The 56,261-nt window shown below is 75.3% G+C and carries 48 protein-coding genes and 1 rRNA gene (1 of these 49 running past the window's edge); 19 read left to right on the top strand and 30 right to left on the bottom strand.

Going from position 1 to position 56,261, the window contains the following annotated elements; all coding sequences use genetic code 11:
• From ACFVXH_RS33405 to ACFVXH_RS33395, 3 genes are all read right to left on the bottom strand, one after another.
• On the bottom strand, window positions 1–207 hold the start of the coding sequence (locus ACFVXH_RS33405; RefSeq protein ID WP_049652130.1) for a response regulator transcription factor. Its footprint begins 462 nt before the window's first position; 207 of the gene's 669 nt are visible here — the first part of the coding sequence; the start codon lies at window positions 205–207; the stop codon falls past the left edge of the window.
• Between the two features lie 150 nt (window positions 208–357).
• Complete coding sequence (locus ACFVXH_RS33400) at window positions 358–2,058, bottom strand: sensor histidine kinase (RefSeq protein WP_387829601.1); 1,701 nt, start codon at window positions 2,056–2,058, stop codon at window positions 358–360.
• Between the two features lie 147 nt (window positions 2,059–2,205).
• Window positions 2,206–4,737 (bottom strand): SpoIIE family protein phosphatase, encoded by a 2,532-nt coding sequence (locus ACFVXH_RS33395; RefSeq protein WP_387829599.1) that lies wholly within the window; start codon window positions 4,735–4,737, stop codon window positions 2,206–2,208.
• 93 nt (window positions 4,738–4,830) lie between these two features.
• Here ACFVXH_RS33395 and ACFVXH_RS33390 point away from each other — a divergent pair, with 93 nt between their 5' ends.
• The 3 genes from ACFVXH_RS33390 (at window position 4,831) to ACFVXH_RS33380 (ending at window position 7,265) form a co-directional block, all read left to right on the top strand.
• On the top strand, window positions 4,831–5,157 hold the full coding sequence (locus tag ACFVXH_RS33390; RefSeq protein WP_074005764.1) for a DUF4326 domain-containing protein: 327 nt from the start codon (window positions 4,831–4,833) through the stop codon (window positions 5,155–5,157).
• A gap of 104 nt (window positions 5,158–5,261) precedes the next feature.
• Entirely contained in the window at window positions 5,262–6,599 is a 1,338-nt protein-coding gene (locus ACFVXH_RS33385; RefSeq protein WP_117492878.1) for a PQQ-binding-like beta-propeller repeat protein, read from the top strand.
• 30 nt (window positions 6,600–6,629) lie between these two features.
• Window positions 6,630–7,265 carry a uridine kinase gene (locus tag ACFVXH_RS33380; RefSeq protein ID WP_117492877.1) on the top strand — a complete coding sequence of 212 codons (636 nt, stop codon included), beginning with the start codon at window positions 6,630–6,632 and terminating at the stop codon, window positions 7,263–7,265.
• On the opposite strand, the gene ACFVXH_RS33375 is transcribed toward ACFVXH_RS33380, so the two are convergent.
• Window positions 7,213–8,061: a DNA-formamidopyrimidine glycosylase family protein gene (locus tag ACFVXH_RS33375; protein ID WP_049659204.1), complete on the bottom strand. Its 849-nt coding sequence runs from the start codon at window positions 8,059–8,061 to the stop codon at window positions 7,213–7,215. The genes ACFVXH_RS33380 and ACFVXH_RS33375 overlap by 53 nt on opposite strands.
• 52 nt (window positions 8,062–8,113) lie before the next feature.
• On the bottom strand, window positions 8,114–8,575 hold the full coding sequence (locus ACFVXH_RS33370; protein WP_049659205.1) for a universal stress protein: 462 nt from the start codon (window positions 8,573–8,575) through the stop codon (window positions 8,114–8,116).
• A 148-nt stretch (window positions 8,576–8,723) separates the two neighbouring features.
• Here ACFVXH_RS33370 and ACFVXH_RS33365 point away from each other — a divergent pair, with 148 nt between their 5' ends.
• Window positions 8,724–9,107, top strand: coding sequence for a hypothetical protein (locus ACFVXH_RS33365; protein WP_049659206.1), 384 nt, complete (start codon window positions 8,724–8,726; stop codon window positions 9,105–9,107).
• 13 nt (window positions 9,108–9,120) lie between these two features.
• Here the strand turns inward: ACFVXH_RS33365 and ACFVXH_RS33360 are convergent, their stop codons facing one another.
• The 3 genes from ACFVXH_RS33360 to ACFVXH_RS33350 all read right to left on the bottom strand — a co-directional run bounded on the left by ACFVXH_RS33360 (window position 9,121) and on the right by ACFVXH_RS33350 (window position 11,970).
• Complete coding sequence (locus ACFVXH_RS33360) at window positions 9,121–10,119, bottom strand: zinc metalloprotease (RefSeq protein WP_387829596.1); 999 nt, start codon at window positions 10,117–10,119, stop codon at window positions 9,121–9,123.
• A 93-nt stretch (window positions 10,120–10,212) separates the two neighbouring features.
• Window positions 10,213–10,908 carry an AAA family ATPase gene (locus ACFVXH_RS33355; protein ID WP_380779841.1) on the bottom strand — a complete coding sequence of 232 codons (696 nt, stop codon included), beginning with the start codon at window positions 10,906–10,908 and terminating at the stop codon, window positions 10,213–10,215.
• Window positions 10,909–11,043: 135 nt separating this feature from the next.
• Window positions 11,044–11,970, bottom strand: coding sequence for an LLM class F420-dependent oxidoreductase (locus ACFVXH_RS33350; RefSeq protein ID WP_049659071.1), 927 nt, complete (start codon window positions 11,968–11,970; stop codon window positions 11,044–11,046).
• A 164-nt stretch (window positions 11,971–12,134) separates the two neighbouring features.
• Between ACFVXH_RS33350 and ACFVXH_RS33345 the strand changes: the two genes are divergently transcribed.
• Window positions 12,135–12,488 (top strand): DUF6401 family natural product biosynthesis protein, encoded by a 354-nt coding sequence (locus ACFVXH_RS33345; protein ID WP_049659067.1) that lies wholly within the window; start codon window positions 12,135–12,137, stop codon window positions 12,486–12,488.
• A 38-nt stretch (window positions 12,489–12,526) separates the two neighbouring features.
• Here ACFVXH_RS33345 and ACFVXH_RS33340 read toward each other — a convergent pair whose 3' ends face one another.
• Window positions 12,527–13,333: a TM helix repeat-containing protein gene (locus ACFVXH_RS33340; RefSeq protein ID WP_049659068.1), complete on the bottom strand. Its 807-nt coding sequence runs from the start codon at window positions 13,331–13,333 to the stop codon at window positions 12,527–12,529.
• 201 nt (window positions 13,334–13,534) lie between these two features.
• Here ACFVXH_RS33340 and ACFVXH_RS33335 point away from each other — a divergent pair, with 201 nt between their 5' ends.
• The gene (locus ACFVXH_RS33335; RefSeq protein WP_369808358.1) at window positions 13,535–14,299 is read left to right on the top strand and encodes an alpha/beta hydrolase; all 765 of its coding nucleotides are present in this window, start codon (window positions 13,535–13,537) and stop codon (window positions 14,297–14,299) included.
• Between the two features lie 28 nt (window positions 14,300–14,327).
• Here the strand turns inward: ACFVXH_RS33335 and ACFVXH_RS33330 are convergent, their stop codons facing one another.
• Entirely contained in the window at window positions 14,328–16,703 is a 2,376-nt protein-coding gene (locus tag ACFVXH_RS33330) for an FtsX-like permease family protein (protein WP_387829689.1), read from the bottom strand.
• Window positions 16,703–17,500: an ABC transporter ATP-binding protein gene (locus ACFVXH_RS33325; protein ID WP_074005772.1), complete on the bottom strand. Its 798-nt coding sequence runs from the start codon at window positions 17,498–17,500 to the stop codon at window positions 16,703–16,705. Before ACFVXH_RS33325 ends, ACFVXH_RS33330 begins: the two co-directional genes overlap by 1 nt.
• Window positions 17,501–17,609: 109 nt before the next feature.
• On the opposite strand from ACFVXH_RS33325, the gene ACFVXH_RS33320 reads away from it, so the two are divergent.
• Together ACFVXH_RS33320 and ACFVXH_RS33315 are read left to right on the top strand one after the other, a co-directional pair.
• Window positions 17,610–18,830 (top strand): sensor histidine kinase, encoded by a 1,221-nt coding sequence (locus ACFVXH_RS33320; protein WP_387829592.1) that lies wholly within the window; start codon window positions 17,610–17,612, stop codon window positions 18,828–18,830.
• Window positions 18,815–19,462, top strand: coding sequence for a response regulator (locus ACFVXH_RS33315; protein WP_387829590.1), 648 nt, complete (start codon window positions 18,815–18,817; stop codon window positions 19,460–19,462). Before ACFVXH_RS33320 ends, ACFVXH_RS33315 begins: the two co-directional genes overlap by 16 nt.
• Window positions 19,463–19,485: 23 nt before the next feature.
• Here the strand turns inward: ACFVXH_RS33315 and ACFVXH_RS33310 are convergent, their stop codons facing one another.
• From ACFVXH_RS33310 to ACFVXH_RS33295, 4 genes are all read right to left on the bottom strand, one after another.
• Window positions 19,486–19,962: a hypothetical protein gene (locus tag ACFVXH_RS33310; RefSeq protein ID WP_380744970.1), complete on the bottom strand. Its 477-nt coding sequence runs from the start codon at window positions 19,960–19,962 to the stop codon at window positions 19,486–19,488.
• A complete protein-coding gene (locus tag ACFVXH_RS33305; protein WP_387829588.1) occupies window positions 19,959–20,768 on the bottom strand; it encodes a class I SAM-dependent methyltransferase in 810 nt (269 codons plus the stop codon). Before ACFVXH_RS33305 ends, ACFVXH_RS33310 begins: the two co-directional genes overlap by 4 nt.
• Window positions 20,765–21,544: a DUF2071 domain-containing protein gene (locus ACFVXH_RS33300; protein WP_220450150.1), complete on the bottom strand. Its 780-nt coding sequence runs from the start codon at window positions 21,542–21,544 to the stop codon at window positions 20,765–20,767. Before ACFVXH_RS33300 ends, ACFVXH_RS33305 begins: the two co-directional genes overlap by 4 nt.
• A 260-nt stretch (window positions 21,545–21,804) precedes the next feature.
• Window positions 21,805–22,800 (bottom strand): hypothetical protein, encoded by a 996-nt coding sequence (locus tag ACFVXH_RS33295; protein WP_387829586.1) that lies wholly within the window; start codon window positions 22,798–22,800, stop codon window positions 21,805–21,807.
• Between the two features lie 281 nt (window positions 22,801–23,081).
• Between ACFVXH_RS33295 and ACFVXH_RS33290 the strand changes: the two genes are divergently transcribed.
• Window positions 23,082–23,762 carry a hypothetical protein gene (locus tag ACFVXH_RS33290; RefSeq protein WP_074005775.1) on the top strand — a complete coding sequence of 227 codons (681 nt, stop codon included), beginning with the start codon at window positions 23,082–23,084 and terminating at the stop codon, window positions 23,760–23,762.
• Here ACFVXH_RS33290 and uppS read toward each other — a convergent pair.
• Both uppS and ACFVXH_RS33280 read right to left on the bottom strand, forming a co-directional pair.
• A complete protein-coding gene (uppS, locus tag ACFVXH_RS33285) occupies window positions 23,707–25,494 on the bottom strand; it encodes a polyprenyl diphosphate synthase (protein ID WP_387829584.1) in 1,788 nt (595 codons plus the stop codon). The genes ACFVXH_RS33290 and uppS overlap by 56 nt on opposite strands.
• Window positions 25,495–25,692: 198 nt before the next feature.
• Window positions 25,693–26,283 (bottom strand): cysteine hydrolase family protein, encoded by a 591-nt coding sequence (locus ACFVXH_RS33280; RefSeq protein ID WP_380741531.1) that lies wholly within the window; start codon window positions 26,281–26,283, stop codon window positions 25,693–25,695.
• A gap of 165 nt (window positions 26,284–26,448) precedes the next feature.
• On the opposite strand from ACFVXH_RS33280, the gene ACFVXH_RS33275 reads away from it, so the two are divergent.
• Window positions 26,449–27,498 carry a GlxA family transcriptional regulator gene (locus tag ACFVXH_RS33275; protein WP_387829581.1) on the top strand — a complete coding sequence of 350 codons (1,050 nt, stop codon included), beginning with the start codon at window positions 26,449–26,451 and terminating at the stop codon, window positions 27,496–27,498.
• On the opposite strand, the gene ACFVXH_RS33270 is transcribed toward ACFVXH_RS33275, so the two are convergent.
• Together ACFVXH_RS33270 and ACFVXH_RS33265 are read right to left on the bottom strand one after the other, a co-directional pair.
• A complete protein-coding gene (locus ACFVXH_RS33270) occupies window positions 27,479–28,933 on the bottom strand; it encodes a sensor histidine kinase (RefSeq protein ID WP_387829687.1) in 1,455 nt (484 codons plus the stop codon). The genes ACFVXH_RS33275 and ACFVXH_RS33270 overlap by 20 nt on opposite strands.
• 53 nt (window positions 28,934–28,986) lie before the next feature.
• Window positions 28,987–29,703, bottom strand: a complete 717-nt coding sequence (locus ACFVXH_RS33265) for a response regulator transcription factor (RefSeq protein ID WP_387829579.1) — start codon at window positions 29,701–29,703, stop codon at window positions 28,987–28,989.
• Window positions 29,704–29,930: 227 nt separating this feature from the next.
• Here ACFVXH_RS33265 and ACFVXH_RS33260 point away from each other — a divergent pair, with 227 nt between their 5' ends.
• The 3 genes from ACFVXH_RS33260 to ACFVXH_RS33250 all read left to right on the top strand — a co-directional run bounded on the left by ACFVXH_RS33260 (window position 29,931) and on the right by ACFVXH_RS33250 (window position 32,719).
• Window positions 29,931–31,310, top strand: a complete 1,380-nt coding sequence (locus ACFVXH_RS33260; RefSeq protein WP_387829577.1) for a ferric reductase-like transmembrane domain-containing protein — start codon at window positions 29,931–29,933, stop codon at window positions 31,308–31,310.
• A 126-nt stretch (window positions 31,311–31,436) separates the two neighbouring features.
• Window positions 31,437–31,934 (top strand): FMN-binding protein, encoded by a 498-nt coding sequence (locus ACFVXH_RS33255; protein ID WP_387829575.1) that lies wholly within the window; start codon window positions 31,437–31,439, stop codon window positions 31,932–31,934.
• A gap of 32 nt (window positions 31,935–31,966) precedes the next feature.
• Window positions 31,967–32,719, top strand: coding sequence for an FAD:protein FMN transferase (locus ACFVXH_RS33250; RefSeq protein WP_387829685.1), 753 nt, complete (start codon window positions 31,967–31,969; stop codon window positions 32,717–32,719).
• Between the two features lie 83 nt (window positions 32,720–32,802).
• Here ACFVXH_RS33250 and ACFVXH_RS33245 read toward each other — a convergent pair whose 3' ends face one another.
• On the bottom strand, window positions 32,803–33,828 hold the full coding sequence (locus ACFVXH_RS33245) for a hypothetical protein (protein WP_387829573.1): 1,026 nt from the start codon (window positions 33,826–33,828) through the stop codon (window positions 32,803–32,805).
• 167 nt (window positions 33,829–33,995) lie between these two features.
• On the opposite strand from ACFVXH_RS33245, the gene ACFVXH_RS33240 reads away from it, so the two are divergent.
• The gene (locus ACFVXH_RS33240; protein WP_387829571.1) at window positions 33,996–35,321 is read left to right on the top strand and encodes a sensor domain-containing protein; all 1,326 of its coding nucleotides are present in this window, start codon (window positions 33,996–33,998) and stop codon (window positions 35,319–35,321) included.
• Complete coding sequence (locus ACFVXH_RS33235; RefSeq protein ID WP_380741524.1) at window positions 35,309–35,962, top strand: response regulator; 654 nt, start codon at window positions 35,309–35,311, stop codon at window positions 35,960–35,962. The genes ACFVXH_RS33240 and ACFVXH_RS33235 overlap by 13 nt, the downstream gene beginning before the upstream one ends.
• A gap of 5 nt (window positions 35,963–35,967) precedes the next feature.
• On the opposite strand, the gene ACFVXH_RS33230 is transcribed toward ACFVXH_RS33235, so the two are convergent.
• From ACFVXH_RS33230 to ACFVXH_RS33195, 8 genes are all read right to left on the bottom strand, one after another.
• The gene (locus ACFVXH_RS33230; protein WP_387829569.1) at window positions 35,968–38,145 is read right to left on the bottom strand and encodes a DEAD/DEAH box helicase; all 2,178 of its coding nucleotides are present in this window, start codon (window positions 38,143–38,145) and stop codon (window positions 35,968–35,970) included.
• Between the two features lie 279 nt (window positions 38,146–38,424).
• Window positions 38,425–39,276, bottom strand: a complete 852-nt coding sequence (locus ACFVXH_RS33225; RefSeq protein ID WP_387829567.1) for a hypothetical protein — start codon at window positions 39,274–39,276, stop codon at window positions 38,425–38,427.
• Entirely contained in the window at window positions 39,273–43,889 is a 4,617-nt protein-coding gene (locus tag ACFVXH_RS33220) for an AAA domain-containing protein (RefSeq protein ID WP_387829565.1), read from the bottom strand. The genes ACFVXH_RS33225 and ACFVXH_RS33220 overlap by 4 nt, the downstream gene beginning before the upstream one ends.
• 293 nt (window positions 43,890–44,182) lie before the next feature.
• Window positions 44,183–45,181 (bottom strand): hypothetical protein, encoded by a 999-nt coding sequence (locus ACFVXH_RS33215; RefSeq protein ID WP_387829563.1) that lies wholly within the window; start codon window positions 45,179–45,181, stop codon window positions 44,183–44,185.
• Window positions 45,178–46,110, bottom strand: a complete 933-nt coding sequence (locus tag ACFVXH_RS33210; RefSeq protein ID WP_049651616.1) for an ABC transporter ATP-binding protein — start codon at window positions 46,108–46,110, stop codon at window positions 45,178–45,180. Before ACFVXH_RS33210 ends, ACFVXH_RS33215 begins: the two co-directional genes overlap by 4 nt.
• A 98-nt stretch (window positions 46,111–46,208) precedes the next feature.
• Window positions 46,209–46,634 carry a GntR family transcriptional regulator gene (locus ACFVXH_RS33205; RefSeq protein WP_387829561.1) on the bottom strand — a complete coding sequence of 142 codons (426 nt, stop codon included), beginning with the start codon at window positions 46,632–46,634 and terminating at the stop codon, window positions 46,209–46,211.
• A gap of 145 nt (window positions 46,635–46,779) precedes the next feature.
• The gene (locus ACFVXH_RS33200; RefSeq protein ID WP_387829559.1) at window positions 46,780–48,261 is read right to left on the bottom strand and encodes a DUF2079 domain-containing protein; all 1,482 of its coding nucleotides are present in this window, start codon (window positions 48,259–48,261) and stop codon (window positions 46,780–46,782) included.
• Between the two features lie 214 nt (window positions 48,262–48,475).
• Entirely contained in the window at window positions 48,476–49,117 is a 642-nt protein-coding gene (locus ACFVXH_RS33195; protein ID WP_387829557.1) for an HD domain-containing protein, read from the bottom strand.
• 112 nt (window positions 49,118–49,229) lie between these two features.
• Here ACFVXH_RS33195 and ACFVXH_RS33190 point away from each other — a divergent pair, with 112 nt between their 5' ends.
• The 4 genes from ACFVXH_RS33190 to pcp all read left to right on the top strand — a co-directional run bounded on the left by ACFVXH_RS33190 (window position 49,230) and on the right by pcp (window position 53,815).
• The gene (locus tag ACFVXH_RS33190) at window positions 49,230–50,222 is read left to right on the top strand and encodes a GlxA family transcriptional regulator (RefSeq protein ID WP_387829555.1); all 993 of its coding nucleotides are present in this window, start codon (window positions 49,230–49,232) and stop codon (window positions 50,220–50,222) included.
• 206 nt (window positions 50,223–50,428) lie between these two features.
• Window positions 50,429–51,661, top strand: a complete 1,233-nt coding sequence (locus ACFVXH_RS33185) for an MFS transporter (RefSeq protein WP_387829553.1) — start codon at window positions 50,429–50,431, stop codon at window positions 51,659–51,661.
• 146 nt (window positions 51,662–51,807) lie between these two features.
• A complete protein-coding gene (locus ACFVXH_RS33180; RefSeq protein WP_387829551.1) occupies window positions 51,808–53,001 on the top strand; it encodes an alpha-hydroxy-acid oxidizing protein in 1,194 nt (397 codons plus the stop codon).
• 130 nt (window positions 53,002–53,131) lie between these two features.
• Window positions 53,132–53,815 carry a pyroglutamyl-peptidase I gene (gene pcp / locus ACFVXH_RS33175; protein WP_079272827.1) on the top strand — a complete coding sequence of 228 codons (684 nt, stop codon included), beginning with the start codon at window positions 53,132–53,134 and terminating at the stop codon, window positions 53,813–53,815.
• Window positions 53,816–53,895: 80 nt separating this feature from the next.
• Here pcp and ACFVXH_RS33170 read toward each other — a convergent pair whose 3' ends face one another.
• Both ACFVXH_RS33170 and rrf read right to left on the bottom strand, forming a co-directional pair.
• Window positions 53,896–56,007: a phosphocholine-specific phospholipase C gene (locus ACFVXH_RS33170; RefSeq protein WP_387829549.1), complete on the bottom strand. Its 2,112-nt coding sequence runs from the start codon at window positions 56,005–56,007 to the stop codon at window positions 53,896–53,898.
• Between the two features lie 173 nt (window positions 56,008–56,180).
• Window positions 56,181–56,261, bottom strand: a 5S ribosomal RNA gene (gene rrf / locus ACFVXH_RS33165); the annotation flags it as partial.

Here is a 56,261-nt window from a genome sequence, read left to right as displayed (position 1 = left end):
CAGTTCCCCGAGCGCCGTCAGCCCGTCCATCACCGGCATCTGGATGTCCAGCAGCACCACGTCCACCCGGTGCGCCCGCGCGAGCTCCAGCGCCTCCCGCCCGTCGGCGGCCTCCGCGACCACCTCGATGTCCTCGGCGGAACCGAGGATCATCCTGATTCCGGCCCGGATCAGCGGCTCGTCGTCGGCGACGAGGACTCGGATCACGCTGGTCATTCCCCTCGAACGGTGCTGTGGGCTGCGGCACCCATCCTCACATCCCGGCAGGACCGTTCCGAACCACCCCGATCCGGACCAGCGTGATCCGAAACCGGCCCGGCCCGCCCGGCCGGGGCACCCGCCCGCGCACGGGGTCACTCAGCCCTTGGCCACGTACTCCTGTTTCTCCACCAGTGCCCCGTCCCGGAAGCAGAATCGCGCCACGTGCTCCTCGTTCCAGCCGGCGCCGGGCGCACCGTTCAGGACGAACCAGCGGCAGCGCGCGCCCTCCGGGATCTCCGGCCCTGTCCCCTTATACGTGTCGGTGATGAAGTCGTTGCCGCGCGGCAGCGTCTGCAGCACCTCGGACTCGGCGGTGCCCACCCTGATCTGGTCGTACATCGGCTGCTGCACGGTCGCGTCGTTGGTGCCCTTGACGAAGGCGACCACGCCCCAGACCGCCAGGCCGAGCACGGTCACCGCGATCGCGACCACCCCGAGGGCGCAGCCCATCGCCGGACTGCGCCGCTTGCGCTCCGGCTCCTCGACGGGCGGCAGGCCGTCCAGCATCCAGTCCTCGGCCCCGTCCGCCGTCGCGGCCTGCTCCTCCCCTTCATAGGGGAGCACCGCCGCCAGCCGGAAGCCCTGCTCCGGCGTGGGCCCGGCGTGCACCATGCCGCCGACCAACCGGGCGCGCTCCCGCAGGCCGGTCAGCCCCTGACCGCCGCTGACGGCCGCGCCCACCCCGACGCGTGCCCCCACGAGCTCCGGCGCGCGGGCGTTGGTGACCTCCACCACCAGCGCGTCCGGCTCGTACCGCAGCGCGACGCCGATCGGCGCGCCGGGGGCGTGCTTGTGCGCGTTGGTGAGCGCCTCCTGCACGATCCGGTACGCCGCGTGGTCGACGGCGGCCGCCAGCGGACGCCGCTCCCCCTCCACGGTCAGGTCGATCCCGGCCCCCGCCGCCCGGGAGGACTCCACCAGCCCCTCGATCCCGTCCACCCCGCCCCGGGCCGGCGCCCCGGCACCCGCCCCGGTGGCCGCCGACCCGGCGGTGGGCACCCCGCCGGCCGCCGGGGCGGTGGCCGGCACCGCCGTCGACTCGTCGTGCAGCACCCCGACCACCTCGCGCAGCTCGCGCATCGCCGCGACCGCCGCCTGCCGCAGCACCCCGACCGCCTCGCGCTGCCGGTCGGTGAGCGTCCGGTCCACCTCCAGCGCGCCCGAGTGCACCGAGATCAGCGCCAGCTGGTGGCCCAGGCTGTCGTGCATGTCCTGGGCGATCCGGTGCCGCTCGCGCAGCCGCGCCTGGTGCACCACCATGACCCGCTCGCGCAGCAGCTGCTCGTTGCGCTCGCGCAGCGCGTCCAGCAGGGCGCGGCGCTGCGCCCGGTAGCGGCCGTAGAGCGCGGGCAGCACGGCCACCACCAGGAAGGCCCCGAAGGACAGCGGCAGCACCAGCTTCGGCGAGAGCGAGGCGCCCTCCTTCAGAACCCCCGTCATGGTGAACAGCGCCCAGCCCACCACGAAGGTGCCGACCAGCGACCAGACCCGGCGGATCCGCGCCCCGGCCGTCCAGCCCGCGCAGACCAGCATCGGGATCGGGCCGACCGCCCAGCCGGCGGCGGCCGCGACGACGACCAGCACGGTGGCCGGCAGTCCCTTGCGCAGCACCCACGCCACCGCGACCCCGACGCCGACGAGCACCGCCTGGCCGGTGTTGGAGAGCAGCTCCATCAGCGCGGCGAAGCCGCCCATCAACAGGGCGAGCAGTGCCTCGCCCACGACCCGCCGGGGCCGCCAGGGCCCCGGCAGCGCCGTCCGTACCGCCGTGTTCCAGGCCCGCGCGATCGCTTCCACCCGTCGAGGCTATCGGTCCGGCCGGGTCGTCCGCCGTCCTCCTTCGTCGCCGCCCCGGCCGACGAAAGTCGCCTGGTCGGCCCCGTCCCGGCGGCCTGCCCGCCCGGTCCGCACGGCGCGGCCGCCGGGTCCGAACGGCGTGGCCGCTCAGCCGAAGGCCGTGAGCAGCAGTGCCACGTCGTCCACCCGGCGGGCGGAGCCGACCTCGCGCAGCAGCCGCTCGGCCGCCTGCTCCAGTCCCTCCCCCGCCACCGCCCGGGCCAGCGCGGCCCGCAGCCGGTCCACGCCCTGGTCGATCGCCACCGCCGGGTCCTCCACCAGCCCGTCGGTGTAGAGGGCGAGCACCGCCCCGCTGCCCAGCCGCAGGTCGCTGACCGGGTAGTCGGCCCGCTCGTCCACCCCGAGCAGCGGCCCGCCCGGGACGTACAGCGCCTCGGCCCGCCCGCCGGGGTGGCGCAGCACCGGCGGGAGGTGCCCGGCCCGGGCGATCCGGCCGAGCCCGACGGCCGGGGTGAGCCGGACCAGGCAGCAGCTGGCGAGCAGCCCGGGGTCGAGGTCGAGCAGCAGCCGGTTGGTGCGGGCGAGCACCTCGTCGGGCGGGTCGCCACCGGTAGCGAAGGCGCGCACGGCGCTGCGCAGCTGCCCCATCGTGGCGGCCGCGCCGACGCTGTGGCCCTCGACGTCGCCGATCACCAGGGTGACGTCCTCGCCGGTGACGATCGCGTCGTACCAGTCGCCGCCGATCTCCATGCCCTGGGTGCCGGGCAGGTAGCGGGCGGTGATCCGGATGCCGGGCACCTCGGGCAGCCGGTGCGGCAGCAGCGCCTGCTGCAGGCCGCGGGCCAGGGCGAACTCGGCGTCGTACAGCCGGGCGCGCTCCAGGGCCTGGGCGATGAAGCCGCCGAGCGCGGTGAACAGGCCGCGCTCCTCCACGGTGAACGGGCGCGGCAGGTCGAAGCCGACGATGCAGGTGCCGACCGGACGGCCGGAGGCGATCAGCGGCAGGAAGGCCCAGGCGCCCATCTCGTCCAGGGCCAGGCCGGGGTAGGTGGCGGCGAGTTCGCGCACCGACTCGAAGAAGACCGGGGTGCCGGTGCGGAGCGTCTCCGCGCCGGGCACCCGGGTGTCCATCGGGATGCCCTCGAAGGCGTCCAGGAAGCCGTCCGGGTAGCCGGTCTGCGAGAGCAGGTGCAGCCGCTGCTCGCGCACCGCGTAGATGGCGAGCTCCTGGCCGCCGAAGGCCGGCAGGAGTTCCTCGGCCACCGCCCGGCAGACGTCCCGGACGGTGACCGCCTCGGTGAGCGCGCTGGCCAGTTGGAGCAGGTGGTGGGTGCCGCCCATCCCCGTGCGGGCGGCGGGCGGCGGCGGGACGGCGGCCGGCTCGGCGGCGCCGGGCGGGGCCTCGGCCGTGACCACCCGGGCGGTGACGCCGTGCGGGTCCGGGTAGAGCGAGAAGGCGAGCCAGCCGTCCGGCGGGCGGGCGGCCAGGAAGGCGGTGGGCCGCTGGGAGAGCTGGGCGGCGCGGTAGCGGTTCTCGTAGAAGGGGTCGGCGAGCCAGGGCAGCGCCTCCCACGGGGGGCGGTGGACCAGGTCCTCGCGGCGGGCCCGGAGCAGTGGTTCGACGGCGCGGTTGGCGTAGCCGATCCGGCCGTCCTGGTCGAGCGCGAACACGCCCTCGGGCAGCCGGTCGACGGCGGCCGCGGCGGCGGTCAGGCTCCGGAGGTCCAGCACCGCGCCGACCAGGTGGGTCCGGCCGTCGGAGATCGCCCGGGGCACCCGGGCCCACAGCTCCACCGGGTACGGCAGGCCGTCCGGGCCGAGCACCCGGACCCGGGCGGCCAGCACCTCGCCGCGCTCCAGCGCGATCCGGGCGGCGGCCCGGAACCCGGGCAGGTCGCCGGGGGCGACGCGACGGCCCAGGGCGGCCACCGTGCCGTCGAACTCCCCGGGTCCGAAACCGAAGATCTCCAGGAACTGGGTGTCGGCGGCGAGCGACCCGGTGGCCACGTCCCAGTCGAACATCCCGACCCGGGTGGTCGGCACCGACGGCGGCGGCAGCTCCACCACGGCCGCCTCGCAGCCCGGCTCCACCGACTGCCCGGACTCCGCCAACCCGGCCAGGCCGTCGGCCAGTTGGGCGGCCGCCTCGGCCAGCTGCCGGGCCGCCGGCGCCGCCACCCCGTCGTCCGAGGCCGGCCACAGCGCGGTCAGCACCCCGAACGTCTCCCCGCCGTGCCCCACCGGCTCGCAGGCGGAGACGAAGTCGTACGGCAGGCCGACCGCGAGCTGCGGGAAGCGCCGCATGGTGTCCTCGGCGTCGGTGAGGACGACGGCGCGCCCGGTCCGGAAGGCGACCGCGACCGGCAGCGGCCCCGCGGCGGCCACCCGCCGGAACGGGCCCATCACCGACAGCGGCACGCCCGCGATGGTGCGCAGCACCAGCGAGCGGCGGTCCCGCGAGCGCAGGTACACCAGCGAGCCGTACGCCCCGGTCGACTCCAGCACCCGGCGCGCGGCCAGGGCGAGCAGCTCGTCGCGCCGGTGGTCCGCCCGCCGGGCCGTCTCCCGGACGGACGGCGGGGCCGCCCGGCCGGTCTCCGCGCCGGCCCCGGGCTCCGGCGGCCGGTCCGGGCCCGGCCGCGCCCCAGGGGCCCCGCCGGTCGCGTGCGGATGGCGCATGCTCTTTTGCTACGCCCGGCCCGCACCGGTGTCAAGGCGAGCCCGCACCGGCCCGGGCTGCCCCGGGGCCCGCCGTGCGCCAGCATGGACGGCATGCCGAGCGAACCCCGCCGCACCACCGTGGTCAACCTCAAGGGCCACCGCGACGACCCCGGGTACCGCGACGTCGTCTACGTCGGCCGCGCCATGCACCGCGGCGGCTGGCACCTCGCCGAGTCCCCGCTGCACTGCCCGTACCGCCCAGGCCCGGACCTCACCCGCGAGGAGATGGTCGCCAAGTACCGCGCCCACCTGCTCGCCCACCCCGACCTGCTCGCCCTCGTCCCGCCCCTGCGCGGCCACCGCCTCGGCTGCTGGTGCGCCCCGCTCCCCTGCCACGCCGACGTCCTCGCCGACCTGGCCGACCACCCGCCTGCGTGATCCGCTTTCCCCACCTCTTCCACCATTTCGTATGCATAGCGGACTGTTCGATATTCTCCGGGCGGGTGGCGGCGTGGGGCCGCCGGTGGGGAAGCGAGAGCCGTATGCAGTCGTCGTCCGGGGGTCCCGCGAGCGGGACGGCGTGGCAGTGGGACGAGGAGACCGACGGCGGCGGGGCCCCCGAGGACGTGATCGCGGGCGGCGGGGAGCGCGCGCGGCCGAGCCGGCGCCGGCTGCTGCTCGGGGCCGGGGTGCTCGCGGCGGGCGGGGCCGCCTGGGCGTTCGGCCGTTCGGGTGTCGGCGGGGCCTTCCCCTCGCCCGGGCCGACCGGGCCGGTCCCGACCGCGCTGTCCGGGCCGACGCCGCTCTGGACGTACCGCGGCCCGGAGGCGATGACCCCGGAGCGCCTCACCGACCCGCCGAGCCACCCGGTCTACCTCTCCAGGAACGGCCTGCAGGTCCTCGACCACGAGAAGGGCACCGCCGCCCGGCTGCTGGTCTTCGACCCGCCGGCCGCCCGCAGCTGGCCCATCGACGGCGACGTGCTCGGCAAGGTGGTGGTCGGGCCCGACCACCTCTTCACGATCTACGAGGGCCACCTCGACGCCCGGCACTTCACCGACCCGGCCGGCGACTGGAGCCTGCCGCTGCCCGACGAGCTCCAGGGGCAGGTCCGCCTCGCCGGCTACGACCGCCAGGCCCCCGGCATCCTCTACGGCTACGCCTGGGGCCGGCCGCGGTCCGACGGCACCCGGACGGAGAACCGCCTCTTCGCGCTGCGGGTCACCGACCGCTCCCTGCTCTGGTCCGTCCGCACCGAGCAGACGGAGCAGCCGGTCACGCCCGCCACCCACATCGGAGGCGGCCTCCTCGCCTGCCTCCGCTTCCTCGGCGGCCGCGCCGAGGTGGTGGCCCGGGACGCCGCCACCGGCCGCGAGCTGTGGACCGCCCCCGGTGAGGAGGACCTGCGCTGGTGCGTGGCCGGCTCGGGGGGCTTCTTCGTCCCGGACGGCAACGGCGGCGTGCGCAGGCTGCTTCCCGCCGGCGAGCCGGGCTGGACCTACGCGCCCCACCGGGGCGAGTCCTGGCGGGCGCTGCCGCCCCTCGAACACGGCGGCCGGGTGTACGTCCCGTGGGACCAGGGTGTCGTCAGCTGCCTCGACCTGTCCTCCGGCGCGGAGCTCTGGTCCTGCCGGCTGCCGTTCCCGCTGGACCGCCGCAGCCGTCCGCTGGTCGCCAGGGACACGCTGTTCGTCCCGGGTACGGCGGCCGGCGGGGTCAGCGCGATCCACCCCGCGACCGGCGAGCTGGGGTGGACCTTCCACGACTCCGGTCCGGGGAAGGACGTCTGGACCCTCGCCACCGACGCGGCCCACCAGTTCGACGGCACCCGCCTCTACGCGGGCCACGACGACGTCCTGCACGCCCTCCCCCTGAACTGAGCGCCCCCTACGACACGGCAGGACGGCCCGATGCAGGTACGCCCGATCTCCCCCGACAACCTGGCCGAGCTGCTCGCCGACCGCATCGCCGCCCTGCCCGACGCCCGCGGCCGGCGCCTGCGGGTGGCCGTGGACGGCGCGCCGGCCGCCCTCCCCGGAGCGCTCGCCGACGCGCTGGTGGAGCCGCTGCGGCTGCGCGGCCACCCGACGCTGCGGGTCTCGGCCGACGGCTTCCTGCGCCCGGCCTCGATCCGGCTGGAGTACGGCCACCAGGACGCAGACGCCTTCCACGACCTCTGGCTGGACGACGGCGCCCTGGCCCGCGAGGTGCTCGACCCGCTGGAGCCGGGCGGCAGCGGCCGCGTCCTGCCCTCCCTGCGCGACCCGGCCACCGACCGGTCGACCCGCGCCCCGTACACCGAACTCCCGCCCGGCGGCGTGCTGTTGCTGGACGGTGCGCTGCTGCTCGGCCGCTGGCTGCCGCTGGAGCTGACCGTCCACCTGGCGCTCGGCCCGGCCGCGCTGGCCCGCCGCACCCCGGCCGACCAGCAGTGGACGCTGCCCGCCTTCGCCCGCTACGAGGCGGAGACCGGGCCCGCCGCGACGGCCGACGTCACCGTCCGGGTGGACGACCCGCGCCACCCCGCGCTGGTCGAGCGGCCGTGACCTCCGGGGCCGGGCCGCGCTGGCAGTACGGGCACCAGAACACCGTCCGGTCGCGCGGCGGCGAGCCCTGGCGCCCGGTGACGACGGGGGTGACGCAGCGCGGGCAGGGCCGTCCGGCCCGGCCGTAGACCCAGTGCTGGTAGCCGGGCCGGGTGTCGCCGGTGGTGATGTGGCCGGGGCGCAGCTTGTTGGCCTCCAGCATCTGCCGGGCGCGCTCCACCAGCCGGTCGGGGTGCGGGAGTTCGCCGACCTCGGTCCACGGCGTCACGCCCGCGACGAAGCACAGCTCGTTCGCGTAGACGTTGCCGATCCCGGCGAGGTTGCGCTGGTCGAGCAGGGCCTCGACGACCGGGCGGCCCGGGCGGGCGAGGAGCCGGCGGACGGCCTCGACCGGGTCCCAGTCGGAGCCGAGCAGGTCGGGGCCGAGATGGCCGACGATCCGCCGTTCGTCGGCGGTGCGCAGCAGTTCCACGACGGGCAGCCGGTAGCCGACGGCGGTGCCCCGGTCGGTGCCGAGGACGGCGCGGATCTGCCACTCCGGGCCGCCGGTCCACCGCTCGCCGGGGCGGTAGACCACCCAGCGGCCGTCCATCCTCAAGTGGGTGTGCAGGGTGAGGCCGCCTTCGAAGCGGGCGAGCAGGTGCTTGCCGCGCGGGGCGACCTCCAGCACCCGGCGGCCGGTGAGGTCGGCGGTGGCGTGCGCGGGCACCCGCAGGTCGGCGCTGGTCAGCGGCTGTCCGGCGAGGGCCTCGTGCAAGTGGGCCGCCACGCGGTAGACGGAGTCACCTTCTGGCATGCCTCCATTCTGGTCCGCGCGGCGGCCCGCCGGGGCACCGCCCCCGGGTGCGCTACTCCGACTGCTCGGCGGCGCCGTGGGCCTCGCGCACCACGACCACCGGGCAGGGCGCGTGCTCGGTGAGGTGGCGGCTGACCGAACCGAGCAGCACGCCGGAGAAGCCGCCCAGGCCGCGGCTGCCGACGACGAGCAGCGCGGCGCCCTTGGCGGCCTCCAGCAGCGCCTGGGCGGCGTTGCCGGGCATCACGCTCTCGGTGATCCGCACGCCGGCGTCGTCGCCGGCCACCTTGGCGACGGTCTCGCTGAGGGTCTTCCCGGCGAGCTCCTCGGGGTTGAAGGCCTCGACGGTCGGCACGCCCGCCCCGGCCCAGCCGTAGAAGGCCGGGTACTCCCAGGCGGCGATCGCGTGGACCGTCCCGCCGACGGCCCGCGCGTAGTCGATCGCCCAGCGCAGCGCCTGCTCCGAGGCGGGCGAGCCGTCCACGCCGACGACGATCCGGGGATTGGCACTCATGCCCTTGCTCCTTCGGTTGCTCCTGATCGGTCCCGACCCTCCGAACATAGATCAAATCGGACAAACGGTCGGTATCTGCCACGCCGGAAGCGGCCCGCCGCATTCAATTCCAGTGCGCGCGGCCCGCGACGCCTGCGAGGATCCCCGGATGCCGCACAAGCCCCGCCGCCGCACCGGCGGCTTCGCCGAGGTCCTGGCCGCCCTGCCGCCGAAGGAGGAGCACGAGTACTGGAACCTCGACGACCCGCTCGCGTCGGGCGGCTTCGTGGACGCCGGGGGGCGCTACTGGCGGCTGGCCCGCGGCCCGGTGGACCGGCGGCTGGCGAAGCGGCTCGCGGTCGACGCGGACGAGATGACGCTGGGCCTGTGGGGCCGGCTGCACGAGGCCTCCCCGGGCGTCTTCGTGCCCGCCCTGCTCACCCCCGAGGAGCGGCCGGCCGCCTGGCTGGACGCCTCCGCCCTGGAGTACCTGGCGTACGAGTTCCGGGCCTCCGGCGACCGGACGCTGCTCTACCTCGTGGTGCACTGCTGATCCGCTGTCACCGTCAACTCCGGTAGGCCGCCCAGATGTTGGCCATCCGCTGGACCTGTCCCGGGGTGAACCTGGTCATGCAGGAGTCGTAGCTGTAGTCCATGAAGTTGTGGATCGGGTCGAGCCCCGGGCCGGGGCAGGTGTCCCGGCCCTCGGGGCAGCCGGAGGCGGCGGTGCGTTCGGCCGGAGTGTCCTCCACGTAGTCGCCCGGGGCCCGGCAGCCGTTCTGGAAGGTGTGGAAGAGGCCGAGCCAGTGGCCGATCTCGTGGGTCGCGGTGTCGCCCTCGTCGTAGTGGACGGCGGAGCCGCCCGGCAGGGAGGCGTCGAGCACCACCACGCCGTCGTCGGTCGGGTGCGTCCGGTAGGCGTTCGGGAAGGTCGACCAGCCGAGCAGGGAGTCGCCGAGCCGGGCGGTGTAGAGGTTGAGGGTGCCCTGGTCGCCCTTGCGCAGGGCGGTCTTCATCGCCTGCTCGGCCGAGGAGCCCGGGGTCATGCCGGTGTACCAGGAGGCGTTGTCGCTCCAGTCGGTGCCGACCAGTTCGAAGTGGAACGGACTCGGGACGTTGCCCTCGCCCTGGCCGCCGTAGCTCTCGTTGAGGTGGTCGATCTGGCCCGCGACGGCGGCCGCGTCCAGCCGCCCCTCGTCGCCGTCGTGGATCACGTGGAAGTAGACCGGGATCGTGGTCGGGGCGGCGGACCGGACCCGGCCGACGCCCAGTTCGGCGAGCCGCTGGGCGAGGTCCGCCTGCATCGCCCGGGCCTGCCGGGGACTGACCGCGTTCGGGTCCCGGTCCGGCCGGCTGCCGGCCGGCAGCCGCGCCGCGGCACCACCCGCACCGACGACGTCGTCCGAACCGACGCCGTCGTCCGCGCACCGCTCCACCGCCGGAGCGACGGCGGCGCGGTGCGCGGCCGGTGCGGCGAACTGGCTCAGACCGGCCGCGGCGACCAGCGCGGCGGCGCAGGGGAACAGGCGTGGGGCACGCGAGCGCACCCGGGCAGTACGGCGCATCAGCGCTCCTGACAGGGGAGTTGACGGGGTGTCGGCCGCGCCCGTGGCCTGCTCCGGCCGGACCCGCCGGCGCCCGGCGCGGACCCGCCGAGACTACGACGCCGTGAAGTCGATCCCCCGCAGGGCGCGCGCGGCGGCCCGGTCGAGTACCACGGCCGACGCACAGCCGGCGGGCAGCCGTCCGGCCTCCAGGATCCGGCGGCGCAGCCGGGCGACGGCGGCCTGGTGCCGGGCGAAGGCGTAGCGCGAGACGCCGCGCCGGCGCCGCCGCTGCCCGTCCAGCGCCTCGGCCGGGTCGGCGTCGAGCAGCAGCAGGTGCACCCGGCGGCCCTGCCGGGCGGCGGCCCGCACCAGCCAGGCGCGCACCCAGGGCTGGGTGCCGCAGTCGTGCACCGCGAGCGGCCCGCCGTCCAGCACGGCCCGGCGCAACCGCAGGTAGTGGGCGAGCCGGGCCAGCGGGCGGTAGAGCGCGTACGGCAGGCGGCCGGGCAGCCGGGCCGCGTACTCCTCGCGGACCAGCTGGGAGTCGATCAGCGGGGCGCGGACGCAGCGGCGCATCAGGGTGCTCTTGCCGCTGCCGGGCAGGCCGGTGACGACCAGCAGGTCCCCGGCCGGGTAGCGCAGGACCGCCGGCCCGGGCCCGCGCAGCTCGTGCCGGGCGCTCGGGTCGTGCGGCGCGGACGGTTCGGACGGCTCGTAGGAGGCGGGCAGGACGACCCGTTCCCCTGCGGTGCGCGGCGGCGGCACCCTCGGCGCCGCCGCCGTCCGCACCGTTCGCGTCCCACTCACCCGGTCTCCCCCCGCCGTTCCCCTTCGAGGAGCATCGCTCATTCCCAAGAACGAGTAAAGGGCGGAGGTCGGAGCGGGTACGGACGACCACGGCCGGGCCCGGAGCGTGGCGGCGTCGAGGCCCGGCGGCGGGTGTCAGCCCAGCTGCGGGGCGATCCGGGAGGCGATCAGCTCCAGGTGGTCGAGGTCGTCCAGGTCGAGGATCTGGAGGTAGAACCGCTCGCTGCCGACCGCCGCGTACCGGCCGATCTTCTCGACCACCTCGTCCGGGGTGCCGGCCAGGCCGTTCTCCTTCAGCTCGTCGACCTCGCGGCCGATCGCGGCGGCCCGGCGGGCGACCTCGGCGTCGTCGCGGCCGACGCAGGCCACCATGGCGTTGGAGTAGACCAGGTCGTCGGCGGAGCGCCCGGCCGCCTCGACGGCGGCGCGGACCCGGCCGAACTGGGCGGCGGTGTCGTCCACCGAGGCGAACGGCAGGTTGAACTCGTCGGCGAAGCGGGCGGCCAGGGCCGGGGTGCGCTTGGGGCCGAGGCCGCCGACCAGCACCGGGACGTGCTCCTGGGCGGGCTTGGGCAGGGCCGGCGAGTCGGTCAGCGTGTAGTACTCGCCGGCGAAGTCGAAGGTGTCGCCGAGCTTGGTGTTCCACAGCCCGGTGATGATCGCCAGCTGCTCCTCCAGCCGCCCGAACTTCTCCTTCGGGAAGGGGATGCCGTACGCGGTGTGCTCGGCCTCGTACCAGCCGGCGCCGAGGCCGAACTCGACCCGGCCGCCGCTCATCGCGTCCACCTGGGCGACCTGGATCGCGGTGACGCCCGGCAGCCGGAAGGTGGCGGCGGTCATCAGGGTGCCCAGGCGGATGGTGCTGGTGTCGCGGGCGAGGCCGGCCAGGGTGATCCAGGCGTCGGTGGGCCCGGGCAGGCCGTCGACGTCGCCCATCTTCAGGTAGTGGTCGGAGCGGAAGAAGGCGCTGAAGGCCCCGAGCTCCTCGGCGGTGCGGGCGACCTTGAGGAGGGTGTCGTAACTCGCACCCTGCTGGGGTTCGGTGAAGACGCGGAGATCCATGCCGGCCATTCTGGTACGGACCGACCGGTGATCGGCACAGCGCGTCCGCCGCGCCACGGACCGTTTCCGATCCGGCCGGGTGGGGCGGCAGGGGTGGCCAAGGTCTCAGTACGGAACCGTCACGGGCGCCCGTTCCCGCTCGGAGGGTCGCCTACCGTGGACGGATGTTCGCGACCCCCGACGAGTCCTTCCGGCGCTCCCCCGACGAGCCGGCCGGCTGTCCGCTGCCCGGCATCGTGACGGCCTTCACGCCCCGGCTGGCCGAGTTCGCCTTCGAGCCCGGTTTCGTCGCGGCGGTCGACCAGCACGCGGCGATGCTGCGGGAGCTGCTGTACGCGCAGGGGCCGGAGCTCGCGCCCCGGCCCCTGGACCGTGAGGAGTTGTCGGACTACGCGCTGGGTTTCCTGGACGCGCTCGCCGAGATCGGCTGGCGGGAGCCGGTCGGACACGACTACGCCGTGATCCGGCTCACCGCGATCTGCTGGCTGGTCCGCGAGCAGGGCCTGCTCGGGGTCTGAGCCCCGGCAGGCCCGCCCGGACCGCCCGGTGCGGCGGGCTACCGGTTCTGGTCGCCCTCGATGCCCGGCGCGGGCGGGGTGCCCGGACCGGTCTGGGTGGTCGGCCGGACCGGCTGGTTGGACAGCGCGTCGGAGCGGCCGGCCTGGTAGGCGGTGCCGCGCAGCCGGGCGGTCTCCCGCTCGGCGCCGTCCAGCCACCGCTCCCAGCGCTGGCGCATCGGGATGATCAGGCCGCCGCCGACACCGACCACCAGCACACCGGCGATGGTGGCGAGCGCGGCGATCAGGACCGGCCCGGTGATCGAGGTGGCGATCCCGGCCTGGCCCAGCGCGGCGATCACGCCGAGGCCGACGATGAACGCCCAGACCAGGGTGGAGACCGTCCGGCCGTACGAGGCGCCGGAGAGCGTGCTGCCCACGATGTCGCGCACCGCGTTGGCGATGGCCATCGCGACCACCACGATCACCACGGCGACGATGCCGCGCGGCAGCCAGGCGACGATGCTGTGGATCATCGTGCTGATCGGGTTCGAGCCGAAGACGCCGAACGCCAACTGCAGGGCCATCAGCAGGACGATGTAGTAGACGACCTTGCAGATGATGCCGGTCATGTCGTACTTGGAACCCTGCAGGTGGGCGGCCACTCCGGACCGCTCCGCGACCCGTTCCGAGCCGACCCTGCGCAGCACCCGGTCGAGGATCTTGGCGATCGCCTTGGCCACGAACCAGCCGACGACCAGGATCGCCAGGAAGGCGATGAACTGCGGAATGACCTTGGCGATCTTCGACCAGGCCTCGGTGAAGCCCGACCCGAAATCGACGGACAGTGCGAGCTGCTGAGCCACGGAGTCCTCCACTCGGTGACACGGCGCCACGAGCGGGCGCTTCGGCCCCCCACCCTTCGTGGATAGCAGGCGCCCGCCCCGGCCGCGCGCGCCCGGTGTCCGGGATGGTCCCCTCGGGTGAATGCTCCGGCCGTCCGCACGCGTACAGTGGCGGTCCGGGGGGACGGGCCACGGGGCGGGACGGACGGGACGGTGCGGCAAGTGGGCGGTACGGCGGCGGAGCACGCGGTGGACCACCGGGCGCTGCACTGGCGGGTCCGACCGGAAGCGGCCCGGGCCGCCGTCCTGGTCCTGCACGGCGGCGAGGAGCACAACGTCGCCCGGCCCGGGCGCCTCAACCTCCCGCTGCTGCGGATGCACGGCTTCCTGCGCGCGCTCACCAGGGCGACCGCGCGGGACGGGGTCGCCATCGGCACCGTCCGCTACCGCCACCGCGGCTGGAACGGCGAACGGGCCGACGCCGCACGGGACGCGACCGCCGCGCTCGACGAACTCACCGCGCTGCTCGGGCCGGTGCCGACCGTCCTGGTCGGCCACTCGATGGGCGGGCGCGCCGCCCTCCAGGCCGGCGGACACCCCTCCGTCACCGGCCTGGTCGCCCTCGCACCGTGGTGCCCGCCCGAGGACCCGTGCGACCAACTCGCCGGACGGGACGTCCTCCTGCTGCACGGCGACCGCGACACCGTCACCCCGCCCGCCGAAACCCGCGCCTTCGCCGCCCGCAGCCGCGCCGCGGGCGCCCGGGTCTGCGGCTACACCGTCACCGGCAGCGGCCACGCCATGCTCCAGCGCCTCCCCGACTGGCACCGCGCCACCACCCGCCTCACCACCGCCCTCCTCGGCCTCCACCCCTTCCCCGCCGAAACCGCCTCCGCCCTCGCCCTCCCACCCGCCTCCCGCGAAGCCCTCACCCTCCCCCTCCCGCCCCAGCCCCGCCGCGCCCCGGCCCTCCCGGCCAACCCCTGAGGCACCGAGGCCCCGCGGGGCCGGTTCCTCAGGCCCGGCGCAGCACCCGCCAGGTCACCAGGCCGGCGGTCGTGCCCGACAGCAGCAGGCAGGCGAGGACCACGGAGGCCAGCGCCGCCGGGTCCAGGTGGAGCGTGACCGGGGCTCCGGTGCTCTGGGCGAGGCCGGAGGCGAGACCGGCCAGCGGCGGGAGGGTGGCCAGCAGTCCCAGCAGGGTGCCGATCGCGGTCACCACGGCCGCCTCGCCCGCGGCCAGCAGGACCAGTTGGCGGACGGTGCCGCCGGTCGAGCGCAGCACGGCGAGGTCGCGGCGCCGGCCGTGGGCGGACAGGGCGGTGCTGTTCGCGGTGGCGATCGCGCTGTAGCCGACGGCCACGGCGATCAGCATGGCGGCCAGGCTGTCGGTCAGCCGGGCGTCGGTGTCGTAGTCGTCCAGGGCGTAGCGGACGGCGTCGTGGACGGCCGTGCCCGGGACGACCGCCACCGGATCCGCCTCCGCCGGGACGAACAGGTCGTCGCCCAGCGCGGCCGGGTCGTGGCCGCGGACCAGGCTCCGGGCGAGGACGAAGTCGCCGCGGGCCGGGTCGTCCGGCAGGATCCCGGCGATGAGCAGCGGGACGGTCGCCCCGTCGGCGAAGCGGACCGGGTACCGCTGCCCGGCCGTCACGCCCAGCCAACGCGCCATGGACGTTCCCAGCACCGCCTCGCCGGGCCGGCTCCAGGCCGGGTCGCGGGAGCCGAGGGCGTCGATCACGACGGTCGTCCCGTCGGCGCGGTGGACGAAGGCGCGGGTCGGCAGGGCGGCCTTGCCGACCGGGTGGGCGTCGGCCGCCTCGTCGGTGAGGCCCGGGGTGCCGTCGTTGGTGACGATCGCCTGGCCGGAGAGCCGCAGCGCCTGGCCGGCCGGGTAGGCCGCCCGCATCGTCTCCACCGCGCCGCTGAGCAGCACGGCGAAGCCGACCGCCGCGATCACCGGTGCCGCCGCCGCGGCGGCGCGGGACGCGCCCGCCGTCAGCCCGGCCCGCAGCAGCAGCGGGCCGGCCGTACCGAGCCGTCGCAGTGGTGCGGTCACCACGCGGCCCACCGGGCCGACCAGGACCGGGGCGAGCAGGGCGGCGGCCGCGATCAGCAGCATGGTGGCGGTGATCGCCAGGCTGATCCGGCGGTCCGCGGCGGCGGTCGCGGTGAGCGCCGCGCAGCCGGTGCCGAGGCCGAGCACCACCATGCCGCAGATCAGCCGGGTGCGGCCCAACTGCCCTTCCCCCGTGCGGCTTTCGCGCAGTGCCTGCAGTGGCGCCACCCGGGCGGCGGGGCGGCTCGCCGCCCAGGCGCCGAGCACGCTGACGCCGACGCCGGTCGCGGCGGCGGTGAGCAGCGGCCAGGCCGCCACCCGCACGGTGAGCCCCGGCGGGGCGACGTCCAGGCGCAGCAGGGCGTCCCGCAGCAGCGGGGCGGCCGCGAGCCCGGCGAGGCAGCCCGCCGCCGAGCCGAGCAGGCCGACCAGCGCGGCCTCGCCGAGCACCATCCGGCGCAGTTGGCCCGGGGTGGCGCCGAGGACGCGCAGCAGGCCGAGTTCGCGCCGCCGCAGGCCGGTGGCGAGGACGAGCATCGAGGCGACCACGAAGCCGGTGGTGAACAGGCCGAGGGTGGCCAGCGCGGCGATCACCTGGGTGCCGAGGAAGCGCCGGTGCTCGACGTGGCGGGGCTGGAGCGCGGCGCGGCCCTCGCCGGTGACCACGGCCGCCCGGTCGCCGACGGCCGTACGGGCGGCCGCGGCCAGGCGGGCGGGCGGGGTGTCGGGGGCGGGGAGCAGGGCGATCGTCCGGACGCCCGGGTCGCGCTGCGCGGCGGCGGCGTCGCTGAGGTAGTACCCGGGGCCGTCCACCGTGCCGACGACGGTGAACTCGGTACGGCCGGCGGTGAGGTTGACGGTCAGCCGGGCGCCGGCCGGGACGCCGAGGGACCGGTCGACCACCACCTCGTCGGCGGCCTCCGGCCCCCGGCCCGTGAGCAGCCGGTAGGGGGCCAGCCGCGCCGAGGACCAGCCGTGGCCCGCCTCGGCCGCGCCCTCGTCGGGGACCGGCCTGCCGTCCCGGACGGCCTGGGCGTAGAAGGCGCGGTCCACCACGACGGCCGCCACGCCGGGCGCCGCGCGCAGCCGGTCGGTCAGGGCCCCCGCCTCGGCGGCGTTCCACGGGACGCGGTCCTCGGCACTGCCGCCGCGGCCGGTGGCCTGCGGCGGGAGCACCAGGGCGGTGGCGGCGGAGAGGCGGGGCTGGACGGCGGGCCGGGCGGACTCGTGGACGGTCAGCGTGGCGGTGATCAGCCCGACGCCGACCAGCACGGCGAGCCAGCACGCGAGGTGGCTCGACCAGCGCTCACGGACGTTGGCGACGATCAGCATCACGCCTCCAGCCTGGCCATGCGGGCCGCGACGGCGGCGGCGGCGCGGGCGTGGTCGCCGTCGAGGTCCAGCCGGTCGGCGATCCGGCCGTCCTGGAGGAAGACCACGGTGTCGGCGACGGCGGCGGCTGCCGGGTCGTGGGTGACCATGACCGTGGTCTGCGCCTGCTCGTCCACCAACCGCCGCAGCAGGCGCAGGACTTCGCCGGAGGTCCGGGTGTCCAGGGCGCCGGTGGGCTCGTCGGCGAAGAGCACGTCGGGGCGGGTGACCAGGGCGCGGGCCAGGGCGACGCGCTGCTGCTGGCCTCCGGAGAGCCGGCTCGGCCGGTGCCCGGCGCGCTCGGCCAGCCCGACGGCGCGCAGCGCGGCGGCCACCTCCTCGCGGCCGACGGTCCCGCCCTTCCGGCGGCCCGCGAAGCGCGCGGGCAGTTCGACGTTCTGGGCGGCGGTCAGCGACTCGACCAGGTTGTACGCCTGGAACACGAAGCCGATCCGCTCGCGCCGCAGTTCGGTGCGGCGGCGCTCGCTCTGGGCGCCGAGGTCGAGGCCGGCCAGCAGCACCCGGCCGCCGGTGGGCCGGTCCAGTCCGGCGGCGCACTGGAGCAGCGTGGACTTCCCGGAGCCGGAGGGCCCCATGATCGCGGTCAGGGTGCCGCGCGGAAAGCCGAGCGTGACCCGGTCGAGCGCGGTCACCGCCCCTTCGCCGCTGCCGTGCACCTTGCGGACGTCGTGCAGCTCCACCACGCCGTGCGGTTCGGCGGCGCCCCGCTCCGCCCTGGGTTCCCGATGGTTCGTCATGCCGAGGATTCCAGCGGACCCGCGGACCGGGGGCACTGATCCGGGCACCACCGGGAAGGTAGTGCCTGCACTACCCCGCCCGACGGACCACCCCACTATCGTTCTTCGCATGCGTCCGAGAACGGCATGGCAGGCGATGGCCCAACGGCCGTTGAGCTTCCTCGGCTCCGCGTGGCCGTGGCGTTCGCTGGCGTACCTGGCCAGCGGGGTGCTGGTGGGGGCCGCGGCGCTGGTGGTGCTGGCCGCCGGCCTGGTGGCGGGGGCGGTGCTGCTGGTGGTGCTGGTCGGGGTGGCGCCGCTGGTCGGGGTGGTGCTGTCGGCGGTGGCGGTCGCGGCCGTCGAGCGGTGGCGGCTGCGGCTGGTGGACCTGGACCCGGCCGAGGACCCGCACCGGGCGCCGGACGCCCCGGGGCCGCGCGCCTGGGCGGCCACCCGGCTGACCGAACCGGTGACCTGGCGCGAACTGGGCTTCACCCTGCTCTCGGCCGCCGCGCTGTGGTGGCTGGACCTGCTGGTGCTGTTCTTCTCCTTCGGGGTGCCGGCGCTCTGCTTCTCGTCGCTCGACGGCGCCACCTGGCCGTGGTCGGTCTTCGGGGCCCTCGTGCTGCTCGCCTCGCCGTACACGGTGACCTCCTGGGCGGGCGCCCGCGCGGCCCTCGCCCGCACCCTGCTCGCCCCGCGCGACGCGGAGTTGGGCGCGCGGCTGCGGGAGGTGAAGGCCTCCCGGGCGCGACTGGTGGACGCCTTCGACGCCGAGCGGCAGCGGATCGAGCGGGACCTGCACGACGGCGCGCAGCAGCAGCTGGTCTCGCTGGGGATGACCCTCGGGCTGATGCACCTGGACGTCCCGCCGGGCTCGCCGCTCGGCCCGCAGCTGGCCCGGGCGCAGGAGCAACTCGGCACCGCGCACGAGGAGTTGCGCCGGATCGTACGCGGCCTCAACCCTCCGGTGCTGGCCGACCACGGGCTGGCCGCCGCCGTCCGGGAGCAGGCCGGACGGTTCCCGATCCCGGTCACCGTCGACCTGGACCTGCCCGTCCGGCTGCCCCGGCAGCTGGAGACCGGCGTCTACTACCTGATCAGCGAGGCGATGACCAACATCGCCCGCCACAGCGGCGCCGGCCGCGCCCGGGTCTCCGGCCGCTACCACGCGGACCTGCTCGTCCTGGAGATCGCCGACGACGGCCGCGGCGGCGCGGACCCGGCGCTCGGCAGCGGGCTGACCGGGCTCGCCGACCGCCTCACCGCCGTCGACGGCCGGATGCGGGTGTCCAGCCCGGCCGGCGGCCCGACCCTGCTCCACGTGGAGATACCGTGCCGCTTCGGGTGATCGTCGCCGAGGACGCCGTCCTGCTCCGCGAGGGACTGGTCGGCCTGCTGCACCGCTTCGGGCACCACGTCCTCGCCGCCGTCGGCGACGCGGACGCCCTGGCCGCCGCCGTGCGCACGCAGCGGCCCGACCTCGTGGTCACGGACGTCCGGATGCCCCCGGACCACCGCGACGACGGCCTGCGCGCCGCCGTCCGGCTGCGCCGGGAGTACCCCGGGCTGCCGGTGGTGGTGCTCAGCCAGTACGTCGAACAGTCCTACGCGACACGGCTGTTGGACTCGGACGGCGGACGGGCCGTCGGCTACCTCCTGAAGGAGCGGGTGGGCGCGGTCGCCGACTTCATGGCCGGCCTGGAGCGGGTGGCCGGAGGCGGGACGGTGGTGGACCGGGAGGTGGTCCAGCAGCTGGTCCGGCTGCGGCACGACCCGCTGGAGCGCCTCAGCGCCCGCGAGCGCGAGGTGCTGGCGCTGATGGCCCAGGGCCGCTCCAACGCCACGCTCGCGGCGGAACTCTTCATCAGCGACGCGGCGGTGAACAAGCACATCGGCAACATCTTCGCCAAGCTGGACCTGCCGGTGGACGTGGACGGCCACCGGCGGGTCCTGGCGGTGCTGCGCTACCTGGGGGCGTGAGGGCCGCAGAAGCGGGTCGGTTCCTAGACCGTGTGCCAGAGGGCGGCCGCGAAGACCGCCGTCACCCAGGTCCACAGGACGGAGAGGCCGAGGTGCGCGACCGTGCGCAGGCGGTCGCCGCGCCACAGGCGGGGCGAGAAGTAGGCGAACTCGAAGAGCCAGCGCAGGCCCCAGAAGAGGGTCTGGCCGGCCAGCAGGGCGGTGCCGAGCCGGCCGCCGGCGAGCAGGTCGGGGGCCAGGCAGAGCGGGAGCAGGCCGAGCAGGGCGCAGGCGAGGCCGATGAAGAAGAGGTGGGCGTAGGAGACCTGGCGGGTCAGCAGGGTGGTGCCGGCGAGGTCGGCGGGCCAGCCGATGGCGCGGGGCAGGACGGCGTGGACCAGGCCGGCGGTCACGAGGGCGGCGCCGACCAGGCGCAACTGGGCTTCGAGGGTGAGGAGTCCGGGCGTACCGGTCAGTTCGGCCAGTACGGTCAGTCCGGTCGGCCCGGTCGGCCCGGTCACGAGGCGGGCTTCCGGAGGGCGAAGGCGGTGACCAGCCCGGCGATCCGGCGTTCGGCGGCCGGGTGCAGGCCCGCCTCGGCGGCGTGCCGGAGCCAGGTGGCCCGGGGCAGGAAGTGCCAGGCGCCGGGGCCGTAGACGGCGGTGTTGGCGGCGTCCCGCAGGTGCTCGACCAGCAGCAGGGTGCCGCCGGGGCGCAGGGTGCGGGCGGCTTCGGCGAACAGGGCGGTGCGGTCGGCGGGCCGGCGCAGTTCGTGGGCGGCGAAGACGGCGAACACGGTGTCCAGGGTGCCCGTCGCGGCGGGCAGGGCGTCCGGCCGGGCCGGGATGCCGCCGGGGACGGGCGGGGCGTGGCGGCGGGCGCGGCGGATCGAGCCGCTGGAGGTCAGCGCCGGGTCGTACAGGTCGGCGAGCCGTCCGCGGGCCCCGGGGTGGCGGGCGGCGAGCGGGCGGCCGGCCTCGTCCAGGCCGGTGCTGATCACCAGGTGGTCGCCGGGGCCGTCGGGCAGCAGGGCGGGCAGCCAGTCGTAGCTGTGGAGCCCGGAGCGGTCGTAGACGCACCAGGTGGCGAGGGTGCCGAGGGCGAGGTACCCGGCGGCGGTGGCGGCGGCCGCCCGGGCGAGCGCGGCGGCGGGGCCCGGCAGCCGGCGGGCCAGCACCCCGCCGGCGACGACGGTGAACGCGCCGGCGGCGTACATCGGCCAGTTGTAGCGGACGACCTCGCGCACACCCGACGGGCGGGGGCCGTCCGGGACGGGACCGGGGACGGGAGCGGCGACGGGGGCGGCGGGGGCTGCGGGTGCGGTCATCGGGCGGCTCCGGTGAGGGTGCGGCGCTCCCCGGCGTGCCAGCCGTAGTCGAGGCCGGCGACGTGGAAGGCGTTGGCGAGCACCGGCCGGCTGCCGGCCAGCGGGCCGTGGTCGAAGAAGGTGAGCCGGGGCACCTCGACGGCCACCGGGGCGGGTTCCCAGTGGGCGCGGGTGGCCTTGACCACGATCATCGACCGGGTCTGCGGCTCGTACTCGAAGGTGTAGGGCAGCGGGCCGGCGAAGCGGCGCGCGGCGCGGGCGTCCGCGAACGGGCTGCCCGGCGGGAGGGCGGCGGGGGCGCTGCCGAGGTCGGCGCGCACGTGCAGGTCGGCGCGGCCGTCGCCGCTGACCACCTTGAACTCCAGGGTCCCGTCGACCACCCGGGTGCCGATCCGGGCGTGCCGGTAGTGGTAGCGGGAGAAGGCGTTGCCGCCGAGCGCCATCATCCGGCTGTCGGTGTCGGAGCGCAGGATGCGCAGGCCGCGCATGGTGCGGCCGCCGGGGGTCGGGAAGCGGGTGAAGACCCGGTAGCCGGTCAGGATGAAGTCCCGGCCGAGGCGGGCGGGCAGGGCGGCCGGGCGCAGTGCCCGGGCGTCCACGACGGCGGCGGCGACGAAGCCGTGCTCGGTGCCGTCGGGGTCGGTGTAGGTGTCGAGGGCGAGGCCGGGCGGCACCAGCGGGGCGAGCAGGCGGGGCGGCAGGGCGTAGGTGAGGACGAGCGAGTGCGCGAAGCGGGTGCGCATCGCGAAGGGGTGGCGTTGCAGCAGGTGTCGCACGGTCGACTCCGTGGTCGGGTAGGGGGGTTCGGAGCGTGACGGGGCAGCGCGGGACCGCCCTTCGCCGCGGGCCGCGGCGGGGTGTTCTCGCGCTTCCTCATCATGGCGCACGACTTTGAACGTGTTCAACTCGGGGGTTGGAGGGATGGGCGGGGTACGCGAACGCCCGGGGCCCGCGCTGCGCGAGCGCGGGCCCCGGGCGTGGCGGAGGCGGGGTCAGGGTGTGGCGGGGAAGGGCCCCGGCCGTGGCGGAGACGGGGTCAGGCCGGGTCGTCCTCGGGGTCCGGGGCCGGGACGCGGCCGGCCAGCAGGGCGTGGCCGAGCGCGGTGGGGCGGTGGGTGACGGAGCGACCGGTGCGGTCCTTGGTGGTCAGCCCGGAGTCGGCCAGGACGGTGGCGTGCTCGCTCGCGGAGGCGGTGGAGATGTCGAGATGACCCGCCAGGTCCTTGGTGGAGCAGGGCCCGTGGGCCGCGATGGCCTCCAGGGCGGCGGCCCTGGTCTGCCCGAGCAGCGCGGTCAGGGTGCGACTGGGGGTCGGCTCGGGCTCGGCGCGCAAGGGACCACCGATCCGGGCGGGGTACAGGAGCACCGGCTGCTGGGCCGGGTCCTCAAAACGGGCGATGACGGGCCGGCGGGGGCCGAACACGCACGGCTGGAGCAGCAGCCCCCGGCCGTCCAGGCGCACGTCGTGCCGGCATCCGCCGGCCAGCGGGAAGCTCAGCACCGGGCGGCGCCAGGACACCGTCGGGTGCAGCGAGCCGAGCACCCGGTCCGGCTCGGCGATCCGGCGCCGGCGCCCGTGCTCGGTGGTGACGATGGTCTCGATCTGCCGCCGGTACGGGTCGATCGCCCGGGTCTGGTAGTCGGCGGTGACGTTGCCCAGCAGCCTGCGGGCCCGGCGGTCGCCGGCCGCGACGCCCCGGGCGAAGGCGCTCAACTGCCGCTCCCCGCCGACCGAGCGCAGGTGGTCGCGCAGCGGCGCCTCGGGCGCCTGGGCGGTGGCGCTCTCGGTGGCGCCCGGGTCGCGCCGCACCGCGAGGAACTCCGGGATCGCCGTGGGGGTGTAGAGGTCGAAGAGCAGCGCGGTGCGCGGGTTCCAGGAGGCCCGCAGCTGCTCGCGCCAGGCCTGGAAGCGCGGGTCGCGCACCCCGCTGACCAGGGCGTGCACGCTCAGGGAGAGCTCCATCGACATGTCGGGGCGCTCCGCCACCCGGAGCCGCTCCAGGTCGTCCGTACCGAAGATGATTCGCAGCACGGTCGCGATCGTCGCCCGGATGCGGAACCGCCGCAAGACCGTTCGGCGAGAACCGAATCCATTGCCGGGCGGGAGGCCCGAGAGCCGGACCGGACACCCGGCGGGCACCCGGCGGGCGGCCGTCCCGGGGGGCTTCCGCGCCCGGACGAACCACCCCGGCCCGCGCCCCGCTCCCCCCGCACGAGTGGTTTCGTCCCCCGCCTCGGCCCCGGAGACGGTCGGTGGACGGATGATCGCTTCCGGGGCCGTACCGGGCGGCCAGGGAAGGACGGTTCGGGACGATGGGCACGACGCGGCGTTCGCTGCTGGGCGCGGCGCTGGGCGCCCCGCTACTGGGGTGGCTCACCGGGACGGCGGCCGGTGCCGTTGACGGCGGCACCGACCGCACCGGGAGTCTGGGCACGCTCTCCGACGGCTGGGTGGAGGTGCGCTGGACCCCGGAGGCACAGGCCCAGCTGGACCGCTTCCACGCGATGGTGGACGTCGTCGCCCCGGCGCGCATGGTGCTGGACCAACGGGGCCCGGCGGTCCACCTGCCGATCCGCTCCGCCGTGGGCGACCCGTCCCTCGCCAACCCGCCGAAGGCGCACGGCGACGGGGCCCTGGACGGCGGGGTCTCCGTCCGCACCTCCAAGGGCGACTACCGGGTGGTCAACCTGTCCGGCGCGATCAAGGACGGCCTGGGCTCGGGCCGGTGCGAGGTGAGCGGGGCGGAGATGGGGCACCGCTCGGCCTTCCGCTGCGGCCTCACCGAGGGCAAGCTGACGGCCGATCCGGTGCCGGCCGGGAAGCCGATGAAGGTCCGGCTCAGCGGGGTGCCGCTGCGCCCCACCCAGGAGGCGGTGGACGCGTACACCGCCAACTTCGGCGCGCACCCGGTCACCGTGGACACGGTGCTCGCCTACGTCACGGCCCAGGGGACGTACACCCCTCCTCCGGCCGCCCAGGAGCAGAAGGCGTAGCGGGCCGGTCGTTGCGGGGTGTCCGGGACTGGGCGGGCACGCCGCCGCCGAAGCGCCGCTCGCGCACCGCGTACGCCCGGACCGCCCCGCGCAGCCGGGCCAGGTCGTAGTCCGGCCACGGCGTGGGGTCGAACAGCAGCTCGGCGTAGGCGAGCTGCCAGGGCAGGAAGTTGCTGATCCGCTGCTCCCCGGAGGTGCGGATCAGCAGGTCCACGTCCGGGAGGTCCGGGGCGTACAGGTACCGGGCGAGGTCGGCCGGGCCGATCGCCTCCGGGCTGATCCGGCCCGCCACCGCCTCGGCGGCCAGGCTCCGTGCCGCGGCGGCCAGTTCCTCCCGTCCGCCGTAGTCCACGCAGACCGTCAGGGTCAGCGTGCCGTTGTTCGACGTCAGGCTCTCCACCAGCGCGATGGAGGAGGCGAGCGACTCGTCCACCCGGTCCCGCCGGCCGCACCAGCGGATCCGTACGCCGAGCGCATGCAGGCCCTCCGCGCTGCGGGTGAGGCCGTCGGCCAGCGAGTCGAACAGCGCGGTCAGTTCCTCGGGCGGGCGGTCCCAGTTCTCGGTGGAGAACGCGTACAGGCTCAGGTGGCGGATACCCAGCCGCAGCGCCGCGTTGACCAGGCGCAGCGCGGCCCGCTGCCCGGCCCGGTGGCCGTGCCGGGCGGGCAGCCGACGGGCCTCGGCCCAGCGGCGGTTGCCGTCCATGATCACGGCGACGTGGGCGGGCGCGCCCTCGGGAGGCGCGGGCCGGGCGCGGCGGTGGGGCGTGGTGCCGTCGGAGCTCAGCGGGGTGAGGCCCTCGGTCAGGACGCGTGAGCGCAACAGGGTCATTTCGTCGTACTGGAGCTGGGCGCCGAGCAGCAGGGTGTGCAGGAACGGGCGGCAGCCGGGGGCGGCGAGCCAGGTGGCGGGCAGGGCCAGCTCCAGCAGGCGGTGCAGGTGCCTCTGCTGGCTCTCGACCAGCTCGTCCAGGGCGGCGCGGCGGTCGGGTCGGCGGTCGGGTCGGCGGTCGGGTCGGCGGTCGTCCTGACTCTTGTCCCGGCCGAAGTCGGCGACGGTCAGGCCGAGTCGGCGCAGGTCGTCCTGCGGCAGGTAGCAGCGGCCGGCCGCCAGGTCGAGCGGGAGGTCCTCCAGGATGTCCGCCAGCTGGCAGGCCTCCCCCAGCGCGGACAGCGCGCCCGCCGCCCGCGGGCCCCGCGCGCCCAGCAGCGGGGCCCACAGCTCGGTGACCGTCCCCGCGACGCCCCGCAGGTGGCGGCGCTGGTCCGCGTGGGTCTCGAAGGCGGGCGGGCGGGCGCCGTCGGCCCGGGTGGCGTCCAGGAACTCCTCGACCAGCGCCCGGTCCAGCTCCCAGCGCCGCACGGTGTCGACGAAGGCCCGGCGCAGCGGGTGGTCGCTGCGGCCGGCCGCGAGGTCGGCCAGGGTGTCGGCCCGCCAGCGGGCGAACCGGCGCTCGCGCTCGGCGGGGTCGGCGGCGCCCTGGGTGTCCTCGTCACCGTAGGAGTCGGAGTCGGAGTCGGAGTCGGAGTCGGCAGCGGCGTCGTCGGCGATCCGGTCGGACCGGGAGGCGAAGCCGTTGACGGCGTGGAAGTACGGCCGCACCTCGGGCGGCAGCGTGTCGCTGATCGCCCGCAGCGGGGCCTGGTGGGCGGCCACCTCCCGCTCGCATAGCCGGTACGACTCCGCCAGCTCCGGCGGACCGCCCACCGCTGCCGCCCCGTTCGCCGCCATGCCCGTTCCCCGCCCCTCTCCGCCACCGCGCACCCTGCACCGCTGTTCGCCGTGCACCGCTGTTCGCCGTGCACCGTCTGGTCAACGAGGCGGCGGCGGATCGGTGGCGATCCGGGCGGACCCCGGCCGTCGGCCCCGGCTCCGCGCGCGGTCCGGTCCGGTCCGGTCCGGTCCGGTCCGGCCTGGCCTGGCCTGGCCTCAGCCGAGGTCGGCCGGGGACTCCACCACCACGCCGTACAGGTCGCCGATCGTCGCCAGCGCCGCGCGGTGGACCTGGGCGGCCGTCAGCCCGGTGCCCGCCGACTCCAGCGGGCGGGTGGCGCAGGCGGCGGCCACGACGGTCGGGCGGTTGCCGCGCAGGAAGGCGCCGGCCGTCGTGAAGGCCACGCACATGTGGGTCATGAACCCGGCGACGACGACGTCCCGGCGGCCGGCGGCGTCGAGCAGTTCGCCCAGCTCGGTGCCGACGAAGGCGTCCGGCGCCTGCTTGACCACCACCCGCTCGCCCTCGGCCGGGGCCACGCTCGGGTGGATCCGCCCGATCTCGGCCCGGATGTCGTACGGGGTGCCCTCGCCGCCGTCGTTGATCACGTGGATCACGGGGGCGCCGGCGTCCCGGGCCCGGGCGAGCAGGTCGGCACCGGCGTCGAGCGCCTCCTGCCAGCCCTCCAGTTCCATCACGCCGCGCACGTAGGTGTTCTGGTAGTCGATCATGATCAGGGTCGCATCGCCGAGCGCGGCGGGCTGCTCGTCGAGGCCGTTGAGGGTGCGCAGGGTCGTCGTGGGCATGGGGTGCCGCCTTCACGGTCGGGAGTCGGGGATCTCGCAGGTCACACCTGGTGCGGCCGGCTTCGAGAACGCTACGGGCGGCGCTCGCGTGTCGGCAATGTCGCCTAACATGCAGATTCCGACATCGACGGGGACGAGCGCCCCGGGGAACGAGGGGGGCAGGCAGTGCCCGCACCGGCTGCGCAACGGCTGATCGTCATCGTGCTGTTCGAGGGCGTCGACCTTCTCGACGTGACCGGCCCGCCCGAGGTGTTCTCCCTGGTCCGCCGGGAGACCGACGACGCGACCGGCTACCGGGTCGTCCTCGCCGCCGAGACGGCGGCGCCGGTCACCACCTCGGCGGGCGTGCGCATCCTGCCCGACCTCACCTTCGACGAGGCCGCCCGGAGCCGGATCGACACCCTGCTGGTGCCCGGCTCGGTCGAGGTGGACGAGCGCCGCCGGGTCCGCGCGCTCACCGACCCGGCGGTGGTCGACCGGGTCCGCACCCTGGCCGCCCGCTCGCGCCGGGTGGCGAGCGTCTGCGTCGGCGCGCACCTGCTCGCCGCCGCCGGGCTGCTGGACGGGCGGCGCGCCACCACCCACTGGTCCACGGCCGGCCAACTCGCCGAGGAGCACCCGGAGATCGAGGTCGACCCGGACCCGATCTTCATCCGCGAGGGCGAGGTCTGGACGGGCGCGGGCATCAGCGCCTGCCTGGACCTTTCGCTCGCCCTGGTCGCCGAGGACTTCGGTGAGGAGCTGGCCCTGCGGGTCGCCCGCCAGCTCGTCATGTACCTCAAACGCCCCAGCGGCCAGAGCCAGTTCAGCGTCCCACTGGAGCCCGTGTCGACCACCCGGCGGATCGAGGAGCTGCGCCACCACATCCTGCGCAACCTCTCCGGACGGCTCACCGTCCCGGACCTCGCGGCCCACGCCCACGTCAGCGAACGGCAGTTGACCCGGATCTTCAAGACGGAGCTGGGCACCACCCCGAGCGCCTACGTCGAATCGGCCCGGGTCGAACTGGCCCGCCACCGGCTGGAGTCCACCGACGCGACGCTCGAACGCATCGCCACCGCCTGCGGGTTCGGCACCGTCGACACCCTGGTGCGCGCCTTCCGCCGCCGCCTCGGGACGACGCCGACCGACTACCGGCAGCGCTTCCGGACGGCTGCCGCACCCACCGCGATCCCCACCACTGCCAGGGCGACCGTCACGGCAGCCGGACGGTGAACTCCGTACGGCCGGGCCGGCTCGCCACCGTCACCGTGCCGCCGTGCGCCCCGACCACGGCCCGGACGATCGCCAGGCCGAGCCCGGTCGAGCCGGTGGCACGGGAGCGGGCCCGGTCGCCCCGGACGAAGCGCTCGAAGACCTGGTCTGCCAGCTCCGACGCGATCCCCGGGCCGTCGTCCGTGACGCTCAACTCGACCTGGCTGTCCGCCCGTTCGAGCCGCAGCTCGACCTCGGTGCCGGGCGGGGTGTGGCTCCGGGCGTTGGCCAGCAGGTTGGCCACCACCTGGCTCAGCCGGTGCCCGTCCCCGCGCACCAGCACCGGCTCCTCGGGCAGGACGAGCCGCCAGCGGTGCTCCGGTCCGGCGGCACGGGCGTCGGCCACCGCGTCGAGGGCGGTCCGGGTCAGGTCCACCTCCTCCTCGGCCAGCGGGCGGCCGGCGTCCAGCCGGGCGAGCAGCAGCAGGTCCTCGACGATCGCCCCCATCCGCAGCGCCTCGGCGTCGATCCGCTCCAGCGAGTGCCGCACCTCGGGCGGCACCGGCCCGGGGTGGCGCAGCGCCAGCTCGGCGTGGCCGCGGACCGCCGCGACCGGGGTGCGCAACTCGTGGCTGGCGTCGGCGGCGAAGCCGCGCAGCCGCTCCTCCACCGCGTGGCGGCGGGCGAGTGCGCCGCCGACGTGCCCGAGCATCCGGTTGAGCGCGGCGCCGACCCGGCCGACCTCGGTGCGCGGGTCGTCGTCGGGCACGCGCTCGGCGAGCATCACCTCGCCGCTGGCGAGCGGCAGCGCGCTGACCCGCTCGGCCATGCCCACCACCCGCCGCAGCGGGCGCAGCGAGACGCCGACCCAGGCGGCCCCGGCAGCACCGGCCGCGGCGACGGAGATCGCGAACACGGTGAGCTCCAGGGTCGCCAGCCGCTCGACGGTGTCCTCGGCCGGGCGCAGCGGCAGACCGCTGACCAGCACGTCGCCGTCCCGCCCGGTGACCGCGCGGACCCGGTAACGGCCCAGGGCCCGGCCGAGGTCGAGGGTGCGGGCCGGGCCGTCGACGGGCAGGGCGGCCAGCGCGTGCTGCTGGTCGGGGGTGAAGGCGACCCGGTCGTCCTCGTCGCCGGGGCTGTCCACGTCGTCGGCGTCCCCGTCGACCACGCCCGCGGCGGTGACCCGGCCGCCGAGCAGCCGTACGCCGAGGGTGCCGGGGGTCTGGGCCCGGGTGTCGGGGCCGGCGCCCTGGGCGGTGTGCTCCAGGCTCGCGGCGTAGCGTCCGCCGGACTCGGTGAGCTGCTGGTCCAGCCGGTCGACCAGGAAGTGGCGCAGCGCGGCGGTGGTGGCGAGGCCGACGGCGGCGCAGGTGACGACGAGCAGCACCAGCAGTCCGGCGATCAGCCGGGCCCGCAGGGTGCGGGGCACCAGCCGGGCGACGCGGGACCCCAGGCGCTTCGGGTCGCGGGACTTTGGGCGCTTCGCGTCGCGGGCCTGCGCGCCGCTCACGTCGCGGCCTTGATCAGGTAGCCCGCGCCGCGCACCGTGTGGATCATCGGACTGCGCCCGGCGTCCACCTTCTTGCGCAGGTAGCTGATGTACAGCTCCACGATGTGCGCCTGCCCGCCGAAGTCGTACGACCAGACGGCGTCCAGGATCTGCGCCTTGCTGAGCACCTGCCGGGGGTGGCGCATCAGGTGGGCGAGCAGCGCGTACTCGGTGGGGCTGAGCTCGACCGCCTCCCCGCCCCGGGTGACCTCGCGGGCCCGGTCGTCCAGCACCAGGTCGCCGAGCACCAGGGCGTGCGGGGGCGGCTGCCCGGGCGCGGCGGGCGGGGCGGCCCGGCGCAGCAGGCCGCGCAGCCGGACCACCACCTCGGCCAGGCTGAACGGCTTGGTCACGTAGTCGTCGCCGCCGGCCGCGATGCCGGCGATCCGCTCCTCGACGGCGTCCCGGGCGGTGAGGAAGAGCACCCGCGCCTCGGGCTGCCCGGCGTGGATGCGGCGCAGCACCTCCAGGCCGTCGAGGTCGGGCAGCATCACGTCCAGCACCACGGCGTGCGGCCGCCAGGCCGCGGCGGCCTCGACGGCGGCCAGGCCGGTGGTCGCGCCGCGCGCCTGCCAGCCCTCGTAGCGGACGGCCCCGCACACCACCTCGACCAGGTCCGGTTCGTCGTCGACGACCAGGACCCGCCAGTCCGGGCGGCCGGCGGTCTCGTCCATGGGGGCTCCCTCGGGCTCGTGCTGCGCGGTGCTCATCCTGACCCGCCCCGATGAGAAAGCGCTGAGACCCCGGAAAGTGGTTCGCAGACCATCACACTGCCACTGACCTGCATGAACGCCTTCACGGCGGGTCCCGTCGGCCGGCCGACTCAGAGCCGGCTCAGAGCTTGCGCTGCGATCGTGGGCGGCCCGGCGGCCCTCGCCGCCGGGCGCTGAGGAGGTTCCCGATGAGCACTGCCGCCGCACCGACGTCGCGGCCCGGGCCCCGGCCGGCACCCGACCGCCCGAGGCACCGGGCGGCGCCACGACCACCGTTCGCCCTCGACCCGCGCGCGGCGCTCGGCCTGGTCGCCGTGGGCGCGCTCGGCGTGCTCGCGCTGTGGTGGTCGGGCACCCCGGCGGTGGTCGGCGCGGCCGACTGGCTGACCGGCGCCGGCCGGATCACCGGGCTGCTGGCCGGCTACGCCGCGCCGGTGCTGCTCCTGCTGATGGCCCGGCTGCCGCCGGTGGAGCGCGGGGTCGGGGCGGACCGGCTGGCGCGCTGGCACGCCTTCGGCGGGCGGTGGATGGTGGCCCTGGTCTCGGTGCACGTGCTGACGGTCGTCTGGGGCTACGCGCTGACCGACGGGCGCGGGGTGGTCGGCGAGGGCGTGGAGATCGTCTTCCACTACCCCGAGATGGTCAAGGCCGCACTGGGCACCCTGCTGCTGCTCGGCACCGGCGCCGTCTCCGCCCGGATCGCGCGACGCCGCCTCCCGTACGAGACCTGGTACTACCTGCACCTGGCGACCTACCTCGCGGTGGCGCTGGCCTTCTCCCACCAGCTCGCCACCGGCGCCGACCTGGGCGGCGGCCCCGGCCGGGCCGCCTGGTACGCGCTCTACTTCGGGACGGCGGCGCTGCTCGGCTGGTTCCGGCTGCTGCGGCCGTGGCTGCTCGACCGGCGGCACGGCCTGACCGTCGCCGAGGTACGGCCGGAGGGCCCCGGCGTGGTGTCGCTCTTCCTGACCGGGCGGCGGCTGGACGGACTCCGCGCCGAGCCGGGCCAGTTCTTCCGGCTCCAGTTCCAGGCCCCCGGGCTGCGCTGGGCCGCCAACCCGTACTCGCTGTCCGCGCCGCCCCACCCGAGCTTCCTGCGCTTCACGGTCAAGGACCTCGGCGGGCACAGCGCCGCCGTGGCCGCCCTGCGCCCGGGGACCAGGGTGCGCGCCGAGGGCCCGTACGGGGCGTTCACCGGGCGGCGGCTGCGGCAGCGCCGGGTGCTGCTGCTCGGCGCCGGGGTGGGGATCACCCCGCTGCGCGCCCTGTTCGAGACGCTGCCGGGCGAGCTGACCCTGGTCCAGCGGGCCCGGCGGCCGCAGGACGTGCTGTTCCGGGCGGAGCTGGCCGATGTCGCCCGGCGGCGCGGTGCGGCGGTGCACGAGCTGCTCGGCTCGCGCGAGCAGGTCGGCGACCTCGGGGCCGCGCTGGCCCGGCTGGTCCCGGACCTCGCCGAGCACGAGGTCTACCTGTGCGGCCCGGAGGCGATGGCCGAGGAGGCCGTGCGCGCGCTGCGGGCCGCGGGGGTGCGGCGGGGGCGCATCCACCACGAGAGCTTTTCGTTCTGAGCCCGTCCGCTCGCGGAGTCCGTTCGCCCGCCGAGTCCTTCCGCCCGCTGAGCCCGTTCGTTCGCCGAGTCCGTCCGCCCGCTGAGCCCGTCCGGCTCGCCAAGCACCTGAGGAGCGTTGATTTCCATGCGCCGAGCCGTCGTCACCAGCGCCGCCACCGCGGCCGGGGTGGTGCTGCTGCTGTCCCTCAAGCCGCACGAGGCGGCCGGGCCCGCCCCGGTGATCGGCTCGGGGGCGGGTACCGGTTCCGGTTCCGGTTCCGGCACCGGTTCCGACGTTTCGCAGCCGTCGAACGCCCCCGGCTCCCCCGCGCCCTCGGCCTCCGTCTCCGCCACGGGCACGGGCGCCACCCGGAAGGTCAGCGGCGACACCGTCAACACCCGGTACGGGCCGGTCCAGGTGCAGGTCACCCTGGCCGGCAGCCGGATCACCGCCGTCGACGTGGTCAAGTACCCGAACTCCGAGCGGCGCGACCGCGAGATCAACAGCTCCGCGCTGCCCGTGCTCAACCACGAGGCGATATCCGCGCAGAGCGCCGCCATCGACGTGGTCAGCGGCGCGACGTACACCAGCGACGGCTACGTCCGCTCTCTCCAGAGCGCCCTCGACCGGGCCAAGGGCTGAGGCGCCCCGTGCTGCGCCACGCCGAGCCCGTGATGGGCACCGTCTTCTCGATCGCCGTCCGCGACCCCGGCCCCGGCACCGCCGCCGCACTGGAGCGGATCGCCGAACGGCTGCACCGGATCGACGCGGTGTTCTCCACCTACCGGCCGGACAGCGACATCAGCCGCCTCGACCGGGGCGAACTCGCCCTGGACGACTGCGATCCGGAGGTCCGCGCCGTGCTGGCGGCCTGCCGCGACGTGGCCGCCGAGACGGACGGCCACTTCAGCGAGCGGCCAGGCGGGCGGCTGGACCCGAGCGGCTGGGTCAAGGGGTGGGCGGTCGAGCAGGCGGCCGGCCTGCTGCGCTCCTCCGGCGCCCGGCAGTACTGCGTCAGCGGCGGCGGGGACGTGCAGACCGCCGGCGGCCCGTGGCGGATCGGCATCGCCGACCCCCGGCAGCCGGGGCTGCTGGCCGCCGTCCTCGCCGGTGACGACCTCGCCGTGGCCACCTCCGGCACCGCCGAGCGCGGCGCGCACATCCTCGACCCGCACACCGGCCGCCCGGCCCGCGGCCTGGCCTCGCTCACCCTGGTCGGCGCCCCGGGCACCGGCATCGCCCGCACCGACGCCTGGGCCACCGCCGCCTTCGCCATGGGCCCGGACCGCGCCCTCGCCTGGGCCGCCCGCCGACCCGGCATCGAGGCCCTGGCCGTCCTGCCGGACGGCTCGAAGCGCTGGACGCCGGGCCTGCCCGGGCACCTCCCGGCGAGCGGTCCGGCGGACTGGCGGGCCGCCGTCGGCTGACCGCGGCCGCCCCGAGAACGCTCGTTCCGTATGCGGAACGGTCGTTCTCGGGAATGCCCGTTCCCGGGAACGACCGTTCCGGCCTACGCCCGCTCCTGCTGTGCCGCCCGCCAGGCCTCCCAGGCGACCAGCGGCGCGAGGTACGACCAGCGCCGCGAGCCGTCCGGACAGGTGCCGCCCTCGACCAGCTCGGAGACCGTACGGCGGGTGAAGGGCACCCAGACGGCCATGTCGTGCTCGAAGGTGCTGTGGCAGGCCTCGCGGCGGCGGTCGATCCCGGCCGCGTCGAGCCGGGACCGGACGGTGGCCACCAGCGTGTAGCAGGAGGCCGGCTCGCTCCAGCCCAGCCAGGTGATCACGGTCGGCCCGACATCGTCCGGCAGCAGCCCCAGCTCCTCCTCCAGCGCCCGCCGGACCAGCCCGTAGAAGTCCTCCGCGGCGCCGGGCTCGTCGCGGTACTTCATCGTCTCGTTGATCCCGACCGTCCACTGCGCCGGGAAGGTGTTGACCGCCAGCGAGCGGCGGAGCAGCAGCAGCCGGCCCAGCCGGTCCCGCACCGCGACGCAGGCGCTGACCATCGTGGGCGGGGCGACGGCCACGAAGCTCGTCAGTCCCTCGTCCAGGGCCGCGCGCAGCAGCCGGGCCGCCGCCGGGTCCTCCCGGCCCAGCCGGGTGGTGGCCATGCACTCCGCGTAGTCGCTCTCGGCGATGTCCACCTCGCAGACCCGCGCGCCGCCGTGCTCGCCGTGATCGACCGTCAGCCGCGAGATGTACGCCGTCCGGCCCGCCGCACCGGCCGCCCGCTGGCGCGCCACCTCCTCGGCCCACCCGGCCGCGTCCAGCGCGTGCGGGCGCTCCACCCGCCCGCGGTGCGCCGTCACCAGCGTGCCCGGCACCAACGGCCGGGCCGCGGACCAGGTGATCAGCGGCGCCAGCCCGTCCGCCCGCACGTCGTGCGCCCGGGCCGCCGCCGTCAGGCTCGCCCGCCGGACCCGCGGCACCGGCACCCGGGAGCCGAGCCGGGACCCGCCGAACTTGGCGAAGTCGTACACCAGATTGGTCACCACGCCGAGCAGCAGGGCTCCACCGATCCCCAGCAGCCACTCCATCCCGGTCCCCACTTCCGCGATCGATCCGCCCATTGTGGAGGCGCCCCGCGTGGCGGCGGAAGGGCCTTCGCCCTCGGGGCGGCCTGCGGAGCGATTCCAGGGCGGTCCCGGGGCCGGTGCTAGGGTGATCGAAAAGTCGGCTCGGGGCTCGGAGGCACTGAACAGTCGTGCGGACGCCGAGGATTGACGGGTCCACGGCCCGGCCGACCGTCCACCCGGGCCGCCCGGGCCCGCGCGCCTTCGCCCGGTCCGCGGCACGCCGCTTCCCCGCCGCCGCCCGCTACCTCCTGCTCTGCCTCGGCACCGGTCTGGCCGCGCTGGTCGGGCTCTGCCTGCTGCTCGTCGTCCTCGCCCTCTGCCTGGTCGGCGTGGGCCTGCCGCTCCTCCCGCCGGCCCTGCGACTGCTGCGCCGCTCCGCCGACTTCCACCGACGCCGGGTCGGCGCCCGGCTCGGCGGCGAGCGGCTGCGCACGCCGTACGGCGACCGGCTGTCCCTACGCGACCCGGCCGTCGGCAAGGACCTGCTCTGGCTGCTCGCCCACGGCACGGCCGGGACGGCCCTGTGCGCCGGCGCCCTCACCCTGTGCAGCCACGCCTTCAACTGGCTGACGGCGCCGGTGTGGTGGCAGCTGTTGCCGGACGAGCGCGGGAAGATCATCCTGCTGACCGTCGACTCCTGGCCGATGGCCGCTGCCGCGGCGCTGGGCGGCATCGGCTACGCCGCCGTCGCCCTGGTCGCACTGCCGCGGCTCGCCGACCTGCACGCCCGGGCCTCCGGCCGACTGCTGGTCGCCCGGCCCCGCGTCTCGCTCGCGCACCGCGTCCGGGAGCTGACCACCAGCCGGTCCGAGGCACTGGACGCCCACGCCGCCGAACTGCGCCGGATCGAACGGGACTTGCACGACGGCGCCCAGGCCAACCTGGTGGCCGTCTCGCTCCGGCTCGGCATGATCCGCCGCGCGCTCGACCAACGCCCCGAGCAGGCCGCCGCGTTGGTGGACTCCACCCAACTCGTCGCCGAACAGGCCCTGGAGTCGCTGCGCACCCTGGTACGCGGCATCCACCCGCCGCTGCTCGCCGACCGCGGCCTGGCCGAGGCCGTACGGTCGCTCGCCGCCCGCTGCGCCGTACCGACCCGGGTCGAGCTGCACAACTCCGAGGCATCCGCAGGCCGTTCCGCCGATCAGTCCGCCGACCCGCCGCCGCGCGCACCGGCCGCCGCCGAGGCCGCCGCCTACTTCGTGGTCTCCGAGGCGCTCGCCAACGTCGCCCGGCACAGCGGCGCCCGCGGCGCCCTGGTCCGGCTGCGGATCACCGCCGCCGCCATCGCCGTCCGGGTCGAGGACGACGGCCGGGGCGGCGCCGTCGAGGGCGCCGGAAGCGGGCTGCCCGGACTGCGCCGCCGGGCCGCCGCGTTCGACGGCACCACCCGCCTGTCCAGCCCGCCCGGGGGCCCGACCATCCTGGAAGTGGAGATCCCGTGCGGATCCTGATCGCCGAGGACAACGCCCTGCTCCGCGAGGGCCTGGTCCTGCTGCTGCACAGCGAGGGACACGAGGTGTGCGCGACCGTCGAGCACGGCGACGACCTGCTCCCCGCCCTGCTCGACCACCGCCCCGACGTCGCCGTGGTCGACGTCCGACTGCCCCCGGACTTCCGCGACGAGGGCCTGCGCGCCGCCGTCGAAGCCCGCCGCCGACTGCCCGCGCTGCCCGTCCTGATCCTCTCCCAGTACGTCGAACGCGCCTACGCCGCCGAGCTGCTCGCCGACAGCGCCACCGGCGTCGGCTACCTCCTCAAGGACCGGGTCGGCCGCGCCGAGGAGTTCCTCCAGGCCCTGCGGCGGGTCGCCGAGGGCGGCACCGCGATGGACCCGGAGGTCATCTCCCAGCTGATGGCCCACCGCACCGGCCCCGACCCGCTGGCCGCCCTCACCCCGCGCGAGCGCGAGGTGCTCGCCCTGATGGCCGAGGGCCACAACAACCCGACCATCGCCCGGCTCCTCTTCCTCGCCGAGAGCTCGGTGAACAAGCACATCGGCAGCATCTTCGGCAAGCTCGGCATGCCCGCCCCCGACACCGGCCACCGCCGGGTCCGTGCCGTCCTCACCTACCTGCGCACGCTCGCCGATTGACGCGTTCAGCCCTCGGCGGCCGCCAGCCGCAGCTGCTCCTCCTCGACGATCAGCGCCGCCAGCGACTGCTCCGACACGTCCACCGCCTCCGGCGTCGACTCCGCCACCTCGCTGCGCCGCGCGTACTCGTCGAACAGCCGGCCCTTCGCCCGCAGCAGGTCCAGCACCCGCTGGTCGACGCTGTCCGCGGCGAGCAGCCGGTGCACCCGTACCCGGCGGACCTGCCCCATCCGGCGCGAGCGGGCCACCGCCTGTTCCTCCAGGGTCGGTTTGACCTGCGGCTCGCACAGGATCACCACCGAGGCCGCCTGGATGTTCAGCCCCACGCCCCCGGCCTGGATCTGGCAGAGCAGCACCGCGTGCCCGGGCGCGGCGCTGAAGCCGTCCACCACGTCCTGCCGCCGCGCCGACTCCAGCGAGCCGTCGATCGGCCCGAACGCCCGCTGGTCCAGGGCGGTTTGGACGGCTGCCAGGACGTCCCGGAAGAACGAGAAGACCACCACCTTCAGCCCGCCGTCCGCCGCCTCCCGGACGATCTCCAGCAGCCGCTTCAGCTTGGCCGACTCCACCGGGTCCGCGTAACCGGCCCTGCGCATCGCCGGGAAGTTGCCCGCCGCGACGGCCGACCGGTAGGCGGCGAGGTCGGCGGGCGAGAACTCCTCCCACTCGTCCACGTGCACCACCTCGGGCAGCTCGGTGAGCACGTCCTGCTGGTTGCGGCGCAGGTAGGCCGGGGCGACGGCCTTGCGGAAGGCCGCCGGCCCGGCGGCCGCCGAACCCTGCCGGACCAGCGGCACCAGCGCGGGCTGGAGGTACTCCACCAGGGTGCGGAACTCCTCCACCCGGTTCTCCATCGGCGTCCCGGTGAGGAACAGCACCCGCTCCACCCGCTCCGCCCAGGCGGCCACCGCCCGGGAGCGCTGCGCGGCACGGTTCTTGACGAAGTGCGCCTCGTCCACCACGACCATCCCGACCGCGGCCGACTCCGCCACCTCCGACGCCTCCAGGCGGCGCAGCCCGTCGAAGGTCACCACCGCGACCCCGCCGTCCCGGAGCCACTCGGCGAGCGCCGCCTCCCGCTCCGGTCCGTGCACCCGGAACGCCCGCAGGGTGCTGCGCGACTCGACCTCCCGGATCCAGTTGGTCAGGACGCTGGCCGGGCAGACCACCAGGAAGTGGGTGCTCCCCCGGGCCCGCAGGTGCGCCAGCACGGCGATCGCCTGCACCGTCTTGCCGAGGCCCATCTCGTCCCCGATGATCACCCGCCGCTGGGCGAGCGCGAACCGCGCCCCGAACGCCTGGTAGCCGCGCAGCGAGACCCGGCAGTGGGCGTCGTCCAGCGGCTCGGCCCGCACCCGGTCCGACAGGTCCTCCGGCAGGAACCCCTCGGCGGCGGCGAGTTCGACCCCGGCCTCCTCGACGATCCCGCCGAGCACGCCGTAGTAGTCGGCCGAGCGGAGCTCGAAGTCCGTCCACGCCTCGACCGGGTCGAGCGGCGGACGCAGCAGGTCGACCGAGGCCTGGGCGAACAGCACCGGGACCTCCCGCGCCGCGAACCCGACCAGCGCCTCCGCCAGGGACTCGACCGCCGCCTGCGCCTGCGCCCGCCGCTCCCGCCCGGCGAACAGCCCGCGCAGCACCCCCCGGGCCGGCCCCGCGGCCGCCACCAGCGGCTCGACCTCGGCCAGCACCCGCTCCGCGGTCTCCCGGGCCCGCCGCGCCTCCGGCCCCGCGGCCACCAGCCGCTGGAGCGCCACGACCAGCGCGGAACTCATCGCGTCCTGCCGCTCGACGTCCAGCCGCACCGCCACCGTCTGCTCGACCGCCCGGGCGATCTGCCCGGCCGCGGCCAGCGCCTGCGCCGCCGTCTGCGCCCCGACCCCCGGGATCAGCCGCAGCGTGTAGCCGGAGGCCTCCACCACCTGCCGCACCGTCCCCAGCCCGGCCGCCTCCAGCGCCCCGACCCGCAGCCGCCCCTCCGTCACGTCCCGGAGCCGCGCCACCGGGATGGCCCCCAACTCCTCCCGCACCAGCCGGTCCCGCACCCCGACGTACGCCACCCGCACCTGCTCCACGGCCCCCCGGTGGTCCGCCACCACCGCCCCGGCCGCCGCCCGCAACCCCTCCGCCTCGGCCAGGACCTCCCCGGCCCGCCGCCCACCCCGCCGCCGCTCCCCCACCACCCGACCCCCGCCTCACTCCGCACACCCAGGACGCGCACCATGATCCCACCCACCACTCCCCGCCGTCCTGGCCCACGACCGACCGACGGCCCCGGTGGACACCAACCCCCTCCACCGAAGCCGCCGGCCCCCGCACCTACGGCTCGGGCGTCACCGCGGAACCCGAATCGCCGCGACCGCCCCGTCCTGCTTCAGCGAGACCGGCCGCCGCCGCTTCCTGAAGTCCCACGACTCCTCGGACCACTCCGACCGCGACGCGTGTGCCCTGCGCCGGTACTGCTACCGGGCACGGCCGGGGTGCGTGTCGGCGAGGTCGTTCAGGGCCGCGTTGACCACCTGCCAGCAGATGGCCAGGGTGTCGCGGTCCGGCCGGTGGCTCTGCCGGGCCTCGGCCTTGGGGTGCACAAAGTTCCGGTACCTGCGCAGCTCATGGCTGAACTTCTCGGCATCCGGGCCGAGCCACCCGACTCGGTGACACGCCTTGATCAACCTGTCCAGATTGATGCTGTCCTCGGAGTCCCTGCCCAGGAGAGACGGGTCCCGTTCCACGACGGTCTGGAGCAGCACACCCTCCATCAACGAGCCGAGCATGATGATCGCCGCGACGTGGGCGCCGTTGGCGTAGCAGGTGCGGGCCTCGTCCAGACGCCACTGGAGCAGTTCCGCCATGGCCTCGTCGGCGATGAGGTCCGCCATGACGACCTTCAGCTCGGCGGAGCCGTAGTGCGTCGGGTGCGCCAGCGCCGGGTCGCACGACACCAGCCGGGGGCTGCCGCCGGGGTTCTCCAGCCGGCACCCCTCGTGGATGAGGAAGGTGTTGACCGCCGCCACGACCTCGGTGAGCAGGCCGGGCTCCTCGAGGTACTCACGCGGATCGGCCAGCCTGAGCAGCACCTTCTCGATCTCCCCGGGCTGGTCGCGCCGGGCCATCAGCAGTTCGGCGGCCCACTCCCTGCGGTACTGGCCGTCGTACTCGGGCACCTCCTGCCAGCCGGCCCGCTTGAGGAAGGCCGCGATCTCGAAGCCGCGGCGGTAGAGGAGGTCGTCGTCGCCCGCGACGACGCGGGCGAGTTCCTCCAGGGTGTTCTCGTCCAGCGTGCGGTCGTCCTGCCGGCTGTGCGTCTGGGTCATGCCGTTCCTCCGGTCGAATCGGTGTCAGGGGCGGGGGCGGATTCGGCACCGTCCCCGTCGTCGGGGCCCTGTTGCCCCGGCGGCTCGTGGTTCTCCGCGCCTTCGTCGGGCAGTTCGTCGCCCTCCGGCAGTTCCAGTGGCGTCCACGGCCGCGTGTCTCCCAGCGGCGGGGAGGGCCGGGAGTAGTTCGCCGGGCGGATGCCCTGCCGGTCGAGTTCCTCCCACAGGCCCGCCAGGGCCTCGTCCGGGTCGAACCTGAACTCGCTCTCCCGGATGCGCCAGAACCGCCAGCCGACCCGCTGGAGTTCACGGTCGCGCTGCTGGTCGTGCCGGATCTGGTCGAGGGTCGAGTGGTAGTAGTCGCCGTCGCACTCCACGCCCAGGCGGCCGCGCGCGCCGATCACCACCAGGTCGATGCGCTTGCTGCCCGCCGGGTACTGGGGCACCACGTGGTAGCCGCGCTCCTTGAGCCGCAGGTAGACCTGCTGTTCGAAGAGGGAGTCGAAGGGCGGGCGCCGGACGTCGGGCAGCACGGCACCGAGGTCGGCCGCCTCCGCCAGTGCGGCCGGCGGATTCTGCATGTAGCCCAGGAGGTTGAGCCGCAGGTCACCGGGTTTGAGCTGGTCCGGCGGCACCGAGTAGAAGAGCCGCATCTGGTCCTGGGCGCGGCTGGCCGCCACGTTGTAGGCCTGCTGCTCGCTGCGCATGCCGCCGGCGATCTTCCGCACCCGGTCGACCACCATCGACAGCAGGATGACGTGCCGCTCGTCGCCCTGGAACTGGGCCGGGGTTCCCACCCGGATGCGGTGGCGCTCCCGGACCGGGGCCGGCAGTCGCTGTTCGATCAGCTGCTCCAGCAGTTTGACCTGGCCGAAGCCCTGGAGCACGATCACGCCCATGGTCTTGTGCTCGTACGCCGGGTCCGCGGCCAGCTCGGCGAGGCAGTCCACGATCGTCTCCGCTTCCTTCGGGTTGCGGATCCGTCCGTCGCGTCCCTCGGTGACCCCGCCCTCGACGTAGTGCGTCAGCAGCGGGTCGAGCCGTTCACCGCCGTACTGCCGCAGCGGGATGAGGCCCGGCGGGGTGTAGAAGGTCTCCGAGGACCAGCCGATGATCTCGGGCATGCAGCGGAAGTGCTCCTGCAGGCGGATGGTGGACGGGAAGAACGTCGACAGCAGCTGGTACAGGTTGGAGTGCGGCATGTACAACTGGCGCAGGTGGGCGGGGACTTCCGGCAGGTGCGCGGACAGCCGGTCCTGGATCTGCTGGGTGCGGCCCAGCCCGGTGACCGGTGGCGTGCACTGCTTGTCGTCGCCGACCACGATGATCCTCGGCGCGAGCCAGAGCAGGAACAGCGCGTCCATGCCGGCCTGACTGGCCTCGTCGACGATCACCACGTCGAAGGCGTCCTGCCTGGGCTTGATCATCTCCGCCACCCGCGCGATGGGCATCACCCAGGCCGGCACCGCTCCCTGGGCGACCTGCATCGCGCTGTGGGCGGCCGCCTTGAAGTGGGAGGCGCTCTTGCCCTTGCCCTTGCCGTACGACGCCATGTGCGTGCGGTAGGCCTGGAGTGCCGAGCGCTGCTCCTGGGTCATCCGCACCAGGCAGTGCAGCCGGCCGTGTGCGGCGGCCAGGTCTCCGGTGAGCTCCTCCAACTTCGCCTCGTGCTCGGTGAGTTCGCCGTCGAGGCGCTGCTCCCGGCCGGGCGCGCGTTCGTCGTCGATGAACTCGGACGCCTTCGCCCAGGCCCAGGCCTCCCGGAGCCGGGCGAGCCGCTCGTCCCAGGCCGGGTCCTCGGCCTCCGCTTCGAGCCTGCCGGCGAGCGCGGGCGACGCGCCGCGCAGGCCGTCGAGCAACTCCACGCAGCGGCGCCGCCGTTGGTCCCGTTGCTGTGCTGCCGCGAGCGCTTCGAGCTCCTTGGTGTACCGGTCGACGTCGCGGTCGCGCAGGGCCTGCGCCATGGCGAGCGCCTCGACCGGCGCGGCCACGCCGTCCTCCCCGCCGCGCAGGAGCCGGTCCCATCGGCCGAGCCGCTCCGAGGCCTCCTCCGCGCGCTGCCGGCCGGCCAGGGCCGCGACGGCCTCGGCGAAGTCCTGCCACGCCTGCGGCCGGGTGAGGTCGAGGTAGACCCCGTGGTGGACCAGGAGCTCGTCGACCTGCTCACGGATCCGGCCGAATTCATCGACCTCCGCGAGGTGTCGGTAGCGCTCGGACAGCGAGGCCAGTCGCACCTCCAGCGGCGCTTCCGGCACTGCCGCACCCACCTGCTCCCAGCGGGCCGCCACCGCGGCGAGGGCCGCGTGCGCGTGCAGATGGGCCAGCACGGCGCCGAGATCGTCGGCGGAGGCTGGCACCTTGCCGTCCACCGTGCAACTGCCGAGGAGTTCCTCGGCCTCCCGCTGCGCCCTGAACGCGAACCGGGTCCGCAGCCTGCGGCCCGCCGACAGCTGCTCCATCAGGGCCGGGATCGTGGCCGCCATCCGGCGGGCGCGCTCGGGGACCAGGAGGTCCGGGAGGACCACCGTGCGCAGACCGACCCGGTCGAGGCCCTCGGCCACCTCGGGGAGCACGCCCGCGACGTCGGCGACACGCCGCCAGAGATCGGGGTGGCGCCGGGCCAGCCGGTCCGTCAGCGCGCGCTCCACCCAGCCCTCGTCGCCCCAGCGCTCGGCCTCCCGGTGAACACCCAGACGGTGCAGTCGGTTTCGGCCGGAGCCCAGCAGCTCGGTCAGCCGGTCCGTGGTGGAGGTCTCCAGGGCGGCCAGGACGTTGCGCACCTCGATCGCCGCCGGTGAGAGACCGTTGACGCTCAGCTGGCTCACCGCGAGGGCCGCCGCGACCTGGCCGGACGTCGGCAGCGTCTCCGCCGCCGGGAACACCCCGGACTCCGTCCACTGCCCGGCACCGTCCCGCAGCAGCTCGAGCAGTTCCTCCGCCTGGACGGGCGAGAGCGGCGGTGCCTCCGGCGCCCGGTTCGGCAGCCTGCCGATCCAGCCCAGCCGCACCGCCTCGTCCTGCACCTTCCGCACGATCGCGGCGAGCGTCCCCGAGTAGCCCGGTGCGACCTCCGGGTGCTGGTAGACCTCCGCCTCCCGCAGCGAGACCACCTGCTCGGTCAGCAGCTTGATCCGGCTGCGCACCTCGTACCGGCGCTGGGTCAGCCGCTGGATCTCGTCCCGCAGCTGGTCGGTGTCGCCCGCCGCCACCCGATCGCTCAGCGCGTTGATGGTGCGTTCCAGTTCGCTGGCACCGTCCTGGCTGGTGGTACTGAGCAGCAACACGCACAAGTCCCTGACAGCCGCCGGGAGTTTGTCCCGGAGCACGGTCAGCGGCTGGTCCTTGGCGCTGGTCACGAGCACCCGCTGGCCCTGGGCCAGGAGCGCGGACACCAGGTTGGCGATGGTGTGCGTCTTTCCGGTGCCGGGCGGGCCCTGCACCACCACGCCGGTGTCCCGCTGCAGCCGCTGGAGTACGGAACGCTGCTGGGCATTGGTCTTGCCGGGGAACAGCGGCTCGTCGCCGAAGAGCGCCGGCGCCTGCCGGCCGCCCCAGTTCTGCCGGTCCTCGGGGTTCAGCGACATCACCAACTGCGCCAGCCCGAGCGGGGCCCGGCGTTCGGACACCACGCTCTCCGCGATGCGGTCGTAGAACCTCAACACCTCGTTGCGGTCCCTGGGCCGCTTCAGCAGGGCGGGCGCGAAGGTAAGCCTGGCGCCCTCATCCGGTCCCGCCGGCGGACGCCAGTTGGTGCTGAACGCCACCGGCCTGGGCAGGACCAGGTCCAGCCACTGCGAGAGGCACTCCAGCGCCTCCTCGCTCAACAGGTGGAAGGGCAGCGCGGAGAGCTCCTCGTTGAACGCCGCCGCACGCTCCGGCACCCAGCCGTCGTCCGCGTCCAGGAAGTCCCGGTCCTCCAGCCGGACCGCTCCGCTCTCCGTGAGGCGTACGGTGATCTGCGCGGTCCGCCGATCGACGTGGGTCTCCACCCGCCGCGAGAGCACGTGCCGGTGGATCACCCCGCCGTTCGGTTCCCGCCAGCTCAACAGGCCTGCGGCGAGCACGAGTTCCTGCTGGTCGTCCTGCCGCGCCAACTGCTGGTGCCAGTGGTAGACCTTCTCGTAGAGCTGACGCTGCGACCGCTCGGACCGCTCCCGCTCGGCCCAGATCCGCCAGCGCGCGAGCCACGGCCCGTACGCCCGCAGGACCTCCGCGGCCTCCTTCCGCACGACGACCGCCTCGTCGCCCTGCCACCCGCCGGCTCCGCCCGCCGCCGGCTCCCCGGTCCGGTACGGACCCTCCTCCGCGAGCGGCGGGTCCTCGGCATCGGCGTCCTGGCACAGCCGCTCGTCGACCCACCCCTCCAGCACCGGCGGCAGTTCCGGCGCAGCGGCCTGCGGAACGTGGTCCAGGACCAACAACGGACGGTCGTCGTCCCCGGACGGCCTGGGCACCTTCGCCGGCAGGTCGGCCAGCCAGAGCGGCCCCCAGGAACGCGTGTCCCGGAGCCGCTGATGGCTGCTCTGCACGACCTCGCGCAGGAATCCGACCAGCGCGGCGGTCTGACCGATGACATCGGGGTCACCCGCATGTCGTCGTGGAACGCTCACCATTCTCCCTTCAGTCGGTGACGAACGTTCCAGCATGGGGGCGGCCTCGGGGACCGGAAGCCGGTCGGGCCAGAGTGGCCGAATTCCCGCCGACCGATGGCCGACTTTCACTCGGCGGAAATTCGGATGGCCATTTCAACGGCACCGGAAAGCGAACGCATTTCCTGCCATCGAACACCTGAAGAGCCACCCGACCAGGCGGTTTCGGACACGGAAAATCCCCCGGCGGTGCCGGGGGATTGACGAGGAATAGGAACTGTCGGCGGCGGTTTTCGACGCCGCGGACAACCGTCGCGTCAGGCGCGGATGCGGCGGAAGACGGCGATCAGGAGGGCCGCGGCAAGGGCCAGGAGGATGCCGGCTTCGACGAGTTGGATGGGGGTGAGGTGGGCGGCCGGGTGGAAGCGGAGCCAGGAGGCGCTGGCCGTGTTGCAGGTGGTGTTGAGGGCGCAGGAGTCGGTGGTGACGCGGGTGCCGTCGGGGAAGATGACGCCCTGGTCGATGAGCCAGGCGTTGGTGGGCTGGGCGGTGCCCACGGGGGCCACCTGTTCCACGACCGGGTAGAAGAGCGGGCGGGCCCAGACGACCAGGCCGTTGGCGGTGGCGACGAGGGCGCCGGTGGCGAACATCGCGGGGAGGGTGCGGCGGACGAGTTGGCCGACCAGGACGCCGAGGGCCAGCGCGAACAGGGACCAGGCGACCGGGGCGAGGCCGATGGCCGGGTAGGTGAAGAACTGGAACGGCGGGTCGAAGGCGTCCGGACCGTGTGCGATGTCCGTCCACCACACCCAGGTCATCAGGACGGCGATCACACCGCTGACGGCCAGGACGGCGAGGCCGGGGACGGCGAGGCGGACGGCCAGCCAGCGGGCCGGGCTGACGGACTGGGCGCGGATCAGCCGGATGGTGCCGCGTTCGTACTCCTGGGCCAGCAGCGGGGCGCCGATGAACACGCCGATCAGCAGCGGGAGGACGGTGACGGCGGGCTGGAGGACCTCCAGGTACCAGAAGTTGGGGCGGTTGATCGGTGCGAGGAGGGCCCAGCACTCGGAGTCGGACCAGGAGTCGGGGTAGTAGCAGCCGGTCCGCCGCAGGACGCCGATGATGTGGCGGAGGGCGACGTGGATCCAGACAAGGTCCGCCACCGCGAGGACGAGCAGCACGCCCAGGGTCCAGAGCAGGAAGCGGTTCTGACGGAGCGTCAGCCAGATGAGCCCGCGCAGGGCGGGGGTGGCGGGCCGCCGGTCGGCGGGTGCGGAGGTGGGGGCCCGGTCGGGCAGGATGTCGGTGCTCATGCGGCCACCCCGTTCGGGTCGGGCTTCACGCGGTTCGGGTTGTCGGCGGAGGTGTCGGCGGAGGCCCGGAGGTAGCCGAGCAGCAGGTCCTCCAGACTCGGGCGTTCGCTCTCCCAGTCGCCGTCCACCGGCTCGTCGGTGCGGACCAGGGCGACGGCCCGGCGGCCGCTGACGCGCTGCTCGACCACCGTCTCGGCGGCCAGGGAGGAACCCTGGGCGGCCGGCCCGGTGAGCAGTCGGTGCCCGTCGAGGATCTCCTCCAGGTCACCGGCCAGCCGGACGCGTCCGCGCTGGACGAGGAGCAGGTGGTCGATGACGCCGTCCAGCTCGGGGAGGATGTGCGAGGACAGTACGATCCCGGCGCCGCGCTCGGCGGCGACCGACATCAGGGTGCCCATCAGCTGGTGCCGGGCGAGCGGGTCGAGGTCGGCCATCGGTTCGTCGAGCAGCAGCAGGTCGGGGAGCTTGCCGAGGGCGAGGGCGAGGCAGACCCGGGTGCGCTGGCCGCCGGAGAGCGAGCCGATCCGCGCCTTGGGGTTCAACTCGCCCTGCTCTGCGATCTGTTGGGCCACGGCCTCGTCCCACACCGGGTTGAGCTCGCGGCCCATCCGCAGCGTCTCGGCGACGGTGAGGCCCGGGTAGAGCGGCTTGTCCTGCGGCACGTAGGCGACCCGGGCGCGCAGCTCGGGCGCACCGGCGGTGGCGCCGAGCACCCGCACCCTGCCCTCGGTGGGCGCGAGTTGGCCGGCGGCGAGGGAGAGCAGGGTGCTCTTGCCCGCGCCGTTGGGGCCCACCACGCCGCAGATCCGCCCGGCCGGGACGGTGACGTCGCAGCCGCGCAGCGCCCAGCCGCCGCGGTACCTCCTGCCGAGGCCTTCGGCCTCCAGGGCCGGCGCCGTCGCGGGCGCCGTGGTCGTCGGGTCGTCCACCCGGTCCCCCCACTGTTCTCGGTTCGGTGTTGCCGGGGCGCCGCAGGCCCCGGCGTCGGGGTTTCGGGCCCCCGGTTTCGGCCCCCGGCGTCGGGGCCTCAGGCCCCGGTGTCGGAGTCGGAGGCCCCAGAAGCAGAGACCCCGGTGTCGAAGCGCTGCTCCAGGACGGAGGCCATCAGCGCGGTGATGTCCTCGCGCTCCAGTCCGGCCTCCCGGGCCTGGTCCACCCACCCGACCAGGCCCGCCCGTAGCGGCCCGTCCGCCGCCGCCTCCGGCCGGGCGAGCGAGCGCCGGACGAAGGTGCCGAGCCCCGGGCGGGGTTCGACCAGGCCTTCGCGTTCGAGTTCGCGATAGGCCTTCAGCACGGTGTTGGGGTTGATCGCGGTCAGTTCGACCACCTCTCGGGCGGTCGGCAGCTTGTCTCCGGGCTGGAGCAGTCCGAGCCGCAGGGCCTGCTTGGTCTGCTGCACGATCTGCTGGTAGGTGGAGACGCCGCTGCGCCGCTCGATGCGGTACTCGATCACCGGCGATTCAGCCTTTCACTAGTTCAATAGTGGAATGGTGGCGCACGGCGCCGCGCGGGTCAAGCCGGACCCGGGGGTGTCCGGTCTGGAGCTGTCCGGTCTGGGGCCGTCCGCTGCTCGGGGGTTGTCCGACCCGGGAGGCGGCTCAGGGGCGTTGCAGCAGGAGCAGGCCGTCCTGCTCGACCAGCGGCCGGTAGCCGCGCTCCCGGTAGACGGCCAGCATCCGGGCGGTGTCGGCGGTGGCGCACGGGGCCTGCACGCTCGGGTCGCGCAGGTCGACGGCCACCCACTGCGGGCCAGGGCCCTCCGCCGTCCGGCACACCAGGGTGACCTCCGTCCGGCGGGTGAGCTGGGCCGCCAGCCGGTTGGAGGCGGCCACGGTGGCGTCGTCGGGTATCCGGTGGAGCAGCGCCCGGATCTCGGTGAGCCGGGGCGAGGTGCGCCAGGCCTCGGGCATCACCACCTCGTGCAGCGGGTAGAGCGGCAACGTCACGGCGGCCACCAGGGCGCTGACGGCGAGCCCGCGCCTGGCCCGGCGCACCTCGACGCGGCGGCGCGCGTCACCCCGGCGACCTGCGTCAACCCGGCGCAGGACGTCCACCAGGGCCGCGAACGCGATCGGCATCAGCACCGCGCTGTAGTGGTAACTGACGCCCCAGTAGTGCGAGTTGGAGGAGAAAAGCCGCCAGGCGAGGGTGGGCACGCAGAGCAGCAGGAGCGGTGAGCGCACACCGATGAAGCCGGCGGTGGCGGCGAGCAGGAACAGCAGCAGCCACTTGACCGGCGGCCAGCCGAGCCGCAGTGGCAGTTCCCAGACCGAGGCCTGCCCGCCCTGCCCGCCGCCGTCCAGCTGCCGCCAGTAGTCGAAGCCCCCGCTCGGGTTGAACGCCGGGAGCACGACGAGCACGGTGAGCGCGGTCGCGGCGAGCCCGAAGGCGGCGAGGGCGAGCCCGGGCAGTGGACTGCTGTGCCGCTCCCGCCGGGCCTGCCAGGCGATCAGGACCCCGACGGCGGCCACCGTCAGCCCGAGGTCCTCCTTGACCAGCAGCAGCGGCAGCGACCAGAGCGCGGCGGCGAGCGGCCGGCGCCGACCGAGTGCGGTGGCGGCGAAGGCGATCAGCGGGACGGCGAAGGCGATCTCGTGGAAGTCGTCGGCCGCCGCCCGAACGATCCCCCAGGAGGCCCCGGTGGCGCAGCCGACGAGCAGCGCCACCCGCGGCCCGGCCACCTCGTGGGCCCAGCGGGTCAGCGGGACGACGGCCAGCGCCATCAGCAGCGCCTGGGCGACGACGAGGGTGAGCGGGCTCGGGAAGGCCCGGTAGGCGGGGGCGAGGACCGCGATCAGCGGGTGGAAGTGGTCCCCGAGCAGGTGGTAGCCGGGGCCCTTGAGCGGCACGATCGGTGCCTGCCCGTGGGCGTACGCCCGGACGGCCTGCTCGAAGATGCCCAGGTCGTAGGCCTTGGTGAGGCCGCGCCGGTGCCGGTTGACGGCGACGCAGGCGTACAGCGCGGCGAACCCGGCCGCCAGGCCCCACGCGAGCGGGGCGGGGCGGCGGGCGCGGGGCGGTACGGACGGAAGAGCGGCCGTGCTCGGAACGGCCCGGGACACGGAGGAGGGAGCGGGCATCGGCAAAGTACCCTTTCACTATTCGATTAGTGGAAGGGTGGTGGAACCCCGAGCCCCCGTCAAACCCGGCCGGGCGACGCCGACCGGGCCCCCGGGCTGCCCTCAGAAGCCCGCGTCCAACGCCCCCGACCGATGCCCGCAACCAACGCCCACGGCCAGCGCCCGCGTCCAACGCCCGCGACCAGAACCCCTCAGCCGAGGGCCCCGCCCCGGCTCACTCCTCCCACTCGGAGCCCTTGATCACCTCCACGAAGTCGCCGCGCTCGAAGCCGGGCACGAAGTGGGCGAGCACGTCCGCCTTGACGTTGCCGAAGGTCGTGTCCGGGCGGCCCTTGATGCCGTCGGTGAACGCGGCCAGGATGCGGTTCTTGAAGTCGGGCCGCGGATGGGCCGCGACCACGGCGGCCCGCTGCTCCGCGGAGATCGCGTGGTAGCCGATCCCCAGCACGTCCAGTTCCACGCCGCGGGTGACCAGGGCGATCTCCGGCGCCATGTGCAGCGGGATCTCCGGGGTGGTGTGCAGGGCGATGGCGGTCCAGACCCGCTGCGCCGGCTCGCCGGTGATGCCGTGGGCCGCCAGGAAGCGGCGGGCCTCGTCGGCACCGTCGATCTCGAACCGCTGGTCGGTCCGGGCGAAGCGGCCGGTGAGGCCGAGGTCGTGGAACATCGCACCCACGTACAGCAGCTCCGGGTCGAACTCCAGCCCCTGTTCGGCGCCGCGCAGCGCCCCGAACAGGAACACCCGGCGCGAGTGGTCGAACAGCAGGGGCGAGGCCGCCTCCCGCACCAGTTCGGTCGCCTCCCGGGCCAGGGCGCTGTCCGGGACGCGCACGCCCGCGATCGTCTTGTTCGTCATGGTTCCTCCGCGTTCATTCGTTTCGGGGGCTGTTCGGTCGACTCCTCCACCCTCGCCCGGTGGCGTACGCTGCCGCCATGTCGGTACGGACAGCAGGACCTCGGATTCGGACATGACGCGCCTGGTCGCCTTCCTCGTGTTCGACGGGGTGACGCTGCTCGACGTCAGCGGTCCGCTGGAGGTGTTCCACCAGGCCGGCCGGCTCGGCCACCCGTACCGGACCGTCCTGGTCTCCCCGGGCGGCGGCACCGTGACCGCCTCCAACGGCGTGGCCCTGGCGGACACCGCCGCACCGGAGGACGTCCAGGGAGCACCCGGCCCCCGGGAACCCCTCGACACCCTGGTCGTCGCCGGCGCCGACCACCTGGCCGCCCGGGGCCCGGACGCGCCCCTGCTCGCCGCCGCGGAGGGCCTCGCCGGGCGGGCCCGGCGGGTCGCCTCGGTGTGCAGCGGCGCCTTCGTGCTCGCCGCGCTGGGGCTGCTGGACGGCCGCCGGGCCACCACCCACTGGCGCCACGCCACCGCCCTCGCGCTCCGCCACCCCGGGGTGCGGGTCGAACCCGACGCCCTGCACGTCCGGGACGGCCGCTACCACACCAGCGCCGGCATCAGCGCGGGCATCGACCTCGCCCTCGCCCTGGTCGAGCACGACCACGGCGCCGAGGCCGCCCGCGCCATCGCCCGCGAGCTGGTCGTCTTCGTGCAGCGCCCGGGCGGCCAGTCGCAGTTCTCCACCGCCCTGGCCACCCCGCCCGCCCGCAGCGGCCTGCTGCGCACGCTCACCGACGCCGTCCTCGCCGACCCGGGCGCCGACCACAGCCTGCCCGCGATGGCCGCCGCGGCCGCCGTCAGCACCCGCCACCTGACCCGGCTCTTCCAGGCCGAGCTGAACACCACCCCGGCCCGCTGGGTCGAGCGCGTCCGCCTCGACCGCGCCCAACAGCTGCTCCTCGACGGCCACGGCATCACCGCCGCCGCCCGGCTCAGCGGCCTGGGCAGCGACGAGACCCTGCGCCGCGCCTTCGCCCGCCGGCTGGGCACCACGCCCACCGAGTTCCGCAACCGCTTCACCACCACGGCCGCCCCGAACGCCCCGAGCCCCTGACGCCCCCCGCGACGGCGGCACGGCCCCTCCCGGGGAAGTCCCGCGACCGGACGCCGGACCACGCCGGGCCGCGCCGAACCGCAGGGCGACGCCGGACCGCCGGCCCCGCGCGGAAGCGTTGACGTCGGATTCACGCCAGCCCAACCCCCGGTCGGATTGGTGGACTTCGGGTGACATACCCACCACCCACCGACGGGACCTCCGGCATGCCGACCGGCACCACCCTCAGCTCGACCCGGCCCACCCCGAAGCCGCCCACCCCGAAGTCCCGCCCCCGCAACGGCGGCGGCACCCTCGCCGTCCTCGCCGTGACGACCGGCGTCTTCTCCATCGTCACCACCGAGATCCTCCCGATCGGCCTGCTGACCCCGATCGGCGCCACCTTCCGGATCTCCGACGGCACGGCCGGGCTGATGATGACCCTGCCGGGCATCGTCGCCGCGGTGGCCGCCCCCGTGGTGACCGTCGCGACCAGGCGTGCGGACCGGCGGACGATGCTCTGCGCGCTGCTGCTGGTCCTGACCCTGGCGGACCTGCTCAGCGCCCTGGCCCCCGCCTACTGGGCGGTGTTGGCCGCCCGGGTCGCCCTCGGTCTGGTCATCGGGGCGTTCTGGTCGATCGGTTCCGGGCTCGCCCCGCGCCTCGTCCCGGAGCACCGGCAGGCCCGGGCCAACACGCTGATCTTCTCCGCCGTCCCGCTCGGCTCGGTGCTCGGCGTGCCGGCGGGGGTGTTCCTCGGCTCCGTGGCCGGCTGGCGGGCGGCCTTCCTGGCGATGGCGGCGCTGACCGTGCTCGCGCTGGCCGCCCTCCTGCGGTCGCTGCCGCCGCTGCCCCCGCTGACCGCCACCGGGCTGGGCGTGCTGCGCGGACTGCTGGCCGGCCGGGGCACCCGGACCGGGATCGCGGTGACCTTCCTGATCGTGCCGGCCCACTTCGGCAGCTACACCTACGTCACCCCGTTCCTCACCGGCACCACCCACGCCGGCCCCGGCCTGGTCACCGCCCTGCTGCTGGGCTACGGCGCCGCCGGACTGCTCGGCAACGTCCTGGCCGGCGGCCGGGCGGCCGGGGCACTGCGTCCGGTGTTCGGCACGGCGGCCGTGCTGCTCGCCGCCGCGGCCCTGCTGCTGCCGCTGCTGGGCACCGGCGGTCCGGGCGCCGCCGTCCTGCTGGCCCTCTGGGGCGTGGCGTACGGCGCCGTCCCGGTCTGTTCGCTCAGCTGGTTCCTCGCCGCGGCCCCGCACGCCCCGGAGGGTGCCGGGGTGGTCTTCACCTCGGCGTTCCAGGCCGGCTTCTCGATCGGCGCGCTGACCGGCGGGCTGGTGGTGGACCACTCCTCCCCCGCCACGGTCATGCTGCTCGGCGGGGCGGTCGCCCTGCTCGCCGCGGCCACCGTGTGGCGGTACGGCCACCGGGTCCGTCCCGAGCCGACACCCTGAACACCCGCGCCCCGACCCTGGCCGTCGGCACGGTTCGTGGCGAGAATGCCGGGGTGCCGTCGACCCGCCCGCCCGTCCTGCGGGGTGGGCGGGCGGCGCCGGCCGGGACGGTCCCGGGCGGGTGCGGACGGAAGGACGGCCGGCGGATGGTCGACCAGCAGAGTGGCCCGGCGTTCCAGGGGCGGTTCGGCGACTACCAGACCGAGATCTACCTGCGCGGGCTCGGCGGCGTCCTGCCGACGATGCCGATGGCCTTCGCCGAGCTGGAGGCGCGGGCGGGCGCGGCGCTGCCGCCCTCGGTGCTCTCCTATGTCGCGGGCGGCGCGGGCGACGAGGCCACCCAGCGCGCGAACGTGGCCGCCTTCGGGCGGTGGGGCCTGGTGCCGCGGATGATGGTCGGCGCGAGCACGCGGGACCTGTCGGTGGAGCTGTTCGGCCAGCGGCTGCCGACCCCGCTGTTCATGGCGCCGATCGGGGTGATCGGCCTGTGCGCGCAGGACGGCCACGGGGACCTGGCCACCGCCCGGGCCGCCGCCCGGACCGGCGTCCCGATGGTCGCCTCCACCCTGACGGTCGATCCGCTGGAGCAGGTGGCCGCCGAGTTCGGCGACACCCCCGGCTTCTTCCAGCTCTACACCCCCACCGACCGGGCACTGGCGGAGAGCCTGGTCCACCGGGCGGAGGCCGCGGGCTACCGGGGCATCGTCGTCACCCTGGACACCTGGGTCACCGGCTGGCGCCCGCGCGACCTGGCCACCGCCAACTTCCCGCAGCTGCGCGGCCACTGCCTGGCCAACTACACCTCCGACCCGGTGTTCCGCGCCCGCCTCGCCAGGGCGCCGGAGGAGGACGTGCGGGCGGCCGTCCTGGAGTGGGCCGGCGTCTTCGGCAACCCGCTGACCTGGGACGACCTTCCCTGGCTGCGCTCGCTCACCGACCTGCCGATCCTCCTCAAGGGCATCTGCCACCCCGAGGACGTCCGCCGCGCCAGGGACGGCGGCGTCGACGGCGTCTACTGCTCCAACCACGGCGGCCGCCAGGCCAACGGCGGCCTGGCCGCCCTCGACGTGCTCCCCGACGTGGTCGCGGCCGCCGACGGACTGCCCGTCCTCTTCGACTCGGGCGTCCGCTCGGGCACCGACGTCGTCAAGGCGCTCGCCCTCGGCGCCACCGCCGTCGGCGTGGGCCGCCCGTACGCCTACGGCCTGGCGCTGGAGGGCACCGACGGCATCGTCCACGTGCTGCGGTCACTGCTCGCCGAGGCCGACCTCCTGATGGCCGTCGACGGCTACCCCACCCTCGACTCGCTCCGTGCGGACGGCGCACTGCGCCGGACCTGACGCCGGGTGAAGTCCCGGTGTCCAACGGTGCCCGACCGCGACCTGCGGGGCTTGCCGGGACATTCGGGACGGCCCTACGCTCGAAGGCACAAATCGGGTCCGTACGTTCCCGTACGCTGGGAGGTCCGCCATCATCCGCGTCCTGCTGACCGCCTTCGAACCGTTCGGCCGCGATCCCCTGAGTTCGTCCCTGGAGGCGGGCCGGCTGGTCGCCGCCGGTCCGCCGGCCGGAGTGGCCCTGGAGTTCGCCGGGCTGCCCTGGGTGTACGGCGACTCGATCGCCGAACTGCGCCGGGCGGTGGCCCGGTTCGAGCCGGACCTGGTCATCGCCACCGGCCAGGGCGGCAACCGCCCGGACCTCACGGTCGAGCGGGTGGCGGTCAACCTCGACGACGCCGTCCGCGCTCCCGACCGGAAGGGCAACCAGCCGGTCGACCAACCGGTCGTGCCGGAGGGCCCGGCCGCCTACTTCTCCTCGCTGCCGGTCAAGGCCTGCGTGGCGGCGGTCCAGCTGGCCGGGATCCCGGCCACCGTCTCGCACACCGCCGGCACCCACCTCTGCAACCACGTCTTCTACGGGCTGGCGCACCTGATCGCCACCGAACGCCCGGAGCTGCGCGGAGGGTTCGCGCGTCTGCCGTACCTGCCGAGCCAGGTGTCCGGCCGGGACACGAGCGCGTCGATGTCGGCGGAGACGGCGGCCGAGGGGGTGCGCATCCTGATCCGCAGCGCCGTGGCCGCCCTCCACTCGCCGCCCGTCGGCACGGTGGCCGGCCCGCGCCGACGGACCTGGCTGCCCCGCCGGGGCGGCTGACCGCCCGGGCCCTCGTCGACCGGACCGGTCGACGAGGGCCCGTCAGCGCGGGCCGGTTCCGTCCACGGAGGCCCGTCCGGTCAGCGTGGGCCGGGGTCGCTGGTGCCGGGGCGGCCGTTCTCCAGGTGTCCGGCCCAGCGGCGGCGGAAGGCCGGACCGTCCGCGGCCGCGACCGTGACGTCGTACCAGCGGCGGTCGGCGGGCAGCTCGAAGGTGAACCGGGCCGAGGCGCCGGGGCGGAGGGAGCGGCTCTGCTTCGAGCCCTTCGCGTAGGCGTTCTCGGCGGTGACCGTCCGGGTCACCGGCCCGTGGTTGGCGACCGTGACGCGCACCTGGTTCTTCGACGGGTCGAAGCGCGCCACCAGCCCGGCCCGGGCCGTGCCCTCGAACTCCTGCACCGAGCCGTTCGGGCCGTGGGCGGCCAGGTGGTAGTCGCCGGCGCCGGTCAGCGGCCAGAAGTCGGCGAAGGTGTCGCCGGCCGAGACGGTGTAGCGGCGCGGGGCGGCCGTCGGCGCCGTCCGGTCGTAGACGTAGAGCCACGCGCCGACCGAGCCCCGGTTCTCCAGTTCGAGCCGGAACTGCCCGGCGGTGTCCGTCTCCTCCTCGTTGACCCGCAGGTCGTACGGGAGGGCGCGGGCGGGCCGGGTGCCCGGCTCCTGGGTGGGCATCCGCTGCGGCAGCGGCACCTGGTAGGGCTTGCCCTGCGAGGCGATCGGCGCGGGCACTGGGATCCGGACGCGCCGCGCGTCGGTGCCCCGGAAGTCGAGCGCCGAGGTGAGGTCGCCGCAGACCGACCGGCGCCAGGCGCTGATGTTGGGCTCCTCGATGCCGAACCGGGCCTCCAGGAACCGCAGCACCGAGGTGTGGTCGAAGGTCTCCGAGCAGACCCAACCACCGCGCGACCACGGGGAGATGACCATCAGCGGCACCCGCGGCCCGAGGCCGATCGGCTGGAGGCCGCCCGGGTCGGCGCCGGGGACCAGCGGGCTCATCTCGCCCGGGTACTTCGAGAGGTCCAGCAGCTCGTCGCCGAGGCTCGCCTCCAGGTCGGCGGAGACCATGCCCGGGCCGCCCGGACGGCTGGCGACCGGCGGCATCGGCGGGACGACGTGGTCGAACAGGCCGTCGTTCTCGTCGTAGTTGATGAGGAAGACGGTCCGCCCCCAGACCTCGGGGTTCGCGGTGAGCGCGTCCAGTACGAGGTTGATGTAGTACGCGCCGTCGGTGGGCGTCGCGGAGGGGTGCTCGCTGTACTTGTACGGCGGGACGATCCAGGAGACCTGCGGCAGCCGGCCCTGCTCGACGTCGGCCCGGAACTCCTTGAGCGTGTGGTCGGTGGCACCCTTCTCCACCAGCGGGCCCGACGCGCCCTCGGCCACCTGGTACCGCTCGAAGAACATCAGCGAGTTGTCGGTGTAGTTGTCCGTCGGCGTGCCCGGCTCGCCCGAACCGCCCTGGTAGAGCTTCCAGCTGACCCCGGCCGCCTCCAGGCGCTCGGGGTACGTCGTCCAGGTGTAGCCGTTGGTGTCGTTGCGCTCCCACAGGCCGGGCCCGTTGGGCCGGCGGCCGTACGCGTTGCGCGGGTCGCTGGTGCCGGTCCAGAGGTAGATCCGGTTGGGGGCGGTGTCGGCGTGGACGGAGCAGAAGTACGCGTCGCAGACGGTGAAGGCCTCGGCCAGCGCGAAGTGGTACGGCAGGTCCTGGCGCTTGAGGTGGCCCATCGTCATGACGTCCTGCTTCTGGTTCACCCACTGGTCGTGGCGCCCCTCGTTCCAGGCGAGGTGACCGCTGCTCCAGCCGTGGTCGGTACCGGCCTGGTACTCGGTGGTGTTCCTGGGGTCGATGTACCAGGGCAGCACCTCCTGCTCGGAGGCCGGCAGGCCGCGGTCGTGGTAGCGGCCGGTCTTCACGGCGGCGGCGGGCTGGTGCCAGTTCGGCCGGCCGTTCGGCAGCAGCGTGGGCCGGGGGTCGTCGAACCCGCGGACGCCGCGCAGGGTGCCGAAGTAGTGGTCGAAGGAACGGTTCTCCTGCATCAGGATGACGACGTGCTCGACGTCCTCGATCGAACGGGTCCTGCCGATCGCGGGCAGCGCCATGGCCTTGGCAACCGCGGGCGGAAAGGCGGCGAGGCCGGCGGCGGCCGCGGAGGCGCCGCCCAGTTGGAGGAAACGGCGCCGGTCGATGGAGGCCACGTGGTGTCCTTCGCGTCGTGAGTGCATGGTCGGACGAGAAGGCTCGACCATAGGGGCCCACGAACCGTCATGTACACGGTCCTCCAGCGAACGCCGCATGATCATTCGACCAACACCCCGACAACGCGAAGAACCCCCATCCGGGACCCGGATGGGGGCTCTTCTGAAGAATTGTTCGGCGGCGTCCTACTCTCCCACAGGGTCCCCCCTGCAGTACCATCGGCGCTGTAAGGCTTAGCTTCCGGGTTCGGAAT

It is taken from the genome of Kitasatospora sp. NPDC058184 (genome assembly GCF_042883725.1).
Taxonomy (GTDB): domain Bacteria; phylum Actinomycetota; class Actinomycetes; order Streptomycetales; family Streptomycetaceae; genus Kitasatospora.
The sequence above is the reverse complement of the archived record's forward strand: the minus strand, read 5'-3'. Positions and strand labels throughout refer to the sequence as shown.

Bases quoted from the DNA above. Each gene is read 5' to 3' on its own strand.
- ACFVXH_RS33395 (WP_387829599.1), bottom strand. From the start codon at position 4,737: ATGCGCCATCCGCACGCGACCGGCGGGGCCCCTGGGGCGCGGCCGGGC.
- ACFVXH_RS33390 (WP_074005764.1), top strand. From the start codon at position 4,831: ATGCCGAGCGAACCCCGCCGCACCACCGTGGTCAACCTCAAGGGCCAC.
- ACFVXH_RS33385 (WP_117492878.1), top strand. From the start codon at position 5,262: ATGCAGTCGTCGTCCGGGGGTCCCGCGAGCGGGACGGCGTGGCAGTGG.
- ACFVXH_RS33380 (WP_117492877.1), top strand. From the start codon at position 6,630: ATGCAGGTACGCCCGATCTCCCCCGACAACCTGGCCGAGCTGCTCGCC.
- ACFVXH_RS33375 (WP_049659204.1), bottom strand. From the start codon at position 8,061: ATGCCAGAAGGTGACTCCGTCTACCGCGTGGCGGCCCACTTGCACGAG.
- ACFVXH_RS33370 (WP_049659205.1), bottom strand. From the start codon at position 8,575: ATGAGTGCCAATCCCCGGATCGTCGTCGGCGTGGACGGCTCGCCCGCC.
- ACFVXH_RS33365 (WP_049659206.1), top strand. From the start codon at position 8,724: ATGCCGCACAAGCCCCGCCGCCGCACCGGCGGCTTCGCCGAGGTCCTG.
- ACFVXH_RS33360 (WP_387829596.1), bottom strand. From the start codon at position 10,119: ATGCGCCGTACTGCCCGGGTGCGCTCGCGTGCCCCACGCCTGTTCCCC.
- ACFVXH_RS33350 (WP_049659071.1), bottom strand. From the start codon at position 11,970: ATGGATCTCCGCGTCTTCACCGAACCCCAGCAGGGTGCGAGTTACGAC.
- ACFVXH_RS33345 (WP_049659067.1), top strand. From the start codon at position 12,135: ATGTTCGCGACCCCCGACGAGTCCTTCCGGCGCTCCCCCGACGAGCCG.
- ACFVXH_RS33330 (WP_387829689.1), bottom strand. From the start codon at position 16,703: ATGCTGATCGTCGCCAACGTCCGTGAGCGCTGGTCGAGCCACCTCGCG.
- ACFVXH_RS33325 (WP_074005772.1), bottom strand. From the start codon at position 17,500: ATGACGAACCATCGGGAACCCAGGGCGGAGCGGGGCGCCGCCGAACCG.
- ACFVXH_RS33320 (WP_387829592.1), top strand. From the start codon at position 17,610: ATGCGTCCGAGAACGGCATGGCAGGCGATGGCCCAACGGCCGTTGAGC.
- ACFVXH_RS33305 (WP_387829588.1), bottom strand. From the start codon at position 20,768: ATGACCGCACCCGCAGCCCCCGCCGCCCCCGTCGCCGCTCCCGTCCCC.
- ACFVXH_RS33290 (WP_074005775.1), top strand. From the start codon at position 23,082: ATGGGCACGACGCGGCGTTCGCTGCTGGGCGCGGCGCTGGGCGCCCCG.
- uppS (WP_387829584.1), bottom strand. From the start codon at position 25,494: ATGGCGGCGAACGGGGCGGCAGCGGTGGGCGGTCCGCCGGAGCTGGCG.
- ACFVXH_RS33280 (WP_380741531.1), bottom strand. From the start codon at position 26,283: ATGCCCACGACGACCCTGCGCACCCTCAACGGCCTCGACGAGCAGCCC.
- ACFVXH_RS33265 (WP_387829579.1), bottom strand. From the start codon at position 29,703: ATGGACGAGACCGCCGGCCGCCCGGACTGGCGGGTCCTGGTCGTCGAC.
- ACFVXH_RS33260 (WP_387829577.1), top strand. From the start codon at position 29,931: ATGAGCACTGCCGCCGCACCGACGTCGCGGCCCGGGCCCCGGCCGGCA.
- ACFVXH_RS33255 (WP_387829575.1), top strand. From the start codon at position 31,437: ATGCGCCGAGCCGTCGTCACCAGCGCCGCCACCGCGGCCGGGGTGGTG.
- ACFVXH_RS33250 (WP_387829685.1), top strand. From the start codon at position 31,967: ATGGGCACCGTCTTCTCGATCGCCGTCCGCGACCCCGGCCCCGGCACC.
- ACFVXH_RS33245 (WP_387829573.1), bottom strand. From the start codon at position 33,828: ATGGAGTGGCTGCTGGGGATCGGTGGAGCCCTGCTGCTCGGCGTGGTG.
- ACFVXH_RS33225 (WP_387829567.1), bottom strand. From the start codon at position 39,276: ATGACCCAGACGCACAGCCGGCAGGACGACCGCACGCTGGACGAGAAC.
- ACFVXH_RS33220 (WP_387829565.1), bottom strand. From the start codon at position 43,889: ATGGTGAGCGTTCCACGACGACATGCGGGTGACCCCGATGTCATCGGT.
- ACFVXH_RS33215 (WP_387829563.1), bottom strand. From the start codon at position 45,181: ATGAGCACCGACATCCTGCCCGACCGGGCCCCCACCTCCGCACCCGCC.
- ACFVXH_RS33200 (WP_387829559.1), bottom strand. From the start codon at position 48,261: ATGCCCGCTCCCTCCTCCGTGTCCCGGGCCGTTCCGAGCACGGCCGCT.
- ACFVXH_RS33195 (WP_387829557.1), bottom strand. From the start codon at position 49,117: ATGACGAACAAGACGATCGCGGGCGTGCGCGTCCCGGACAGCGCCCTG.
- ACFVXH_RS33190 (WP_387829555.1), top strand. From the start codon at position 49,230: ATGACGCGCCTGGTCGCCTTCCTCGTGTTCGACGGGGTGACGCTGCTC.
- ACFVXH_RS33185 (WP_387829553.1), top strand. From the start codon at position 50,429: ATGCCGACCGGCACCACCCTCAGCTCGACCCGGCCCACCCCGAAGCCG.
- ACFVXH_RS33180 (WP_387829551.1), top strand. From the start codon at position 51,808: ATGGTCGACCAGCAGAGTGGCCCGGCGTTCCAGGGGCGGTTCGGCGAC.